Consider the following 56,458-nt stretch of genomic DNA (forward strand, 5'->3'; position numbering starts at 1 on the left):
TCCATAGGGTTATCAGTCATAAGCTCTTTACCAGGAAAGAGTAGCTGTGGGTGACGGTGAGTCAGCCAGTAGCTACGCAGTGCGTTTAGTGTGCGCTGTGGAAGTGGCACCAACCGGTCTTTGCCTCCTTTTCCATTACGAACATGTACCTGCATGGTGTGGGCATCAATATCTTGCACCTTTAGGCTCAGCCCTTCCCTCAGTCGTAGCCCCATGGAATACAAGGTAAGAAAGAACACCTGATAGCGCCGTTGTCGTGTCATCGTGATTAGCAATGCTACCTGTGGTGGGGTTAAGACATCGGGCAGTTTTTTGGTACGAGGTGGCCTGACAATATCGAGCCACTCCCACTCTTTGGTCAAAGTATAGCGATAGAAGAACTGCAGCCCACAGCGGTCGAGCTTTACGGTACTCCAAGAGTGGGTTTCGATGAGACTTGCGAAGTAATGCTTGAGTTGGTCAGTCGTTAAGGTGTCGGGACAGCAGTCGTAGAACTGGGTAATTCGACGTACTGCACGAGAGTAGGCATCGATGGTGGCAGGCCGTTTACCTTGCAGTTTAAGATTGGTAAGGTGTTGGTCATAAAGGAAGTTGTAGCGTTCAAGTTCAGCGGGTGTCATGATATTTACTCCTATGTTGCCCATTGGGTGATGGGGTTATTAGGAGTATGGTGGGTTGTGCGCTTTACTCTGCCGCAGAGCGGCTTCGTTCAACAAATTGCTTAAGAGTGACCGCTAACCTTTGGCATTTTTAATTCGATTGGGTTTAGTGATTACGGTGGCTTTGCTTGGGTTTCGTGGTATTAGCCGTACTTTAGTAAGGCGTTAAGGTATTAAGGAGTACTATTCGTAGATGGAAGTAAATTGTCCAAGTTGTAAAACAAAAATAAATTCTGAAAATATAAATATTTCAAGAGATATCGCATACTGTGAAAGCTGCGAGAGTCTTACATCTCTGTCTTCATTATTAGAATCTATGGCGATTAGTAACTTTGATGCTACTCAATCTGTTAAAGGAATCCGAGTTTCAGACAATGGCTACAAATGGTCTATTGAAGCTTCAAATCAAAGTTTAATGGCTCTTTTTCTAGTTCCTTTTACGCTTGTTTGGGCTGGAGGTTCGCTGTCTGGTATTTATGGTACTCAATTGGAAAATGGCGAATTTGACCCGAATCTATCTCTCTTGGGGCTGCCTTTCCTTATTGGTAGTATCGTTTTAATAAGTATTACGCTAATGAGCCTTTTTGGTAGAACATATGTTTCTAATGAAAATGGAAAGGCTCTTATTTTTATTGGAATAGGTTCTGTTGGCTGGTATAGAAGGTTTGACTGGAAAAATATAGATAGAGTGAAAGAGAGCGAATCAAGGCAACACACACTTATATCATTGGAAGGCAATAAGAGGTTAAGTTTAGGCTGGGGATTAAGTAGTGAAAAGCTCTACTATATGTCTAACTTCTTAAAAACCAAACTGAAAAAGTAACTTAACAAGGCATTAGTTCTTTAGAGGAAGCAATCAATCCATAGGGAATTTTTGTTTCTGGTGGAGTACACGCATAACCTGGATGATATCACCTTCGATCAAGTAGGAGACAATCATCGAGATCTCAGGAATAATGAGTAATCGTCCGCGAATGCCATCTCGTTTTACACCCATTAAAGGTTGTTCAAGTAAGTTTTCTACTTTTGCTTCAATGAGGTTGTCAGTTTTCTCTGCCGCATCAGGGTTAAAGGCATAGAGAAACTCGAAGATCTTTTCACGATCATTAAGTGACTCCTCTTCCCATAAAATCATTGCTTACCTCGATTACGGATTCTGGCTTTGCGCTCTTCCATTCGAGATTTAGCATTTTGGTGCTCAACGAAAACGGATTTTCCTGAGTCAAACTTCTCAAATGCAAGGTTTACTTGTTCAGTTAGCCATGCATCGTGAGATAATTTTTTTCTTTGTTGTTCAGCGAGTTGCTCAGTGAGTTCTCGGCATGCGTCACTCAAAGTGCGACCTTGGCTCTCAGCCATTTGTTGAGCTAAGCGTTTTGTTTCTTCATCAACACGAAATTGAATTCTAGTGTCCATGATCTATTCCTCTGTTGGTGTGTGTACAAATGTTAGCACTAGCCTTTAAGGTGGGCAACTAAGCATTTAAGAGTGATTCGCTACGCTTGGCACTTTTACTATGCGTTTCGGTTAGTGTTTGAGGTGGTGTTCGGCGACTTCGGTATTACGTTGCCCCAACCTCAACAAAGCTTGCTCCGACCTAAAGGAAATTGAGATTTATGGATAAATTTTCAATGCTTCAGAAAATTGGTGCAGGAGACTTTCAGCACCTAAACGGTTCATTAGAGGCGCACCTAAAAGGCACCGAGCAAATTCTAATTAACTGGGGTAGTAGCGAGTTACTTCAAATCGCTGGTCTTTTCCATGCTGCTTATGGAACAGCGGGGTTCGATGAAAGTATGGTGTCGTTAAGCCAGCGTCAAGAAATAGCAAGAATTATTGGCAGTGATGAAGAAGCATTGGTTTACTTGTATTGCTCATGTGACAGAAATTATGTAATCCCTCAATTTGGCAAAGTGCTAGAAATCCAATTTAAAGACAGATTTACTGGCTCAACATTCAAACTCGACAGTGCAACGGTGAAGTTGTTTTGTGAGTTAACGGTCGCTAATGAGTTAGAGCTTGTTTATGGCAGTGAAGAGTTCAAGCTCAAGTATGGTGCTGAGCTATTTGAACTATTCCAAGGTATGGACAGCTATTTAAGTACCGAGGCTAGGGTGGCGTACAAATCAGCATTGTTCAATTTCGCATAATATGTTGCTAAGGCCGACAGCTAACACTTTGCATTTGAGAGTAGGTTGAGTTTAGTGATTAAGGTAGCTTTGCTTGCTTTTCGTGGTTGCTAGCTGAAACTTAGAGAGGCATTTTGGACTAGGAGAAATTATGTTTCAGTGGACGAAAAAGAACATTATCAAATCTGTTGCAAGAGAACTTCCACCAAGACTTGCGGTTAAGTATGGAAAAAAAGACTGCTACAGCCCCGAGGAAATTGATTGGGCTATAGGGGCTATTGGAAAGTCACAAGACCTTAAATATACAAACTACGCTTACGGTATGTTAACTAGCCATAGTTTCTTTATGTCTTTGGGCTTATCGACATCTTTCGGTACACATCCAGAGTTTCACCGTGAAATAGGGAACATTTTGTTTAAACAAGAGATTGCCCCAGATTTTGAAGCCTACTTGGAATACGCCTCAGTTCATGGTTCCACACTCCAATTCGAAGGTAACTGTACCCAAGGGGGACTAAGCGGCGGGGACTGTGGCGGAAGTGATGATATTGGTGGTTTGTAGTGACATAACGAACAATTTACGCAGACCTCCGTCGCGTGGCATGTTGGGTTACTTAATCGGCGTTATATGTTTTCGAACTAGTAAGATAATATCTGGAGTTGAAATGACGACTTGTCCACATTGCAATAAAACTTGTAACCCGATTAGGTTCATTTTGGTGTCTAGATGGACACCATATAAGTGCCCTCACTGTAAGGGTAAATCCCAGTTTTCTGGTTTTAGTAGTGGGTTTCTAGGTGGCTTATTTGGGATGCTTGGATATGCTTTATATACCTTTCTATCCTCTACCTTCGATAACTCTTTGTACTTAAACCTGTGTATAACAATATTACCCCTGACCAGCATTGCCATATTGTTACAATGGTTATTCTTCAAGTTAAAAGCCGTGTAATCCACATATAACAAATTGCTTAACAAAAACTTCGAACGTTTGACGATCTCAGTCGCAATTTGGTTTCTGTGTTTAAAGCACAAATTTCAAGTTGGGTAGTATGGCGTTACCGCCCGTTGGCAAAGCTTTATGAACCAATACATCATGGAGATATAAATGCTAGATAAGGTAAGGGATATACTGGTACTTAACGATATTCCATTTGATGATCACAAAGACGTAGTTTACTGCAAGTTTCGTCGTGCTGGTTCAAAGGTGAAAATCTCTTACGACAGTTCGAGCAGCAGTTGTAAGGTATCTGCGAACGAACTTATTCAAGCAATCAACACAGCCTTTTCTTTTGCTTTCGCCTTTGCCGTGCCGCATGTTTTTGTCGGTGTTGAGTGGAACTGGGTAATCTCTGCGCTATTAATCTTTACGGGTACAATTGCTTTCACACAGTTAATTTTCACTCAGTTCAAACTGTTAGATTTAAAACAGCAACTGAGACAGTCTGGCGTTTACTTGCGCTAGGGGCCTAACAGGTTTTATTTACTTTTACAGAAAATCAGAAGCTTATGGATGATAATTCTGAAATTTGGCGCCAGTACTACGAAAAAGCACTTTCTCGCCCGCATTCAAAACGTACTGAGTTTGCCGTACAGCTCAATGAATCAAAGCTCAAAGTTGCCACTGACTGTGGTTGTGGAACAGGCAGTGATATCGAGTATCTAGAGCAGCAAGGTTTTAACGTTCATGGCTTCGATACTAACCCTGACTCGGTCGCTATTTGTAGAGACAGGTTTGGGTCAAAGTCATTAGTGGATATTACTGAGTCTTCGTTTGAAACATTCGACTGCCCAAAATCCGGAGTAGTAATCGCAAACTCAAGTTTGTTCTTTGCAGACCCAAAACAATTTGAAGTGACATGGAACAAGATTAAATCTTCAATCGAAATCGGCGGAGTGTTTGCTGGAGACTTCATGGGTTTCAAAGACAGTTGGGCTAACAACTATCGCAGCCCGACAACACCTTTATCTGAATCTGAGGTAGAGGCTTTGTTTTCAGATTTTGAAATTGTCAGGTTCTTTGAACGTGATGAGGAAGCGAAAACTTCATTGGGGAGAATGAAGCATTGGCATACATTTTCCGTGGTCGCGGTGAAGCGGACATAGTAAGCAGTTCAAGCAAGCGGCTAGCAGTTGATGATTTTTGCTTAATAATTGTGATGGCTTTGTCTGGGTACTGTGGTCGGTTTCTGCTACTTAACTGGGTGTTAGCTAACATGGGGGGAAGTGTGTTTCTACTACGTAATAAGGAATCCAAGTTAGTTTATTGCGTGAAAGCGTCCCTTATGTCATTTTCCGTCGCAGCCGCACTAGTTCTGCTTGTCGATCTTATTTGGGGACTTCCATTTGATGGTCCTGATATAGAAGTATCAATAGTCGATAGCTTTGGTTCAATTTTATTTGGCCCTGCTATAGAGACGTTATTGATGGTTGCGCTGCTATTGTTCATTACAGAATTTACAGACAGGATTATTCTTCCTGCTTTTCTATGCGCATTCATATTTTCGTTAATGCATTCAATGAGCCACCCTCTTTGGGGCGTATTTACGTTCATTCCTTTTGTCATTTTTAGTATCGCATTTCTAGTTTGGCGACAAAATTCAACAAATACAGGCTTCACAGTCGCTCTCTCTACTCATGCACTGCACAACAGCTTTATGGTAAGCGCATCATAAACCCCGCATTCTAATCACCTAGAACGAACAATAAGATCAAATCTCCAACCATAAGGAGATTTGAAATGGGAAAACGACGCACTAACCAAGAATGGCAAACGCTTATCGAGCAATCTGAATCGAGTTCCTTGTCAATACTCGCTTTTTGCAAACTCAAGGAGATCAACCCTTCGACGTTTTATGCCAAGCGCCAGCAGCTCAATAAAATTGAGGTTTCTCAAGGCTTCGTAAAAGCTGAAGTTGTCGAAAAGACAACCAAGTATCAAGCGACAGTGGTAACGGCTAACATGACTCTGCTCGTCAATGATGTTGAGCTGAGCATCCCACAAGGCACGCCAGCCGCTTACTTAGCAGAACTCATCGGAGCGCTATCATGAAACGCATGCTTAGCGCTCCAGAGATTTATTTATATCGTGAGAGTGTCGACTTTAGAAAGTCCATCAACGGCCTCGCCGCGATTATCGAAAGTGACACCGACTTACCTTTAGGAAGTGGCGCACTGTTCCTGTTCACCAATAAACAGCGCGACAAAATCAAGGTATTGTACTGGGATAAAACAGGCTTTGCTCTTTGGTACAAACGCCTCGAAAAAGCCAAGTACAAATGGCCATCAAAAGAGAAAAATGAGGTGTTTACCCTGACTCAATTTGAGCTTGATAGGCTGCTTTCAGGCTTCACGATTATCGGCCATAGACCCGTAAGAATAAACGATTTTACAATGACTTAAACGATAATAAAGCCTTATATACCAAGCGTTAGCGGCATGATTTCAGTATAATAAATGCCATGAAAAAGACGCCAAATATCAACCCAGAAAGTCAAGATGTTGCCGAGCTACAAGCGATGGTGAAAGCGCTCATGGCGTCAGAAAACCGATTGAAACAAGAGCGCCAATCGCTACTTGAACAACTCAAGTTTGCCTTCGACCGCCAGTTCGCTAAACGCTCGGAGGCGTTAAAGCCTTACGATGCATCTCAAGGTGACCTCTTCAACGAAGTGGAATGTGAAGCCGCTAAGGAAGATGAGGTTGAGGTCACGACAACCACCACAACGAAGAAACGTGGTAAGCGTAAGCCACTTCCAAAAACCTTGCCTCGTGAGGTTATCGAACTCGATTTAGACGACCATGAAAAGCAGTGTGCGTGCTGCAAGCATAACCTGCATAAAATCGGTGAAGACCGCAGTGAAAAGCTAGAGTTCTCGCCAGCGGTACTCAAAGTGCTGGAATATGTTCGTCCTAAATATGCTTGTCGTCAGTGCGAGCAAACTGAAGAAAAAAGCCACATCGTTCAAAAACCAGCGCCGCAAAGCATTATCCCTAAAAGCTTCGCGACAGAAAGCCTGCTGGCCAATATCATTCTTGGCAAATATCAATACGCGATGCCGCTGTATCGCCAAGAGTCGCTCTTTACCCAATCGGGTATCGAACTATCGCGCACGACTATGGCAAGGTGGGTTATCCAAGTCAGTGAAAAGTTCGCACCGCTTTACGCGGCCTTGAAAACACACCTACTTGAACAAGTGGTGGTTCAGGCGGATGAAACGCCGCTCAATGTCCTCAAGGAAGATAAGCAATGCTACATGTGGCTATACTGCTCAGGCGCAGACTCGCCAGAAGTCGCACTTCCCAACGTGAAAAATATCGCCTTGTACGACTATCAAAACAGTCGCGCGAGGGCGTGCCCTGTTGCCTTCTTGGGGGATTACAGTGGTTATCTGCAAACCGATGGCTATGGTGCTTATGATGGCCTTCATCAAGTAACCAATGTCGGCTGCTTGGCGCATGCACGTCGTAAGTTCATGGATGCTAAGAAGCTTCAAGGTAAAGGTAAGTCAGGCAAAGCAGATAAAGCGTTGGCCAAAATCCAGAAGCTGTATGGAATAGAATCCCGCTTAAAAGGTGCGTCTGTCGAAACACGAAAAGCTGAACGCCAACAGCATGCCAAGCCAATACTGGATGAGTTGTACGAGTGGATGACAACTCAACAAGTGATAGCGTCTAGCCCGTTGGGTAAAGCGATAAAATACACGCTTGGACAATGGCCGAAGCTCATCCGCTACATTGACGACGGTCACTTATCGATAGACAATAACCGTGCTGAACGCGCAATTAAACCGCTGGTCATTGGCCGAAAAAATTCTTATGACCTTTTTCAAGTTTTTAGGCAAAACCTCTCTCTCCTCTGTGAGATGAGGCATGTTTTCAACGCTAGAATTGCCTGAAAGTGAATCAGCAATTACTTGGGTTATACATACTCTTATTCGGGGATCTTTAGCCCCAACATGGTTTTCGTAATGAGTTTACCTCTATCTGGCTACTAGCATCTAACCAAGTGGTCGCTTAAATTCTTGACGAGGATTACTCACCAGAGCTTCTTCACTTTCAAGCAAATTTTTAAACGTTCTGGTTTCGAGTAGTAACTGCAATGTCCCACATGAATCCAAGCAACTCTCTAGCAACAGCAGTAATTGCTATTTGTGATTTTTTCCCTTTAGCTACCAAGCTTCGGTAACGAAAGCATAACCGCTGTTGAGCTTTCCAGGATATATCTTTGGCTTCTTGGCATACGCTATCTGGTCGATTCGTGATTAGCCAACTACCGACCTTAGCATTGTTTCTATATGCCCATGCAGCCTCATACAGAAGCCGTCTTAACTCAACATTTCCAGCCTTAGTGATCCCAGCTTTACGAGTAATACTACCACTTGAGTGCTCTCCAGGTATTAGACCAAGAAACGCCATTATTTGTTTAGGATTACTAAATCGAGAGAAATCACCCAGCTCAGCCACGACGGAGATTGCAATAGTACGTCCGACACCTTTTTAAAGCTTGCAGTTGATTAACCAGGCTATAAAGCGACCAGTTAGGAAGTAACCTATCAATTTCTTGGTCTAGTTGCTCAATACGATTTTCTATTTGCTCCAAGCTTTGTCGATAGTGTTCGTAAGCTATTTGTTGAGACGCCAAGGGGAAAGATTGGTTGGCTAGCCATACTCGATGGCGCACAGTCCACATTTTCTTTTCGTACTTTTTCCCCGTTCTCAGAAGAATGCTTTGAATTCGCTGCTTTGCAACCTTAGTATCTTTCTTTGCACAACTTCTGGCTCTCACAAGATCACGCATAGCTTCATGTGTCATGTCAGGTACCCAGACATCAACTAACTCGCCCGCTCTCAACAACCTCGCTAAAGCGACGGCATCGCGATGATCGTTTTTGATCTTGTTGGTTGATATCTTAGGTATTCTAGAAGGAGCCACAACGGTACAATCTATGTTCATGCTAAGTAGCAACCTATACAGCCCGTAGCCTGTTGGGCCTGCTTCGTAGCAGACAAGGATCGTACTGTGTAGCTTGATGAGCTTCTTCATTAGACGAATAACGGCATCCTTTGCTGAAGAAATGTTCCCATAAAAGCGAACTTCTCCCTGCCGTTCTGGACTTGCAATCGCAACAGCAATCGTATCCTTGTGCACATCAAGCCCAATATAAGCAGAATAGTTGACGGGTTCCATATTGATGACCTCCAAAAACGCACCATAGGTGAGTCTTAGTATATAAGGTCATACCATCTGGTTATTCTCGGCCAATCCTAACGGGGCTGACGCGAGCGCGATGCTTTACAGTATCGTGGAAACTGCAAAAGCCAACGGCCTTATCCTATACGACTACATGGTCAAGTGCATGAAAGAGCTGGCAAAAGCAGAGCCAGATGTCGATGCGCTCCTACCTTGGAACTTCAAACATTAGTCATATCGCCCCGTGGGTTCATGGGGCGTTTACCAATAACCGTGCTGAACGCGCAATTAAACCGCTGGTCATTGGCCGAAAAAATTCTTATGACCTTTTTCAAGTTTTTAGGCAAAACCTCTCTCTCCTCTGTGAGATGAGGCATGTTTTCAACGCTAGAATTGCCTGAAAGTGAATCAGCAATTACTTGGGTTATACATACTCTTATTCGGGGATCTTTAGCCCCAACATGGTTTTCGTAATGAGTTTACCTCTATCTGGCTACTAGCATCTAACCAAGTGGTCGCTTAAATTCTTGACGAGGATTACTCACCAGAGCTTCTTCACTTTCAAGCAAATTTTTAAACGTTCTGGTTTCGAGTAGTAACTGCAATGTCCCACATGAATCCAAGCAACTCTCTAGCAACAGCAGTAATTGCTATTTGTGATTTTTTCCCTTTAGCTACCAAGCTTCGGTAACGAAAGCATAACCGCTGTTGAGCTTTCCAGGATATATCTTTGGCTTCTTGGCATACGCTATCTGGTCGATTCGTGATTAGCCAACTACCGACCTTAGCATTGTTTCTATATGCCCATGCAGCCTCATACAGAAGCCGTCTTAACTCAACATTTCCAGCCTTAGTGATCCCAGCTTTACGAGTAATACTACCACTTGAGTGCTCTCCAGGTATTAGACCAAGAAACGCCATTATTTGTTTAGGATTACTAAATCGAGAGAAATCACCCAGCTCAGCCACGACGGAGATTGCAATAGTACGTCCGACACCTTTTAAAGCTTGCAGTTGATTAACCAGGCTATAAAGCGACCAGTTAGGAAGTAACCTATCAATTTCTTGGTCTAGTTGCTCAATACGATTTTCTATTTGCTCCAAGCTTTGTCGATAGTGTTCGTAAGCTATTTGTTGAGACGCCAAGGGGAAAGATTGGTTGGCTAGCCATACTCGATGGCGCACAGTCCACATTTTCTTTTCGTACTTTTTCCCCGTTCTCAGAAGAATGCTTTGAATTCGCTGCTTTGCAACCTTAGTATCTTTCTTTGCACAACTTCTGGCTCTCACAAGATCACGCATAGCTTCATGTGTCATGTCAGGTACCCAGACATCAACTAACTCGCCCGCTCTCAACAACCTCGCTAAAGCGACGGCATCGCGATGATCGTTTTTGATCTTGTTGGTTGATATCTTAGGTATTCTAGAAGGAGCCACAACGGTACAATCTATGTTCATGCTAAGTAGCAACCTATACAGCCCGTAGCCTGTTGGGCCTGCTTCGTAGCAGACAAGGATCGTACTGTGTAGCTTGATGAGCTTCTTCATTAGACGAATAACGGCATCCTTTGCTGAAGAAATGTTCCCATAAAAGCGAACTTCTCCCTGCCGTTCTGGACTTGCAATCGCAACAGCAATCGTATCCTTGTGCACATCAAGCCCAATATAAGCAGAATAGTTGACGGGTTCCATATTGATGACCTCCAAAAACGCACCATAGGTGAGTCTTAGTATATAAGGTCATACCATCTGGTTATTCTCGGCCAATCCTAACGGGGCTGACGCGAGCGCGATGCTTTACAGTATCGTGGAAACTGCAAAAGCCAACGGCCTTATCCTATACGACTACATGGTCAAGTGCATGAAAGAGCTGGCAAAAGCAGAGCCAGATGTCGATGCGCTCCTACCTTGGAACTTCAAACATTAGTCATATCGCCCCGTGGGTTCATGGGGCGTTTACGCTTTATGGTTCTCATAGGCTTCTTAACAAAGTAAGCTAACAAGACGTTACAAAGAGGCTTCTCACGCTCGGCTATTTTCATTCAAAATGGGCTCAGTGTTTAGGGTACAAGTGAACTTGTAGTGGTTTGAAGTTGAGTGCGCTAGGTAGAGAGAATAGTTTTCGCCTATCGGCAGGGTGCTATGTGCTTACAAGGAAATGGGAATGGAAATTACAACGGGAAAGTCTATTGAACTCATCGAAAAGGCTCAGGCTATTCGTTATCAGGTATTCACGGTGGAGCAAAGCATTCCGAATGAATTGGACTTTGATGGCTTAGATTGTGTTGCGGAACATGTTCTTGTTACAGAAACGAATCAAGCTGTAGCGACTGCTCGTATAGTTATCAATGCTGATGGCTCTTCAGTTATGGCTAGAGTTGCTGTCCTTGAAGCTTATCGAGGTCGCGGTATTGCCTCCATTGTCGTTAACAAGTTAATTGAGTATGCCAAAGAGCAAGGAGTAATCTCTATCGAGATTCATGCTCACAGCTATTTGCGTGGTTACTATGAAAGACTTGGATTTGAGTTTATCCAAGAAGTAGAGATAGTTGGAGAGCATCAACTCATCGAAATGCGCTATCAATTAGTACTCACATAAACGGCGGTACATGGTTGGAGAGTCTAATGCACCTAAAGTACAAAATTACTGACCCCGGATGTGAAGAGTTTTCAGCGCTGGTACAAGAGCTAAACGTCACACTAAAAGCGATCACGACTGACACGGGCGAAAGCTCATTTGTTCGTGACGAGTTCTGTCCAAGTACGGATGGATGTATAGTGATTTATGACCAAGATATAGCGGTAGCTTGTGGGTTATTCAGAAAACATCACAATGGGTCATGTGAACTAAAGCGTATGTTTTCCAAAGTAAAAGGTGCAGGTAGTTATCTGATTTCACAGCTTGAATCCTATGCTCTCCAAAAAGGTTACGAGCGTGCGGTGCTATCGACACGGAGAGTAAATAAGCGGGCAATCAACTTCTACAAACGCCATGGTTACAGTGAGGTCGAGGCATATGGAAAGTATGTGCATACAGATAGATCGATCTGTTTAGGCAAAGCCTTATGTAACTAGGAGACAATATGGATATAGCGGTTGTAACATTTGATGGATTTAATGAACTAGATTCGTTTATCGCATCGGCAATTTTAAATCGGATGAAAGAACATGGCTGGAATGTTCAGATAACGTGCCCGACAAAGTCGGTGACGTCAATGAATGGTCTTGAGATTGTTGCTCAGCAACCACTAGAGTTTGCTAACAAAGCTGACGCCGTACTTTTTGGTAGCGGAATGCTGACAAGACAAGTAGCTCGGGATGAAGCAATTTTATCGCGATTTTCCTTAAATTCTTCAAAGCAGGTGATAGGGGCGCAGTGCTCAGGAACTCTACTCTTATCTGCATTAGGACTGCTAAACGATGTTCCCGCTTGCACCGACTTAACGACGAAACCTTGGGTGCAGGAGTTAGGGATCGACGTTCTTGACCAACCATTGTATGCCAGCGGGAATATCGCGACATCGGGTGGTTGTTTATCGTCAACGTACTTAGCTGCGTGGACTATTTGTAAGTTGGCCAGCAAAGAAGACGCAATGGCAGCCATCCACTATGTTGCACCAGTAGGGGAAAAAGAAGTATCGCTCGATCATTGTATGTCTGTGATATCAGCTTACATTTAGAGTACTGCCTAGCAAGTTACTAAATGTACTCAGAGTTTACCAACGGAAGGGAATCAATGAAGCTAGCACAATTAAATATAGCATTGTCCAAATATCCATTAGACGCACCGGAAATCAAAGATTTTGTTGATAATTTAGATTTGGTCAATGGCATAGCGGAAGAAAGTGACGGCTTTGTTTGGCGCTTAAAAGATGAAAGTGGTGATGCGACCAGTATCCAGCTATTTGATGACCCAAACATGATTGTAAACATGTCCGTTTGGGAGTCCGTAGATACGTTGAAAAACTTTATGTTCAGAACGCATCATAGAGACTTTATGCGACGTAAGAGCGAATGGTTCCATCGTCTTGATGAAGACAGTTACGTTCTTTGGTGGGTCAGTGATAGCCATATTCCTACCACTGAAGAGGCTCTAGAGCGATTAGAGCATCTGCGTAAGAATGGTGATAGCCCTTATGCGTTTACATTTAAAAGTAACTATACGCCTGATGATGTAAAAGTCTTGGATTAATATTTCCTATTAAAACTATGGCTTTGGAAGATTCTTCTTTAGGGTGAGCACCTAGCTATTCATTCCGTGCAATAGACAATGTGAACAGACTCGCATCGTACTTGAGTAACAGATTTCAATTTTAGCCTTCTATAGAACAATGAAACAGGAGGTTCTATGAAGCGTAAAATTGAGTTCGTGAAGCATCCCCATGCACTAGATGCCTGTAAGTCTTCAGTGATTGTGGGAATAGCAGTACTACTAGCATTACAGTTTGTTTTTTCTTTGGAGCAAAGTGCGTTCACTTATGGTGGTGTGATCGTCGGCGCTGTATTTCAATACATAGCCATTATGCGCAAAAGTGAAAGTAACCTAACTGTCGATACGACCGATGTGTATTTGTTTGGTATTCCCGCGGTATTGAGGTGTCAAAAGTCGATTCTTGGTAAACCGTATATTCGTGTTACGTCTTTAACGCGTCATGGCTACCATAGAGTAAAGGTTTACGAGGACTGGGTAACGGAGTGTGACTGGCAGTTTATGTTGACTAAGTGCTCATGAGATGGCGATGAAGCATAGAGTTTTCATGGTTCAGTACATTTATGTGTAATTCGGATGACAAGTTTGGTGAAATCAATGATTAGCTGTGAACAATATGATTACATTGAAATAGTTTGCTTATATCACTATCCAATAGAATTAACGATGAAATCTGGAGAGCGAATTAACGGTGTTGCCTTGGATACTAAGCGCAACGACCAAAAGCAAGAGTGTATCGAGGTGAAGATCGACGAAACTAAGCAGTTAGTTATTCTAGAGGACATCTCTAAACTTACAGTTAGTGTGAAAAATCCACATTTTAGTGAGGTTACGTTTCAGTAGCACTAACGCGTAGCGCCGTGCCAGGAAGGGGTTAAAAGGACTATGATAGTCGATACAGCCACCAAAAAGGATTTAAGGAGTATTGTTTCCTTAGTGAAACAAGTGGCAAGCTGTGATGTTTTGCCATTGTTAAGCATACAAGGACAAACTGAGTTTACTACAAGAGTACTTAGCGATATTGAGACTACGTTGGATACGACAGCTTTCTGTACACTCAAAGTTGTCATTGATAAGGAAATTGTCGGTTACGGAGCGCTTCGTAACGGTAACTATCTTACTCACCTTTTCATATCTAAACACAGCCAAGGTAAAGGAATAGGCAAAGCCTTGCTTACTCGTCTTTTAGAGACTTCAACAGAGTCTGAAATTGATCTGCGCTCTTCAATCAATGCAGCAAGCTTCTACGAAAACTATGGTTTTAATCGAATAGGCGAAGAGACGGAGTTTAATGGTATTCGATTTGTGCCAATGCGTTTGGTTCGATTTTAGACACCTTACCAGTCATAGAGGATGACATGACATTTAGCGAGATAAAAGCTGGAGACACACAGCTTCAAAAAGATCTGCTTCTTATTGCATTATGGACACCAGACGACGAAGCAGACCATAGTCCAGAGGTATTAGAGCTTCCTCATATCAAAGCATATTATGAAAACTGGGGTAGGGAGGGTGATATTGGTTTCTTTGCAATGTCTCCAGACTCAGCGCCAATGGGCGTCGTGCAGGCACGCTATAAGTCCAGTCAAACGAAAGCCTACTCTGATTACCCGGAAGTCGCGATAGCGGTTCATCCGAACTATCGAGGACGAGGGATTGCGTCTGCGCTAATGGAGCAACTTATCAAATCTGTTCCGTCGGGTCTAAGACTCGGTGTTCATCCAAAAAATACGTCCGCAATCAAGCTGTATGAGAAATATGGTTTTAGAACGTATGAAGTTGCCGAAAGTGGCTACGCACAGATGGTTCGTGAAAATTAAATATCTTAGTGCAGACTTACTGGCGTTGACGCCGTTGCTCTGCGCGAAATAGAGACAAGTTATCAAACTTAATGAGAAGGAAAAGAAGATGTCTATGACTATTAAAGGTAGATGCTTATGTGGCTCTGTTGAGTTTGAGTTAGAAGATAGATTCGAGAACTTCTATTTTTGCTACTGCGAGCAATGTCGAAAAGTGACGGGGTCGTCTCATGCCTCCAACGCGATTACGGATAAGCACAACTTAACTTGGTTAAAGGGAGAGGATTTAGTTGTGCGTTTCGACCACCCTGAAGGAAGCTTTTCCAAGGTATTCTGCTCTCGTTGTGGTTCAGGTTTACCCCATGAATCTCAGAATGGTACCGACCTTGTTGTGCCAGTGGGGAGCCTTGATAGCGCACCCTCATTATCGCCCACAGCCCAAATCTTTAGTGCAGAGAAGACCAAATGGTTCAAAGAAGGCATTACAGCCCCAGAGTATATAGGGTTTAAGACTGACATAGAGTGACCCATTGAAGGGTTGTCTTCCAAGATAGCGTAACTTGCCTCTTGAGGTTTTAACAAGATAACAAGTAAGAATGGAAATGGACATTGCAACAAGCCTTAAACGCTGGCGTAGAATGACTTGGGTAGGAGCTAGTGAATCAAATAATACAACTCATTGAAAATGACAGTGCCAGGCTAGAAGCCATCCATCAGGTCTATCTTCTAGCGCTACCTCAGTGTTATTTAGCGGCGGGGTTTGTTCGAAATCTGGTTTGGGACCATCTGCATAACAAGAAAGACTCAACACCACTCAATGACATCGATGTTGTGTATTTTGATCCAAATGAAACCGATGACTCCACCTATCTTGTTTACGAAAACATTCTGAGCAAGAAAATGCCTCAGTATCATTGGCAAGTTCGAAATCAAGCCATTATGCATGCCCGAAATGGGGATGCGCCTTATACAAGTACCCTAGACGCTATGAGTTATTGGCCAGAAAAAGAGACAGCGGTGGGGATCCGCCAAGTCGCTTTTGGACAGTTTGAATGTATATCTGCATTTGGTTTTGATTCTCTGTTCCAAGCTAAGCTATCGCCTAATCCGAAAAGACCATTGAGCGTTTTCCATAAGCGAGTAGAGTCAAAGCAGTGGTTGCGACAGTGGCCTTTACTGACTGTTGTAGAGCCAAGCTAAAAGTAGTCACTATATGCCCATCCACTATAAACATTTAAAAGTGAAATGAATTTTCTGTTGACCTCAACTTAACATGAGGTTTTAAGCTTACTCTCAGCAGTCAACGGAGGATAAGCTATGCAGAATAATTATGAACCTTTGCTATGGAAGAAAACGTTTCAAGAGGAAGTGGCGAGAGAGGTGGTACAAGCACAAAGGCGAGGGTTGCATTGGCCGAGCTTTTCTTTTGGCGTGGTGTTCGCCGTGTTAATGACGAATCTGATGTGGTGACCCTTTTTGGAACTTGACCACACCAGATTCTAGGTATCACGAGTCTCGGTTATAGTGCAGCTAGAATGGCTTCTGCAGTACTGACCTCAAATTGACTTGGCGCTTCTACATTGAGCTGAGTAACCACGCCATTATCGATAATCATGGCGTAGCGTTGAGAGCGCACGCCACCAAAAGATGCGGTGTCCATATCCAGTCCGATCGCTTTGGTAAACGCCGCATCGCCGTCACCTAACATGAGCAGTTCGCTGGCGTTGTGTACCTCACCCCAAGCTTTCATTACGAACGCATCGTTCACTGACACGCAGCAAATAAGGTCTACACCTTTTGCCTTGATCGTATCAGCATTGACGACAAACCCTGGTAGGTGAGCCTCTGAGCATGTCGGTGTGAATGCGCCGGGAACCGCAAATAACACTACTTTTTTATCAGCAAAAAGTTCAGCCACATTGTGATTTACCATGCCGTCTGCAGTGAGTTGGCTAAGGGTTACATTAGGTAGAGCTTGCCCTTGTTGAATCATGTTTCTTCCTTATTAATTAGCGAATTGACTTACCTACTCAAAGATAGACTATCTGATCGAAGCTTGGCACTAAGGTCGACAGATTTCACGCTTTGGTGCAAAATAGCCCTCAATATTAATAGAAAATTGATGAAGTTATGTCACTCCCTCCTTGCCCAAATTGTCAATCTGAATACGTTTATCAAGACCAGTCTCAATTAATCTGCCCAGAGTGTGCCTATGAGTGGAATCCTGTTGAGGCGGAAGAAAATAGTACGCTGAACATCAAGGATGCCAATGGAACTCGCCTGGAAGAAGGGGATCGTATTACATTGGCAAAAGACCTTAAAGTTAAGGGCAGCTCAATGGTTATGAAGATCGGGACCAAAGCGGTGATCAGAAGAATAGTTGATGGAAAGGACCATCAACTAGACTGCAAGGTCGATGGCGCCGGTGAAATGATGATCACCGCAAAGTTCGTTAAGAAAGCGAACGTATAAATCTTGTCAGGCAAGGGGAGAAGTATGAAGTTAGAAAGCCTTGCCCCTTGTCATTTCGACATGCTGTTCGAGTTTGAACGCGATAACAAAGCTTGGTTCGAACAGTATGTTCCTGCTAGACCCGCGAGTTACTCCCAAAACGCGTCTTTTGTCACCGCTCAACACGCTTTGCTCGAAGAGCAGTGTTGTGAAACGAGCCTTTTTCTCGTTCTAATCGATGAAAATCGTATTGCCGCACGTGTTAACTTCACCAACATCGAAGAAGCTGAATGTGAGTTGGGGTATAGAGTCGGGCATGCTTATGTGAATAGCGGAATTGCGACTCAAGCCGTTCATGATTCGTTACTACTCGCACAGCAAAAGCTCGATCTTCGTTTAGTCTACGCAAAAGCCGCTACTAATAATCCAGCATCGATTCGTGTTCTTGAAAAATCGGGATTTTCCCGCACTAAGCAGCGACCTGAATTGATGCGCCTCAATGAGGATGTATTAAAACTGGCCCATTTTGAACTTTCCCTTAAGTGATAATCAACTATGCCTGCATCTAGCCACTCTTACTTGTTCTCTCTTTACCCTGTCCTCAAAAGCTCCCGTTATGAAGAACAGCTGGTGGCTTTGTTTCAACAAGAATGGTCCGATTTCACTCATGAGTCACTCAATATGGCGAATACTCCTGAAGCGATTGTTGTGGAGCGTAACAATGAGGTCGTGGCAGGTATTGCTTTTACTCGTTATCCAGCACCCGAAGACCCGAATGTACAGGCACTATGGTTAAACGCGGTGTATGTAAAGTCAAAATACAGAGGATTGGGGCTGGCAAGGCGGCTAGTGTTGGCAGCTATACAAGAAGCGTACAACATCAGTGAGCCTGCTTTGTATGCTTATACCAACGTGGGCGGCATGTATGAAAGGTTGAGTTGGGAAAAAGTCGCAAAGGAAGAGGAAAATGAAGTAGGGCACAGCGTTTATCGTTATAAGCTCGACGCTATGCCCAGTTCTGTGCCCTAAGTTCTAAACTCTGTGTTATTTACTCGCCGATTGCGACACCTTCACGGCGAGGGTCAGCTGCACCTTCTAAGCCACTTTCCGTAAAACGAATAGCATGCAGCCCTGAGTTCAACTCACGGCTGTTAACTTTATAGCCCATCTTCTCGAACTGCTGTGCATAGCCTTCCAATGGCGTATCTACCTCAATATCCATCTCCCCAAAACGGTTGATCATGCGTGGTTGATCGATGGCTTCTTGAATGTTCATTCCCCAATCTAGATGAGCGACGAGCGTTTGTGCGACGTAGCCGATAATACGACTACCACCTGGCGAGCCAATTGCCATATAAGGCTTGTCTTCTTTCATCACAATCGTTGGTGACATAGAGGAACGAGGACGTTTGTTTGCTTCTATACGGTTGGCAACAAGTTTATCTCCTTGCTTGGGAACGAATGAGAAGTCAGTAAGCTCATTATTGAGGAGGAATCCGCTTGCCATTACGCGTGAACCAAACACGTTTTCAATAGAGGATGTCATGGAGATGACATTGCCTTTGCCATCGACAACGTTGAAATGCGTCGTTGAAGGAAGCTCAATGGCTTGATCTTTCGCGAGGCGAGCGCTGTTACTTGAAGGAGGACTACCTGCTGACACTTCAGTTAACGCTTTGTTAGGTGTGATGAGTTGGCTACGCTCACGCATATAACTAGAGTCGAGTAGACCATCCGTCGGGACGTTATAGAAATCGCTGTCTGCCATGTAGAGCCCACGGTCCGCAAAGGCTAATCTTGATGCGTCCGCTAACACTTGCCAACTAACAGGGTTGTCCTTACCAAGTTTATCGAGCTCAAAGGGTTCAGAAAGCATCATGATCTGACCGAGAGTCAGAGCACCACTGCTCGGTGGACCCATTCCGCATACCTCATACTGCTTGTATGGGGCGCAAACCGCCTCTCGCTCAACGACTTGATAGCGAGTAAGATCCTCTAGTGACAGCTTACCTGGGTTAGTCTTGGATTCATTACGTACCGCATCGACAATAGATTGAGCCACTGCACCTTTATAGAAGCCATCGCTGCCTTTTTCTGCCATCAGCCTCAGTGTTGCTGCGTACTCTGGGTTTTTCAGCAGTGTTCCTTGTGTTTTGGGTGAGCCATCTGCTTGCAGCAAATAGCTTGCGGTGGTTGGGTGCTTTGCTAGAAATTTAGTGTCGTTGGCAATCAGTTTGGCAAGGCGCGCACTTATCACAAATCCAGATTCGGCTTTCGCTGCTATCGGCTCAACGATCTTAGCCCAATCAAGCTGTCCGTATTTTTGGTGGACATCCCAAAGCAGCTTGACTGTTCCCGGTGTGCCAACAGAACGACCGCCGACGACTGCGTCATAAAACTTCATAGCCTTGCCGTCTTTACCAATAAAGAGATTTTCATCGGCTGCAGAAGGTGCCGTTTCACGCCCGTCAAAGGTGGTCAGTTTTTTGGTTTCATTGTCCCAATAAACTAGGAAGGAGCCGCCTCCAATGCCGCTTGATTGCGGTTCTACCAAGCCAAGCATTAATTGCACAGCGACCATGGCGTCGACGGCGTTACCACCTTGTTTAAGAACATCTGCGCCTGCTTGAGTGGCGGTTGGGTTGGCGGCGGTAACCATCCAGTTTTCCGCTGTGACTAGCGGTTTTGAGGTAAAGCCTGTGGCAATTTCGGGCGCAAAAGCGTCGGTGGCTTGTTGATTCGCTAAGACCGGTACTGAACTGATTAGGGAGATAAGTGGGATAAGCCGAAGCAACGGTGTTGTCATGGGGGTTCCTTATTATTTTTCTGCTTTTTTAATATGAGAGGCTAGGCTGATTATCTATACATGGACATCTATTTGCCAACTAAATGCAACACATATGTAACATATCATCCTCATTATTAGGAGCGAAATATGACAAGCAATGTGTCAATTGCGAAGTTTAGTATAAAAGGAAGTCAAGGTGAGCAATTTCAATAATACCGATGATCAGCGTCCACTTGATCACGAACCAGAGTTCAACAAATTTGTCGACGCAGCGATGTCACGTCGTCGTTTCCTGAAAGGTACGGGAGCGGCAGCGACCGTTGGCTTCTTTGCTGCGACGCCGGTCAGTCAAGCGGTAGCCAACGTAAAGGCGGCGAAATCTGACTTGATGGGCTTCAATGCGATACCTATTTCAACGGCAGATACTGTTCAAGTTCCAGATGGCTATCAGGCGGACGTGCTTATTTCTTGGGGCGACGCAATCAAAAAAGGCGCGCCTGCGTTTAGTCAAAGTAACGATTCTAAAGCGCAAGAGATGCAGTTTGGCGATAACAACGACGGCATGACTTTCTTCTTGATTGAAGATGATCGCGCTGTCTTAGTGGTGAACAACGAATACACTAACAACGAATACTTGTACACGCACCAAGGCAAAAACATATCAGCAGATGACGTTCGTAAAGCACAAGCAGCGCATGGCGTATCTGTTGTTGAATTGAAAAAGAACTTTGGGCAATGGCAGGTAAATCTAGATGGGCGTCTCAATCGACGCGTTACGGCTTTTACTGAGATGGAAATGACGGGAGTTGCTGCTGGTCATGATTTGCTAAAAACAGCGGCTGACAAGTCTGGTAGTAAGATCCTCGGTACCTTTAACAACTGTGCAAATGGTCAGACACCCTGGGGTACATATCTTACCTGTGAAGAGAACTTTAACGGCTACTTTGCCGATACCTCTGGTTCAGAACTGCCAGAAAGTTACGCACGTTATGGTCTAAATAAAAAGGACCGCGGATACGACTGGTACAAGCACGATGCTCGTTTTGATATGGCGAAAGATCCGAACGAACCACATCGTCACGGTTGGGTTGTTGAAATCGATCCGATGAACCCTAACTCGACCCCGAAAAAACGCAGTGCGCTTGGACGCTTCAAGCACGAAAATGCAGCACTCACTATCAATGGTGATGGTCACGTCGTGGTGTATCTTGGTGATGATGAGCGTGGCGAGCACCTCTACAAATATGTGTCTAAGAACAAGTATGTCGAGGGTGCAGACTCTAACCGAGATCTCCTAGAAGAGGGCACGCTTTACGTTGCCAAATTTGATGGAGTACAGGGTGAGCTAAAAGGCAAAGGTGAATGGCTTGAGCTCACTTGGGGCAAGAATGGTCTGACGCCAGAAAATGGCTTCCCAGATGCGGCATCAGTGATGATTTTTGCCCGTATGGCGGCAACTCAAGTCGGTGCGACAACCATGGACCGTCCTGAGTGGGTAGCAGTGCATCCAGACAACAAATCGGTATTCTGCACACTCACAAACAATAAGTATCGTGGTGTCAGAGAGAATCAACCAATCAACGCGGTCAATCCACGTGAGAAAAACCCTTACGGGCATATCGTTCGTTGGAATCCAACGAGTGGTAATCACACATCAGACACCTTCGAATGGGATATTTATGTTATCGCAGGCAACCCTGAGGTGCATGAATCTGGTTTGATGGCGGGTACTGAGAACATCAATAAAGACAATATGTTCAACAGCCCAGATGGTATTGGTTTTGATGCCGCAGGTCGCTTGTGGATTCAAACCGATGGCAAATACTCAAACAAAGGCGATTTTGCTGGTATGGGTAACAACCAAATGCTGTGTAGTGACCCAGAGACGGGAGAGATACGTCGATTCCTAACAGGGCCTATCGCATGTGAAATCACTGGCCTGACATTCTCGCCTGACCACAAAACGATGTTTGTTGGCGTTCAGCACCCAGGTGAAGACCTAGCGCCTTCTCACTTCCCTGAGGGGGGGGATGCGGTGCCTCGCTCATCGGTTATCATGATTAGTCGTAAAGATGGCGGTGTGATTGGTGCTTAGTAGCTTGAATCACCAAAACTGAAAAGGGAGACCGTTTGGTCTCCCTTTTGTTATCTGAGCCTCGAGTATTCACGCGTTTTGAAAGCGAGCATCGAGCTTTTCCATCAAAATATCACGCTTGAAGGGTTTAGGTAGGTAGTCATCCATACCGCTGTCATAACATTTCTTAATATCGTCATCGAGCACAGACGCTGTTAAGGCGTTGATGTGGGTCTGCTTTATCTCCTGCGACTTTTCAAACTCACGGATTGCTTTGGTCGCCTCAAATCCATCAAGAACTGGCATCATGCAGTCCATAAGCACCAATCCAATGGAGCTATGTTGCTGCTGATAGATGTCGACGGCTTCTTGTCCATTGTTGGCTATGACAAAGTCGATGGAGAGCTTTTTCAAGTTTAAGCTCACGATCTGCTGGTTCACTTTATTGTCTTCGACCACGAGGATTTTAAAGTGCTTGCGATCAACGTCATCTTCGACTCTGATATCGGCAGGTTGCTCGCTCTGCTCAACGTTACTTTGTCTCAGGGTATTGATGAGTCGATTACCAAACAAAGGACTGGTGATAAAAGCGGATACATCGATATTGCTGCAATCGAGTGCTGTTTTGTTGTCTCGCAGTAACACGTGAGGTAAATGGTTAGCGCATCGTTTGAGTGATGGCAGTATGCTTGCGTCATCGAAAACCACAATCGTATTTTCGTTGAACTCGTTAAAGCTCTCATCGACATCATGTCGAGTGAATACCTCTAACTTGTAACGCTTGAACTCATCCATTAGAAGCGGGTTAGGGGAGTGAGTGACGTAGCAGATAGATTTATTGATTTCATTTTTAACCGAATGGCTATCGCGCTCAAAAGTGAGCTCGAAGCTAAATGTCGATCCTTTTCCTTTAGCTGAAGCCAGCGTTATTTTGCCGCCCATCATTTCTACCATCTTTGAACAGATAGCAAGTCCCAGGCCAGTGCCTCCATAATCCTTGGAGGTATCGGAATTCTCTTGTTTAAACTCCTCAAACACGCGCTTTTGTTTTTCTTGGTCAATGCCGATACCAGTATCTGCCACCACAAAACCGAGAGTGACTGTATCTTGGTTTGTATCACTGGCTTTCAGTTTAAAGGCAATATGACCAGCCTCAGTGAATTTAATAGCGTTGGACGCCAAGTTCATAAGTGTCTGGCGTACCTTCTGCTCATCGGCTTGCACGTAATCAGGCACATCGGGGTCAATTTCAATCAGAATATCTAATGACTTTTGTTGAGCTTTTGGAGCGATTAACGCTGCGGTATCGTAGATAGTCTCTTTAATAGCAGTCGTATGTGGGCAAATCTCAAGGTGACCCGATTCTATTTTTGATAGGTCGAGAATGTCATTAATGAGCATCAACAAAGTCTGGGAAGAGGCATTAATCGTTGCAAGGTGGTCCTTTTGACTCGCAGTTAGACGCGTGTCGCCGAGGATCTCTGTCATGCCCAAGATACCGTTAAGCGGTGTGCGAATTTCGTGGGACATATTCGCAAGGAATGCACTCTTCGCTCTATTGGCTTGGATTTCGTGTTCCCTCGCGTTGATAAGCTGTTTCTCAAGCGCAGATATCTGACGAATGATGTATAGCAGAACGAGCAGCACGGCAGCGACGAACGCAATGGTTGCTAAAACGCGATTGTTCTCAACGTCACTCAATTTCTGGGCGATGAGAGGCGGCAGTTCATTGAATAGAGTGTTTAGTGCACCTTCAAGTTGATGAATGGTTGCTCGAAGTTCACCAAGCTCCCCTTGGTTATGGGAGTATCCAAACTCCTCATAAGCGCCTTGAAGCCCATAAAACGCCAAGCGAAACTCTTGAAAACGACTAAACATCTCAAAGCTGAGTTGTTGGTCTGTAATCTCTTGCTCTAGCTGAGACAGATTACGTTCTATTCTTGGTAGGATTTCTGGGTCGAAGGTTGAGAAGAACTGGTACATAAGATCCTTTGTCGACAATGCGACAAAATCCATGCTTCTTGAGTTGGCGTCGATAAGCGCACGCTCAAAAGCCAGTGCTTTGTTTTTGAAGTGTTCAATCAAGCCTTCTTGCTGGTTATCACCATGAATTAATAGCACCAGTTCAGAGAGTTTAAAAAAGCGCTGTGTGTAGTCGTCTACGCGAGAGAGGGCTGTTTGACCGTCGTAATCAATTTCAATGCCCGATGTTGCGACGCCAATATTAATCTGACCTATTTGGGACAATATGCTCAGGTATTCGTCTTCCATTCTTTCTAGATATTTGGTGTCGACACGAGCAATAAAGTCTTTCTCATGACGTCGCATCATCAGCATAGTGTTCGCTGACGCCAATATGTCTTTTTGCAACCCAATCAGTTGCTGTTTGGTACTATCTACAGTGCGCTCGGTGTAGAAGAATACGGCGAGCAAGCCTAGTATCGTGCATGCGCCTATTAAGAGTATCTTTTGAATTGAGCGAGAGGTATTTGATTGGGTCGGAGGCATAGCTCAACATCCTGTTTTTACGGCTAATGGTGTCGAGTTTAACGCATAAAGCTCTGTAACCAAAATGAAACATTATTGTAATGTGAGCCTTTACCCCCTCTAGCTCCCCCTATATAGGCGGAGAACTACGGGCTAGCTCCTATCGTCGCATCGCCTAATTTATACAGGCGGTGCACAGTGAGCCTTTGCTTCTCCAGTTTCCCTCTCAGTAAGTGGGAGAAAGATAAGCAAGCACCTGTCGTTGCGTCGTCATGAAAAGTAGGCTGCGCGATAGCGAGCATGGGGCTCCTCCCCTTGCTAAGGGGAGGTTGGGAGGGGTCACGCCGGACTAGAAAGTGAGTGAGTTTATAAAACTTACCGTTGCAACACCAACTCAAACCCACCATCGCCCCCACGAACCACCACACCCATCGGCGCATCCACATACCCATCCGCCTTCGGCAGCTCTTCTCTCTTAGCATGGCTCAGCACCGCCACCGTCATACAGCCAGCTGCTATCCCCGAGTTCAACCCAGCGACAGCATCTTCAAAACAGACACAATCTTTGGCTTCAAGACCGAGCTCATTAGCTCCGCGAAGGTATGGTTCAGGGTGTGGCTTACCTTGAGAGAGAACTTCAGGTGTGATCAGCACTTTTGGCTTAGGTAAATTTGCAGCTTTGATACGCGCCGTGGCAACTGGCAAAGTGCCTGACGTCACAATCGCCCACGGAATATTCAGCTCCTCCAATCCATTGAGAAGCTCGATAGCGCCTGCAAGCGCGACAGTGCCCTCAGTGTTGGTTGCTTCATAGTGTTCGAGATAATCGAACTCCGCTTTGACTACGTCGGAGGTTGTCGGGGCGTTCATGAGCTCAGCAATAGAGTCAATAGCAGGTCTGCCATGAATGCGAGACATCACGTAGTCTGGGTCGAGTCCTTTAGACTCTGCCCATTTTGACCATGCACGAGTAACGCAGGGGATGGAGTCGACTAAGGTACCATCAAGGTCGAAGAGTAATCCTTTAAAAGAAAGCGTAGTCACAATAAGTGTTCCTATTTTAAATACTGAGAAAGTACATCCACGATTAGCTGGTGGTCCTCGTGTTGAGGCAGACCTGAAACAGTAATCGTACCAATCATACCGGTGTTGATGACACGAATCGGGAATGAGCCGCCGAAAGGGCTGTAATCCTTGGCATCGACGAAAGAGGCTTGGTCAATGGTTTTACCTTTCATCTCTAGGTAATGTTTCATATACCAAGAGCTGCGCTGAAATCGCTGAACCACATTGGATTTGCGTCGAACCCACTCTTGATTATCTAAAGTCGCACCATCTAACGCAGTGTAAAATAGACATTGATTGCCGACTGTGATGTCGATAGCGACTTTAGCTTGCTTACCTACCGCAAGAGCACGAAGTGCAGTACCAATCTGCCAAGCTGTCTCTTTGTTAAAGTGGGGGAATTGCAGTTCCTTTTCTTGAGAAACTAATGAGGCTAAAAGATCTTGAAGTTCAGATGAGGTAGAGGTTGTCATTGTCGGGTCCTTATAAACGAAAAAGGGCGAAGTAACACTGGACACGAATCAAGGTTACTTCGCCAAAACTTGGAACCGAACTAGAGCATCAGTCCAAGCCCGAGGTGAGAAGGTTTTAATTCCTTCCTACTTCCATTTGGAGTGATGGACTAGAGTTCTAACTCCGCCATCAGTTTTTGTTCAATCTCACTGCTTGATTTGGCATTGAAGAGCGCATCACGGAAGTCGGCATGCATGATTTTGCGTGCGAGCTTCGAGAAAATCTTCATATGCTGGTCGCCAGCAGCGTGCTTATTTAACGTGAGCATGATGACGAATTGTGCTTCTTCATCGCCCCATTGAATCGGCTTAGCGAGACGACACACGCTCACCGCTGACTGCTCGATGTGTTCACTCTTGGTATGTGGAATCGCAAAACCAAACCCAAGCCCGGTAGAGAACACATCTTCGCGCGCCCACAAATCATCCGCCAGTTTATTCGGATAACGGCAACGACCTGTAAGGAAGAGGTTATCTGACAGTGTTTTAATCACTTCTTCTTTGCTGCGAAGGTCTAAGTCGAGCTTGATGCAATCCTCTGAAATAAGCGGCGCTTCAGTTTGGGCCATTCGGAACTGCGCAAGCAGGTGTTCTACTTCAAGAGGTGTGCGGCATTGCATCGCTTTATTGAGTAACTGACGGCATTCGCGACTTTCTAGGTTTGAGATACGCTCTTTAGTTGCAGCAATACTTGGCGCACTCATGCTAATTTCATCCAGACCAAGACCGACCAACAGTGGTAGCACTGAGCCTTTCGCACCTAGCTCTCCACAAAGGCCAACCCACTTACCATGGCGATGTACTTCGCTTACCACGTGATCCAGTGTTCTTAGGAAAGCTGGGTTTAAGCTGTTGTAGTGTTTGGTGACTTTAGCGTTGTCTCGATCCACCGCCATCAGATACTGGGTTAGGTCATTAGAGCCAATAGAGAAGAAGTCGACTTCTTCACAGCATTGATCGATGATGAACGCGACAGAAGGCACTTCCATCATGATGCCGAGTGGGATTTTTTCATCAAACGGCACTTGCTCTTTGCGAAGGTCTTGGCGAACTTCTGCGAGAATGTCTTTTACCCAAAGGATCTCTTCCATTGATGAAATCATCGGGATCATGATTTTTAATGGACCATGCGCAGAGGCTCTTAGAATCGCTCTTAGCTGTGTTTTGAACAGTTCAATAAATTCTTCGTAGATTCGAACCGCGCGGTAGCCAAGGAATGGGTTGTTCTCTTTCGGGATGTTGAGGTAATCAACGGGCTTGTCACCACCGATATCAATAGTGCGGACGATGATAGCGCGACCCGCTGCTGCATCAAGTGCTTGGCAGAAGATGTTGTATAGCTCGTCTTCTTTAGGCGCACTCTTACGGTCCATGTACAGCATTTCTGTACGGAATAAGCCAATGGCTTCAGCACCAGATTCAAAGGCAGATTTGGCTTCTACTGAGTGAGCGATGTTGGCTGCCACTTCAAGCTTTTTGCCATCTTCTGTCATGCCTTGCGTGTCTTTAAATGCGGCTTGTCGCTCTCGAACCGTGTTTATGACACGCTGCTCTTGCTGGTAATAGCGAACAACGGGCTCACTTAAGTCAGTCACAATGGCGCCAAGGTTAGCGTCTAGGTAGACCTCACTGCCAATGTTGCTATCCAATGCCCCATCTTTAACGCCAACAACCGTAGGAATGCCAAACGAACGAGCGAGAATAACGGTATGCGAGGTGCTGCCGCCATGGGTCAAAACAAGACCTTTTAGAAGCGCTTTGTCTAGCTCTAAAAACTGACTAGGGGTGAGGTCTTCAGCCATGCAAATCGAGGCTTCAGTCAGTGTAAGTTGGCTGGTGTAGTGCTCATCACCATAGATAGTTTGTAGCAGTTGGAAACATACGTCGCGGATGTCGAGTTCGCGCTCGCGCAGATACTGGCTTGATGATTTTTGCAATTGTTCCGCGTAGTGTTTGGCAGTGGCAATAACAGACTGAGCGCTGCTTCGACCTTCAACTAGGTTAGTGTTTAGCTGCTTGGAAAATTCTTCATCGTTTAGAATAGAAAGGTGCGCCGCGAGGACTTCACTTTCGGTGTCGACCGAGGTTTTCGCTTGTACCTCGATTGACTTCGCCAAGTGGGCAACGCCTGATTTCAATGCTGATTGCTCTTGCGTTAGTGGCTTTGCTTCCGGCATGTAAGGGAGCTGATCAAAATTGATTGCGCCAACTTTTACCACCACACCGCGTCCGACACCAGAACTGACGGAAGTCGCTCTAACCACACCTGAAGTTAGGTTTGCCAGGTTACGAGGCAGTGGTTGCTGTTCTTCATCGGCCTGCGTTTGTTCTAGAGGCGCATCGCAGTGCGGGAACTCATTCGCAATAAAGCTTTGTAGTGCCTCTAATGCTGTTTCTTCGTCCTCACCTTCAATAGTGATCACACATTTGTCGCCAAGCAGGGTATCGGTACCGATAAGAGATAAAACGCTTTTCGCATTTCCAGAAAGCCCGGTACGCTCATTCTGCCATTCAATGCTCGATTGATACTGATTACAAAGGGTTTCTACATGACCCGCTGGTCTCGCGTGAACACCATTCGGCAATTCACAAGAAAACGTAAAACTTCTCATAGGGGCTCATTCCTTAGGTTCGAAATTGTTATTGGTTGTTTATGACTACAACTTTAACAGTTCCAAAAATCGGGGCTATTGGATAAAAGTGCTAAAAACTGGATATTTGTTAGATGCTAGATTAACTGTGATAGCGCTCAAAAATACAGTTAATCTTGTGACTTTTGTCATGTTGATCGTTGTGTTAATAGTGGTTGATATTACGTAAAATCACTCTAAAACAATGCCTTATAAATGATTTGCGTCCTCTCTATCTTGCTGTTACTCAAAGTGTGCTCAAGATCAACATTCATCTCACACCTAACAAATATCCAGTAAAAAGCAGTTTTGTCCTCTAACTGGATAGCACAAATGCTCACTATTATAACCCTGTGCGATAGAGATGGAGTTTCTCTGAAGCTTAATCAAAAACGTGAGCCAATAAATATAAAAGAAGTACTTCCTTTAATAAAAAATTTTAATACTTATGTACTCTAAGGAGAGGTCAATGAATGACTTAATCTCAATTCTTAAAAACACAAGACAACATCTAATGACGGGTGTGTCTCATATGATTCCTTTCGTGGTTGCGGGCGGTATCTTACTTGCGGCTTCGGTCATGCTTTATGGTGAGGGCGCAGTACCAGAAGAGGGAACCTGGCTGCATGATCTGTTCTTCATCGGTGTTGCTGGCTTCCAACTTATGGTTCCCATTCTTGCTGCTTACATCGGTTACTCCATTGCAGACCGTTCGGCGCTAGCCCCTTCTGCTATTGCCGCTTTCATCGGCGCTAATATGTACAACACGGGTTTCTTTGGCGCGATTTTCGCGGGTCTCCTAGGTGGTATCGTTGTCTTCTACCTCAAAAAGATCAAAGTGCCTGCATTTGCTCGCTCTATCATGCCAATCTTTGTCATTCCTATCATAGGTACGTTTATCACTGCAGGCGCCATTGTATGGGGTATCGGTGAGCCAATTGGTGCGGCAACTGAAGGTCTAACTAGCTTCCTTAAAGGCATGCAAGACTCAAGCATTGTGGTACTCGCTATCATCATGGGTCTAATGATTGCTTTCGATATGGGTGGACCGGTCAACAAAGTGGCTTATGCATTCGTCATTCTTTGTGTCGGTGAAGGTATCTACAACGTTGCCGGTATCAGTGCAGTAGCGGTTGCTACGCCATCAGTAGGCATGGGTCTTGCGACTTTCCTAAACAAAAAATTATACGGTTCTGACGAACAAGAAGCAGGTCGTGCATCAATTCTAATGGGCACCATGGGTATCACTGAGGGTGCGATTCCTTTCGCAGCTGCAGACCCACTGCGTGTTCTACCGTCAATCATGATCGGTACGGCAACAGGCGCCGCAACGGCAGCTGTCTTGGGTGTTGAGTGTTTCGCAGCATGGGGTGGTTTGATTGTACTGCCAGTGGTTGAGGGACGATTTGGCTTCCTGATTGCACTCGCTGTGGGCTCTCTTGTTACCGCACTAATGGTTAACTTCCTAAAAGCACGTCGTAAGGTAGAAGAGCCAAAGAAAGAAGAATCCGATGATTTAGACCTAGATATCACTATCGGTTAGTTAGAGATTTCACGGTTAGTTCGAGATATCACGGTTAACTCTTAGAAATTGAAAGATATATCCAATAAAAACAGAACGTTAAAAATAAAAGGTGAGAATTATGACTAGTATCGTAGCAGTAACAGCATGCCCATCTGGCGTAGCACATACCTACATGGCAGCAGAAGCGGTTGAAGCAGCAGCAAAAGCAAAAGGCTGGGACTGTAAAGTTGAAACTCAAGGCTCTATCGGTATCGAGAATGAGCTAAGTGCAGAAGACATTGCTGGCGCTGACATCGTTATCTTGACTAAGGACATTGGTATCAAGAACGAAGATCGATTCAAAGGTAAGACGATTGTTCGTATCGGTGTGAGCGACGCAGTTAAGCGCTCTGAAGCAGTAATGGATAAGATTGCCGCGCATCTAGAGAAAGCGACGGCATAAATAAATATGGCTCCTTCATTCGGAGGAGCCTTCATACCACAGTCACTTGTTCTGCCAGGTTAGCAGAGGTGACTCTGATATGAACTCAATCAGTACCCACATATAAAAATAATGGAGCCTATTGTGAGCACCGAAAGAATAACTCGATTAAAGTCTGCCCTGTTTGAAGCCCAACGAGAAATTTCCCTAGAGCGCGCTCTTCTCTATACCGAGAGTCATCAACAAACGGAAGGCGAGCACACCTTGATCCGCCGTGCTAAGGCCACCGCTCATGTTATGGACAATGTCGCGATATCTATTCGTGATGATGAGCTCATTGCGGGTAACCGAACCGTGAAACCTCGCGCTGGTATTGTGTCCCCAGAAATGGACCCGTACTGGATTGAGAAAGAGCTCGATATTTTCGAGTCACGTCCGCAGGATAAATTCTTTATCTCTGAGGATGATAAGGCGGTCTACAAGGAGACGTTGTTACCTTATTGGTCTGAACGTTCGATGAAAGATTTCATCAATGGGCAGATCCCTGACAACGTCAAAGAGGCTGTGGCTGAGAAAGTCTTTAGTGTGAACCAGACTGATAAAGGCCAGGGGCACATCATCATCGATTTTGATCGATTGCTAGAAAAAGGTCTTGGTGTGTTAACCGATGAAATGTCGACACTGGCGACGGTCAATGCTGACAACGAGTTTTATCAATCTGTTCTGATTCTTTTAGAGGCGTCCACACGTCACATTCGCCGATATGAGGCCCTTGCTAATCAAATGGCAGCAGAGTGTGAGTGCCCAGTACGCGCCGCTGAACTAACCCGTATTGCCAGCATTTCGGCAAACATCGCGACCCAAAAGCCGCAAGGTTTCTATGAAGCGTGCCAGCTGTTCTGGTACATGAACATTATTTTGCAATATGAATCTAATGCGAGCTCGCTTTCACTGGGTCGCTTTGATCAATACATGATGCCGTTCTACCAAGCGTCTATTGGACAAGGTGAATCACCTGCATTGTTACAAGAACTACTCGAGAGTTTGTGGGTTAAGACCAATGACATCGTTCTGCTGCGCTCATCTAGTAGTGCTAAGTTCTTTGCGGGCTTCCCAACGGGATACACCATTTTGCTTGGCGGCTTGACCGAGAATGGGCGCAGCGCGGTGAACACCTTGTCTTCCCTCTGTTTGGATGCGTATCAAAGCGTTCAACTGCCGCAGCCTAACCTTGGTGTGCGCGTGAATGAGTTTATCGATAGAGCGTTCTTGAATAAAACCGCAGAGACGATTCGCCTCGGAACAGGTATCCCACAGATCTTCAACGATGAAGTCGTGGTGCCGGCGTTTCTAAACCGTGGCGTGTCGTTAGAAGATGCTCGTGATTACTCCGTTGTCGGCTGCGTCGAATTGTCTATTCCAGGCAAAACCTATGGATTGCACGATATTGCGATGTTTAACCTGCTCAAAGTGATGGAGCTGGTTCTAAAACGCAATAAAGACAATCAAGAAGTCTCGTTTGACGCCTTAATGTCTGAGATCCGCAGTGATATCTGTGACTACGTTAAGTTAATGGTCGAAGGCTCGAATATTTGCGATGTGGGTCATCGTGATTGGGCTCCGGTACCGCTTCTATCTTCGTTCATCAATGATTGCATCGAGAATGGCAAAGACATCACTTACGGTGGTGGACGCTATAACTTCTCTGGTGTGCAAGGCATTGGTATTGCCAACCTGTCTGACTCTCTTATGGCGCTCAAACGTTTCGTGTTTGAAGAGAAGCGCATGAGCTTTGCCGAGTTTATAGAGGTGTTGGAATCTAACTTCGAAGGCAAAGAAGGTGAGCGCGTTAGAGCTCGCTTGATGAACAGATACGAGAAGTATGGCAACGATATCGATGAGGTCGATGCTATGGGGGCAGACTTACTTCGTTTGTTCTGCAAAGAAGTCGAGACTTACGAAAACCCTCGTGGTGGCTACTTTACACCAGGCTCTTACACAGTGTCAGCACACGTGCCACTCGGCGCAGTCGTTGGTGCAACGCCTGATGGTCGTCTGGCAGGTGAGCAGTTGGCTGATGGTGGTCTCTCGCCGATGTTAGGTAAAGATCAACAGGGCCCAACCGCCGTGCTTAAGTCAGTCAGCAAACTGGATAATTATTTGCTTTCGAATGGCAGTTTGTTGAATGTGAAGTTTACCCCTTCAACGCTTGAGGGCGAACAAGGCATTACTAAACTGGGCGACTTTTTGCGTGCTTTTATGAAGCTCAAACTGCAGCACATCCAGTTTAACGTGCTTAATGCAGAAACCCTTCGCAAAGCACAGGAAAAACCAGAGGACTATGCTGGGTTGGTTGTTCGAGTAGCGGGTTACAGTGCGTTTTTCGTCGAACTGTCTAAAGAGATTCAAGACGACATCATTCGAAGAACTGCCCATGAGCTGTGAGTGTAACACTAGCGGTTCACGCTGCGGAGAACATAAAGGAGAGCGGGGCTCTCCTTCACCAACCGCTCGAGTGTTCAATATTCAACGCTACTCGCTCAATGATGGTGAGGGGATACGTACTGTCGTGTTTTTTAAAGGGTGTCCATTGAAGTGCCCGTGGTGTGCGAACCCCGAATCTCGCTCTATTGAACAAGTAAACATTCGTAGGGAGTCAAAATGTCTTCACTGTGATGTGTGTGAACAGGATGTTGACGAATGTCCTAGCGGTGCTTTTGAACAAGTCGGTTATGACGTCACGGTTGAAGAGCTAATTGCAGAAATCGCCAAGGACGATGTGTTTTATCAAACCTCTGGAGGCGGGGTGACATTATCCGGTGGCGAGGTTTTGGTTCACGGTAAGTTCTGTATTGAACTCCTTAAACAACTCAAAAAGCTTGGTTACAAAACGGCGATCGAGACCTCTGGGCATGGGAACAGCAACCACCTTGTTGAGATGGCGAAATACTGTGACGAGATTTTATTTGATTTCAAAATGATGAACAGAGAGCAAGCCAAAGACGTCATTGGTATTAACTTGGATAAAGTGCTTAAGAGTTTTGATGCGCTAAAGTTGGCACCTTGTAAGTTGATCCCAAGGTTGCCGTTGATTCCAGGCTACACACTCGACCTGATCAATGTCGATAAGGTGCTTCATTTTTTAGCACCTTATTCGTTAGAAGAATTACACCTGCTGCCGTTCCATCAATTTGGTTCCAGCAAATACGAAACACTAGGGATGACGTATTCGATGAAGGATACCCCGGTACCTACAAAACAAGAAGTTGATGCTATTCAGCGCCATGTCGAAGCACATGGATACAAAGTAGTCATAGGAGGCTAGACATGAGCAAGAAGCGAATTTTAATTACTGGTGCGGGTGGTTTCTTCGGAACGCGATTTATTAACCGATATCAAGGTGAGTTCGAGGTTCGAGGCACTGACGTTGCCCAATTAGACATCACGGACGCTGATGCAGTGAACCGCATCTTAGGTGAGTTCAAGCCTGATTTTGTCATCCATGCCGCTGCTATCGCCGTCACTGATTTTTGCAACAAGCATCCAGATGTGGCGCATAAAGTGAACGTTCAAGGAGCGATTAATGTCGCTAAAGCTTGTAAAGATGTGGGGGCGAAGCTGGTGTTTATATCCACTGAGCAAGTGTTCAATGGCAATCCAGAAGAAGGACCATACACAGAAGAATCAACACCTGTACCGGATACGGTCTACGGTCAAAATAAACTGGAGGCCGAGCGTGAGTTAGCGACGATTTTGCCTGAAATGTGGGTACTGAGATTCACCTGGTTGTTTGGTCTTCCTGAGCGCAATACAACGATCAATCCGAATGTGGTTTGGAATGCGGCTCAAGCGTTATTTAACGGCGAGACCATGCACGAACGAGGCAATGAGTTCCGTGGCTTAACGTATGTTCATGAGCTTATTGAGCAGTTTCCAAAAATATTCGAAATTCCTTATGGAACTTACCACACTGGCGCGCACAACGACGCAAGCCGCTATGAGATAGCACAACATATTTTAACTGAGCTTAAGCTCGGAGAACGCATCCAAGAGGTTCTGGTGCAAAGTGACGCACCAAAGATACGTGATGTGAGACTTGATACCAGCAAGCTTGCTGCTCAGGGCATTCAGTTTACTGAGAGCAAACAAGCGATCACTAAGTGTTTGAAAGAATTCGGCTACTAAACATTTGTCTTTTAAAAAACGGTCTTTAAAGAACCAGTCTTTGAAAATAGGCCACACAGTAGCGACCCATATTACCATTGGAGATGTACCCATGATTTATATGCTTGATACCGCCAACCTAGATGCAATTAAAAAAGCGGTAGACTTGTACCCAATAGTCGGTGTCACAACCAACCCGACCATCATAGCTAAAGAGAATCGTCCTTTACGCGATATCATTTTAGATATCCGTGAAATTATTGGTCCAGATCGCATGTTACATGCACAAGTTGTTAGCGATAAAGCGGATGTCATGTTGGAAGAAGCGAAAGCGTTGCGTAAGCTTGATTCAGAAATTATCGTTAAGGTACCCGTGACGCCTCAAGGTATCAAAGCTATGAAGCTTATCAGTGCCGAAGGTATCCGAATTACGGCGACTGCGATTTTAACGCCACAACAAGCCTTGATGGCTGCGATGGCTGGAGCTGAGTTTTTAGCACCGTATGTGAATCGACTGGATAACATCTGTGGTGATGGTACTCAAGTTGCCGCCGAGATGGCAAATCTTATCGATGTCTATCAGCTGGATGCGAAGGTACTCGCCGCGTCGTTTAAGAACGTCCAACAAGTCCATGAAGTTGCCAAAGCAGGGGTGCAATCGGTCACAATCGCACCGGATGTATTTGACCAGTTGCTGGTTCATCCGCTGACTGATTCCGGTGTCGCAGGCTTTATGAGCGATTGGAATCAAGCGTATGGTGAGGGCAAAACGGTTCTTGATTTACTATGATCATGATTAGGAACAAGTTTACATAGAATAGACAAAGACAGGGATGCCTAGTGAGATTATACTCACTAGGCTTTTTGCTATAGAAAGATCTTAGGATAAGAATGAAGTTAGTTGGAGTTACGGCGTGTATTAGCGGTGTTGCGCACACCTATATGGCCGCAGAATTATTAGAGAAGTCTGCTAAGAAAGCTGGTTATAAGATTCAGGTTGAGACTCAAGGTGCTCTGGGGTCAGAGAACGCTATTGATCAAGCATCCATAGACGAAGCGGACGTTGCCTTCATTATTGCGGATATCAACATTGAGGGTGTGGAGCGGTTCGCGCAGTCGCGGCTAATTAAAATGTCGATTTCAGACTTTTTGCGTAATCCAGAACTGGCGATGAGTGCAATCGAGCGCGCGAAACGCGCTCCAGCAGGAACCGTTATCAACGTATAAATCTACTCTACCGTTCCGCTTTGGTAGTGTGCTCGATACTGTGAAGGGGAACGGTCTGTTTGCTGTTTGAACACACGGCAAAAGTAATTACTATCATTGAATCCGCAGCGATGTGCGACTTCCTTAACTTTCGTATCGTATTGTTTTAATAGATATTTTGCTCTTTCCAATCGAATTCTAGTCAGATACTCATTAAATTTAACGTTGCCTTCTTTATGAAAAAGCTGAGACAAGTAGTTCGGTGAAACATAAAAGTGTTTAGCGACCGATTCGCGAGTTAGTGGCTCGTGGTAGTTCTGCTCTAAGTAATCCCTAACCGCATCGAACAGGGCTTTACTCTTAGATGGTGTTTCTGGTGGGTTATGAATCAGGTCATGGATATGACTAAACAAGCTACTCGCGAGTAATCTCAGCGTATTTTGATCTTGTGAGTGCCATGCTAGCTCTTCGATCGCTTGCAAAATAAATGAGCCAGTTCTCGGCCCACGTCTGGCGACATTTTCTTTGATGGCAGAATCAAACTTTTCTCCATCCCAACTGAGCAAGCTCATGCCAAAGCTTTGTTTACCAACCAATATGGTCATAGTGACAACGGGTTTATCCCAATTAGGTTTGTTCCAGCTCTCCGCGGGTAGGTAAAGAACATCTCCTTGCTTTAATACGACACCAGTATCCGTTCCTATGTTATTACCTACGTCCATTTCCAACTCTCCAATAAGTACCATTTCAATGCGTGGGAAATGAACCTGGTAGGCAAGGGGAGGTGGACTTGGCAGGTTGCCCGCGAACTGCAGGGAATGTATTTCTGCGGTTTGCGTAGCATAGTGGTGAAGCGCTTCAATAAGGTATGTTCTGTCTAACATGTTTTATAACATTCTTCTAGAAAATAGTGATGTATTGATTCGAGTTGGCATTATACGTCACTTGATATTTCAAGCGGTTTGAGGTGGTTCACATTTAGATAACGATCTAACAAATGTCCAGTTTATCGTAGATTTTCCCTACAGGATTTAGACGAAAAGAGCAGTAAATTGAGAGGTGAAAAGTCAGCCAATAAGGATAATAAAATGAGTCACGAAACAACACTGACAGGGCTCTACTCCCTCGATGGATTAACGCCGCGCCAATACGATGAATTAGACACTCACGGTTTTACGATTATCCCAGATGTCATTGACCCAGAGTGGTTGCAAGAGCTTAGAGATAAGTTCGACCAACTCGTTAAAAAAGAGGGTGACCAGCTCGCGATTGAGCATCACCAAGAAGAGACAGTTACACGTATCGCGAACCTGATTAATAAAGGCACGGTATGGGAGAAAGTGTGGTCTCATCCATTGGTACTCGATGCGTGCCAACATATTTTCAAAGGCGAGTTCAAGGTCTCTAGCCTAAATGGGAGAGAGGCTCATCCAGGCGGTGGTATGCAGCCACTCCACGGAGACTGGAAAAAGCCAAGACCTGATTTTCCAAAAGTCCATTTGGTAAACTCGATTTGGGCACTGGATGAACTGTGTAAAGAGAATGGTGCACCTAGAATCATTCCTGGCACGCACCTAAGACCCGAGTTGCCTGAGGATGTGTTAGAAGACACCGAGGCTACACATCCCCAAGAGGTGTATTTAGAATGCCCAGCCGGTAGCATTATGATATTCAATGCCCACACATGGCATGGAGGTACCATCAATTACATCGGCTCTCGCCGACGTGTTTTGCATGGCTTGTATGTTTCAGCGGATGGTGTACAACAACAAGATCAGAAAAAGTGGTTACGCCCAGAAACAGCACTTAGATTAAATCAAGCTCAGAGAAAGTTGCTTGGGGTATAGTTTTAACCGAAAACTGTACCATATTGAAAATTGCGACTATTCTCAAGAGTTTTCCCTTCACATCACCTTGTCTTTTGTAGGTGAATCTGCTCACGTTATTCTGCAAATCCCTATGATGAGTCGTGCCTTGACTCATTATAGGGAGGTTGTTTTGCTTGTGTTGATCGTTGTTATTATTGTGTTAGATAATAGGTGTCTTGCACTATTTTAATATTGAGTAATTTCAGCAAGTTAATACGATATATATATCATTTAGTTCCGGACATATGTGTAATTGTAACCCCTTATTTCCTATTGTGTTGCACCTAAATAGTGCGCGTAAATAAGTGTTGAATTAATAACAAATCTATTATTTATCGGATTAATATAAAATATTCAGTTAGTTACAGGTTTGTTGTGGAGGTTTTTTGCAAAAATAAGTCAATAAGCATGATTACATACCACTTTGTGATAGTGATCAACATTATAACGCCTTTCTGAAATATTCGATGGTCAAATATTAAGATTCCTTTAAATTTGTATTTAAAACTTAAAGCGTAACAAAAGCTGTGTAATTTCAATAATAAGAGTCAGCTACGGATAGAAGCGCACTAGGTCGTCAAGTTTTAATTTTAATAAAATAGCTAATAAAGCTAGTTGCTAGGAATGGAGTCACCAATGAAAAAGCTCGCAATAATCACAGGATCGAAAGGTGGAATTGGATCTGCTATCTCTACTAAACTCGTTGAGGAAAACTATCGTCTAATCGCTACGTACAGCACAGGTAATTACGAGTGTGCTAAACGTTGGTTTGATGAAAAGGGCTTCACCGAAGATCAGGTTCGTCTATTTGAACTTGATGTTACTGATACTGAAGAGTGCAGAGAAAAGCTAGGTTTATTACAGCAAGAGGAAGGTACGTTTGACCTAGTGGTAAACAATGCCGGAATTACTCGAGACGGCCAATTTAAGAAAATGTCATCGAACAACTGGTTCGATGTTATTAATACCAACCTAAATAGTGTGTTCAACGTGACACAACCTCTCTTCGCGGCAATGTGTGAAAAAGGCAATGGCCGCGTCATCAATATCTCATCAGTCAATGGCCAGAAAGGTCAGTTTGGTCAAACCAACTACGCTGCAGCAAAAGCAGGCATGATTGGATTCACTAAAGCGTTGGCAGCAGAAGGCGCGCGAGCTGGGGTTACGGCTAACGTAGTTGCTCCTGGCTATACAGGTACGCCAATGGTTGAAGCAATGCGTGAAGATGTATTGGACTCAATCAAAAGCACAATTCCACTGAAACGTTTAGCTAAACCAGAAGAGATTGCATCGTCGGTTGCTTTCTTAGCGAGTGAAGAGGCGGGATATATTACAGGCGAAACGATCGCTATTAACGGCGGCTTATACATGGCTTAACAGCTTAAAGGGATAACGATGGGAAAAGTATTTATTGTTGCAGCGAAGCGAACTGCAATTGGTAGTTTTGGTGGTACCCTTAAAAATATTTCGGCAGGTGACTTAGCTGCCACAGCAATTAAAGGCGCGTTAGATTCAACACCTATTTCAGTTGAAGATATTGATGAAGTTATTGTTGGTAATGTTGTCAGTGCAAATCAAGGCATGGGCATCGGTCGTCAAGCTTCAATTAAAGCGGGTATCCCTGCAGAAGTCCCAGCCTATACACTCAATATGGTGTGTGGTAGTGGTATGAAAACATTAATGGATGCCGCGTCACATATTAAGGCAGGCGAAGCAGAAATAGTCGTTGCTGCAGGTGTTGAAGTCATGTCGCAAATTCCATTCGCAATGCCAGCTACAGCACGTAGTGGACATAAAATGGGTGACATGACCGCGAAAGACTTATTAGTCGCTGATGGTTTGACCGATGTATTTAATGCTTACCATATGGGTGTGACCGCAGAGAATATTGCTAAACAAGTCGATATCTCTCGCGATGACCAGGATGCTTATGCCTTAAGCAGCCAACAAAAAGCAGTTGCTGCGATTGAAGCAGGTAAGTTCAAAGAAGAAATCGTTCCTGTTGAAGTCAAGGTTCGTCGTAATGTTGTTGAGTTTGCGACTGATGAGTATCCAAAAGTGGATGCAACAATGGAAGGTTTAGCGAAGCTGCGCCCAGCATTTGACCGAGAAGGTAGTGTGACCGCTGGTAATGCATCTGGGATCAATGATGGTGCAAGTGCTTTGATTGTTGCCTCTGAATCAGCCGTTACTCGACTCGGCTTAACGCCACTTTGTGAGCTGGTGGCGAGTGCTCAGACTGGTCTTGATCCTCAAATCATGGGTCTTGGTCCTGTTCAAGCTGTCACTAATGCTTTATCTAAAGCTGAAGTCGCGATTTCTGATGTGAATGTATTTGAGTTAAACGAAGCGTTTGCTGCGCAAGCCCTTGGTGTAATTCGTAATTTAGCCTCTGAGCATGGCGTATCTGCAGAGTCAATTCTGCAAAAAGCTAACCCTAATGGTGGTGCTATTGCTCTGGGTCATCCTCTAGGTGCATCAGGTAACCGAATCATCGTTACCCTGATTCACGAAATGCTTCGAGAGAAGAAAGACCTAGGTGTCGCCTCACTGTGTGTCGGTGGTGGCATGGGAACTGCAGTCGTTGTTAAGCGCTGTTAATTGAGTTGTCGGAAGCCCAAGTAACTGGGATAGATTTTAGTTAGAAACTGGAATGTTTATTTCTTAGGAGAAATGATTATGTACACGGATATTTTCAAAGTGATCAACGAGCAGTCTGAAAAAACGTTTGAACCATACACTAAGTTCAACAAACTGATGACAAAGAACGTAGAGACGTTGACAGATCTTCAACTTAACGCAATGCGCGCATACAGCGAGCTTGGTGTAAATCAAATGAAAGCGGCAACAGAGATCAAAGATGTTTCTTCTCTAGCGGTTTTCAATAGCCAACAGCTGAATACGCTATCTCGTCTGTCTCAACAGATGATGGATGATAGCAATAAGCTTCAGCAAGTAGCGAAAGAGTTCAAAGAAGACCTAGAAGCGATCACTACTGAAGCTGTTAAAGCAAGTACACCTGCTTAACTTCGGCAATACTTTATATATAGAGGGTTGCGGGGGCACTCGTTCCCGCAACCTTTTTTTGTTTCCAAGAAAAGGGTTTTAGCTATGTTCCAAAACTTCTTTTCGGACTACCTTGTGAAACTGCAGGAGAGCAACCAGCAATGGTGGAAAGACTTCGAGCAAGGCAAGGCAGCCGTAAATAGCCCACTGACAAAAGCGATGCAGGAACTCAATGCTGAGGATACTGCAGAGTTTATGGACAAGGCATCCAAGCAACCCGCCGCTATGTTAGATATGCAAACTAAGTGGTGGATGCAACAACTAGAAATTTGGCAACGTGTTGCTTTGCAAGCGAGCAATGAACAAGTTGTCGACGTTGAGAAAGGCGACCGTCGCTTTGAAGACGATGCATGGAAAGAAGAAGCGTTTTACAACTTTATTAAGCAGTCGTATGTGCTGTTCAGTAAAACCTATCTAGACACGATCAATTCCGTTGAGGGTGTCGATGAAAAAATCAAAGAACGATTGACCTTCTTTTCTCGCCAGACGCTAAATGCGCTATCTCCAACCAATTTCATTGCCACCAACCCTGAGCTGCTAAAGCTGACACTAGAGCAAAATGGTGAAAACTTGCTTGCCGGATTGCAGCAGTTCCAAGAAGACATGGAAGCAAGTGCGGATGTATTAAAAATCCGTATGACCAATACCGAAGCGTTCCAAATTGGTGAGCATGTCGCTAACACTCCTGGCGATGTTGTGTTTAAGAATGAGTTATTCGAGCTGATTCAATATCGACCTGTGACAGAAAAGGTCAACGCTACACCATTACTTATCGTCCCGCCATTTATCAATAAGTATTACATCCTTGACCTGAGAGAGAAAAACTCAATGGTTAAGTGGCTGCTCGAGCAAGGACACTCAGTGTTCATGATGTCTTGGCGCAACCCGGGGCCATCTCAAGCTAAAGTAGAGTTTGGCGACTATGTTACTGAAGGCGTTGTTAAAGCGGTTGCGGCGATCGAGTCTATTACTGGCAAAGATCAGATTAACGCAGCAGGCTACTGTATTGGTGGTACGGTCCTCGCCTCGACAGTTGCGTATTATGCGGCGAAGCGAATGAAGAAGCGTATCGTATCAGCTTCCTTCTTTACTACACTGCTCGATTTTAGTCAGCCGGGTGAGGTAGGGGCGTATATTAACGACACTATTATCCGAGCTATCGAGGTTCAGAACAACTCGCTAGGTTATATGGATGGTCGCTCACTGAGCGTAACATTCAGCCTCCTGCGTGAGAACAGCCTGTACTGGAACTACTACATCGATAACTACCTCAAAGGTAATAGCCCAGTAGACTTCGATTTACTCTACTGGAACAGTGACAGCACCAACGTTGCAGCAGCGACACACAACTTCTTACTGCGTCAACTGTATCTAGAGAACAAGCTAGTTCAGGATAAGGGCGTTAAGATTGGTGGTGTTTGGATTGATCTCGATAAGATTCGTATTCCAAGCTACTTTATCTCTACTAAAGAAGATCATATTGCACTTTGGCAAGGCACTTACCGTGGCGCATTGAAGATGGGCGGTAATAAGACCTTCGTTCTTGGTGAGTCGGGTCACATTGCAGGTATCGTTAATCATCCTGCTAAAGAGAAATATGGTTTCTGGACTAACTCAACGCTCGATGAATCAGCTGAAGAGTGGATTAACAATGCAGACCACAACAAAGGTTCGTGGTGGCTGCATTGGAACGAGTGGTTGCATCAATATATTGCAGACGAACAGGTAGATCCGTTCCCAGTTGGAAATGAGGATTACCCTGTACTGTCTCAAGCACCAGGGGAGTTTGTGTTGCAGACCCTGCCGGTCATAGAACCGATAGACGTCGCACCTCAACCAGAGTCTGAATCCAAAGAATCAGCGTAAATATTCTTAAGGGCCATTCATTGGCCCTTTTTATCAACCATCCACACTTTTAGCCGAAGTATCAACGCACTTCGAGTATCCGTAACATACTTTTTTTTTCTCTAATGATACGTATGATGAATCCATAGCTAGAATCCAAGAGGTTGTTATGGAAATTGAAACACTAGAACAAAAAGTCAGCTACATCTACGGGCGAGAAATCGCTAAAGAGTTGGCACAAAAGTCATTTCCAAAAATGAACATCAAGATTATTCAAGAGGCGATCATGGAAGCGTTTATGCAAAAACCATGGCCTTTTGACCCAAGTGAAGCTGAAGAACTTAAGAAAGAGATGGAAGAGCAGCGCAAGCGAGCGCAAGCAGAGCATCTCGAGCAGAAGCAACAGTTCGAAGCGACATTTTTTGAGCGAAACGGCGCTCGAGAGGAAGTGAATATTCATAGCTCTGGTATCCAATATGAGATTATTCATGCCGGAGAGGGCGAGAGCGAATCGGATGCCAATAGCCAGTTTGTTGTGCGTCATAAAACATGGCTGTTGAATGGTCAGCAAGTGGATGGTTCGGCCCACTTACCTGAACCGATGCGAGTAACTTTGCACCAAGCTCCTGTTTCATGGTTAGTGGCTCTTAAAGAAATGCCAATCGGAGCCACGTGGCGTTTATACGTCCCTGCACATCTTGCTTACAAAGAAGACGCTCACCCTACCGTTCCAGCAGAAACTGCGGTGATCTTTGACCTCAAGCTGGAAGCCGTTGAATCCAAGTAGTCGTAAATTTCCAATATACCAAAAAGACCAGCATTTAATGCTGGTCTTTTTGGTTTGGGTGATATCGTATTTGGATGTTGAGAACAGCCATTAATAAAACTTATCTGAAGCTTAAAAGAATATAATGCTCAATAAATCGCCTAAAGTTTATATTTGTGCTTTTATGTGTCGTTTATGTGGCTGATTTGTTTTTATGAACAGTGTTTTAATAACATTTGGGGTGATCTCTGTCACGCCACGGGATCGGGAAACAAATTTATGATTCTAATCAACTAGTTTGTGCTGCTAATCTGCTCCGGCTTTTGATGACTCCATCAAGAAGCGTTATAAAAATAAGGAGTAATTATGACTAACGCCAAGAAACCAATGTCACTGACATCTCGAGTGATCATCGGTATGGTTGCAGGTATTTTGACAGGCTTCGCTATTCGAGGTCTATTTGCTGAGAACGGATTTGTAGACGCATACATTGTAAACGGTCTTTTCGAGGTTGGTGGTCAAGTCTTTATCGCCAGCTTGAAAATGCTCGTTGTCCCACTGGTATTTGTATCACTAGTTTGCGGTACCAGCTCTCTTAAAGACGTCACCACGCTCGGCCGTTTAGGTGGTAAAACCGTTCTGTTTTACGTCGCGACAACTGCAGTCGCTATCACGCTAGCCCTAACAATGGGTACTGTGTTCCAACCAGGTGCCGGTGCTGACCTAACCGCGGCAAGTTCATTCGCTGCTGCTGAAGCCCCATCTCTGGGACAAGTTATTATCGATATGTTCCCAACCAACCCGATCAGTGCGATGGCTGAAGGTAAAACCCTTCAGGTAATCGTGTTCGCGGTTCTGTTTGGTATCGCTATCAGTGCAGCCGGTGAGCCTGGTGAGCGCATCGCATCAGTTTTCCGTGACCTCAATGAAGTGATCATGAAACTGGTCGCTTTGCTGATGAACATCGCACCTTACGGTGTGTTCTTCCTAATGGCGAAGCTATTCACAGGTCTTGGTCTAAGTGCCATCTTTAACCTAGCAGAGTACTTCTTAGTACTTACAGCAACGCTGCTTCTACACGGTCTAGTGACATACAGCGTGATGCTTAAGTCGTTCACAGGTCTAAGCCCAATTACGTTCCTGAAGAAGATGGAAGATGCAGTAATGTTTGCTTTCTCAACGGCTTCTTCAAACGCAACAATTCCTGTGACGATGGAAACGGCTCAAAACCGTCTTGGTGTTGATAACAAGGTTTCTTCGTTCACTATCCCACTCGGTGCGACCATCAACATGGATGGTACGGCTATCATGCAGGGTGTCGCGACGGCGTTTATTGCTCAGGCATTTAACATTGACCTCACTATGGGTGATTACCTGACGGTTATCTTGACCGCTACGTTGGCGTCTATCGGTACAGCGGGTGTTCCTGGTGTTGGTCTCATCATGCTGGCGATGGTACTAAACCAAGTAGGTCTGCCACTAGAAGGTATCGCTCTTATCATGGGTGTTGACCGTCTACTTGATATGATCCGTACTGCGGTTAACATCACTGGTGATAGCGCGGTAACGTGTATCGTGGCTAAGTCTGAGGGTTCTCTAGATGTAGAGAAGTTCAACGACCCAGCAGCTGGTGAGAAAGAAGAAAAAGTTGAGCTAGTGCATATACCCGTGATCATTGAAGATGCTTGATTTTTCTTGAAATGAGGATCATGCTACGCACCATGAAAATAATACTGACTCCCCAACAGAAGCTACAACTCGAAGAGATGCACGATTCCACTCGTGATGGTCGAGTGCGTGACCGCATCAAAGCGGTTTTACTTGCGTCTGAAGGTTGGAGTCAGGCGATGATTTCTCAAGCTCTTCGCATTCACGAATCGACTGTTGCACGTCACCTAAGCGACTACGTGCTCTCTGAAAAACTCAAGCCTGAAAATGGTGGAAGCCAAAGCAAGCTTTCTGCTGCTCACACCATCCGCCTAACCGAGCATTTGGCTGAGAACACTTACTTTCATACTCATCAAATCGTCGCCTATGTAGAAGCAGAATTTGGTATTCACTACAGCGTAGCAGGTATGAATAAATGGTTACATCACAATGGATTTTCATACAAGAAACCCAAGGGTGTGCCTCATAAGTTCTGCCCAGAAATGCAGCAAGCCTTTGTCGAGTATTACAATAACGTTCTTAAGCCGAGCGAAGCCCCTGTATTGTTTATGGATGCTGTCCATCCAACTCAGTCGACAAAGCTCAGCTATGGCTGGATTCGAAAAGGTCAGGACAAGCTCATCGAAACAACGGGTAGCCGCACACGCCTGAATCTAATCGGTGCTCTGCCACTGGAAGACATTGGCGCAACAGTCACTGAGACGTATGACACCATCAACAGTGAGAGCATTGTTCACTTTTTCTGGAAACTAAAGAAAGAGCACTATCCACTAGAGCAGAAGATACACCTTGTCTTAGATGGAGCAGCCTATCACCGAACCGAATTAGTGAAAGACGCTGCGAAAGTACTCAACATCGACCTTCATTACTTACCCCCATATAGCCCAAACTTAAACCCAATAGAGCGGCTTTGGAAAGTGATGAATGAGCATGTGAGGAATAACATTTACTTCCCCACAAAAGCGACATTCACATCTGCGATTAAAGAGTTTTTCAATGTGACTTTACCAAAGGTTGCAGGCTCACTCACATCCAGAATTACGGATAACTTTCAGTTACTGGAACCTGCATCTTCAAGTTGAACGGGTATAGCTAATTTAGACTTCTACTTAGCAGATAACAAATCAGCAGATAAAGAAAGGGCCAGTGGATATTCACTGGCCCTTTTGCTTATGTTATCAATTGTTGTCGATGACTCATTGAAGGTGCTATCAATCTACTGCACTGTACCGGCATTTCTTGAAGCACCAAGCTGCAAGCGCTCCCCAAACAACGGTAAGCACCCAAAGCTGCGTCCAATCACCTCGAATCTGAGTCCAATCTGCTCCCATTTGATTTAGCTTCAAGAACCCGCTGATAGCCGCTTGAGTAGGGAAGGCTGCTGCGAACCATTGCATTGGTACTGGAAGCATTTCAGTGGGCCAGATAAAGCCTGCAGAAAAGATTAAAGGCATAGAGCTAATCAACACAAGGACAGTCACCAACTCTCTGCGAGGCGTTAGCGCTCCTAGGAAAATCCCAATAAAGCATGACGTTAAAAAGAACGGTAGCATTAAAGTGAGAATTTCGAATGGATTGGCGAGCGTGCTAATCCCATACATACTAAAGCTGGCACCAAAATAGAACATACCCAGCAGATAGTAGATGACGGTGAGTACAAAGCTTCTAACTGCGATAACAGACAATACAGACTGTGAGCTCCAATAGCCTTTGCCTTGACGTTGCGTCCCACCAACCAGTCCAGATGCCATGGCCAGCGTCTGTTGCAGTATCAACACAAATACCGCTGGGACGACATAATCTACATACCCCATACGAGGGTTAAATGTGGGTTTTGCATTGAGCCGAGTTGCCGAGTATTGCTGACTCGCTAACTCAAGCGGTACACCATCAATCAAAAGCTTTGAAACCTTAGCCTTTGCCGCTAATGTCCCGCCCGCTTGCGCTAACCCTTCGACCACAGTGCCGTAAACCAAGAACAACGATGCATCGCCCGCATATGCTAATACCGGACTCTTACCCAACATAAGATCTTTGTAGAAATGCTCAGGGATAACCAGAAATCCTGTGATTTCACCGTTGATGAAAGCTTGCTTTGCTTGTTCGATAGTGTGGTCGCGCTGTACCACTTGGACATTCGGAGTGGCGTCGACCATGCGCTCGAGTTGGAAACTCGTTTGGCTTTGGTCGAGATTGACGACTGAAATTGGTTGCTCTCTTGGTGTCTGCTGACTGTAAGGAAGAGGGTAGAGAAACGAATAGAATATGACTCCGCCAAATACCGTCAAAACAACCACGGGATTAGTGAGAACTGCTTTGAGTTCAAGTTTAATGTGTTCTAACAAGGTCATGCTGATAACTCCTTAGCTAGATGCTTTTTGATCAGCATAACGGTGAGCGCGAGTGGAATAATGTAGCCAATTAAAGGTACTAGATGGGCCAGCGATTGCGCCGCATGAACACCGTAACTTGCTTGACTCACCTGAACCTCAATGTAGTGACTAATAGGCAACAGCTCGCGCCAAAAAACAGCGAGCGGACCCATATCAGTAGCAGGGAAGGTGATGCCCATAAACGCGAAACTAGGTGCAGTGAAGGCGCCAGCGAAGCTCATGGCCCTAGCAGCATCACAAGTTAAGAAAAAGAACAGCGCCCCCATGATCATACAAGCTACAGTCGTGACCAGCTGAGCAAAAATCAACACTGTCCAGCTTCCTTCCATTGGCCAGCCAATTAAGTCATAGAACCAGATGAGAAACGCTAACCCTAGCAATGCAAACCAAACAAAGTAGGGAAACAACGTATTACTGAGGTTTCTAACAATACTCCCTTTACCTAACCACGGAGCAATGCCTGCTACTCGATAATTTGCACTTAACGCGAGCACGGTAAATGACACGATGGCTATCTGCCAAATGGCAGGGACAATCGCGGTCACCAGAAACTGAGCGTAGTTGGTACCCTTGTTAAACAGGGGCGTTATCTGCGTTCTGACGGAAACGGCTTTGCCGAAGGCAGCCGCGCCCGTCGTGTTGCCTTTTGAGAGTGCTTTCACAACTTCTACTTGGGCATTAAATGTCCCTTGGGCTTGCAATGCTGCAGAGTTAATTAGTCGTCCGACAAGTATGTACTGACTGTTGTAGAACAGAGTGACCTGAGGAGATACGGATCTCACTATCGCCTTATCGAAACCCGGTGGCACGTACAAAATGGCATAGATGTCGCCCTCGACTAAAGCCTGCCTCGCCTGACCAATATCTTCATATTGGTGGTCAACACTGAGCATTGATGTCGCATCATAATTTCGAATGAGCTTTTGCGACAAGGTGCTTTTGCTCTGATCGACAACACCAATCGGAAGGTTGCTTGCTATCCCTTGAGAGAAGATCCAGTAAATAGACAAGCAGAGCAAAATGGGCACCCATGTAAGACATGACAATAACCATTTGTCATGTCTGAGTAGGTGCCACTGGCTACGAAAGTGACTCTTTACTAGCTTTCTGCGAGAAGCAATAGAGAGAGTAGGTGAAGTTTGAGACATAACCGAGCCTTACAGTTCTACGACCAAACTCATACCCATACGAAGCTTCACGTTATCTAACGGTCGAGCTTCAACCTCAAATGTGCGCAGATCAAAGCCTTGCGTCGCATCAGTAGAACGCCAGGTTGCAAAATCACCCATCACTGCAACGTGTGTGACTTTGAACGTGACTGACTCATCGAGTGCTGGGACGTACGCTTCAAACTCGCTGCCTTTCTCGAACCGGTTTAATGCGTCTTCACGTACATTCAGCACGGCCCAGGTATCTTTCGTATCAATAACAGTCACCACAGGGAATCCTTGTGGTGCGAGTTCACCGCTGTGAAGTAACACTTGAGATACTTCACCATCAAACCAAGAATGGATTTGGGTATCGGCAGCATACGCTTCTACTTCTGCCACGGCACCCGCGGCCATACGTGCTTTTTCTGCGGCTGCTAGCTTAGTTTCGTCACGTGCACCTTCTTTCGTCATCTGGAACATCTGATATGCTGCGCTTTCGGTATATTTTGCTGCTTGCCACTGCGTTAGTGCTTCGTCACGCTTTTGCTCAGCAACGACGCCATCTTTATAAAGGTTATTGACGCGCAGATAAGTTTTTTCCATCAATGCAGCAGCCGCTTTCGCTTTACGCCATTGATCTTCTGCCGCTTGAATCTGCTGTTGTCTTGCGCCAATTTCTGCCTCTTTCGCTAATGCGCCAGCTGCTTTTTGGCCAGCAACCGCTTGCTCAAGCTTGGCTTCAATTTCTGGGCTGTGAATCGTAAAGATAAGCTGTCCTTCAGACACATTATCGCCTTTACGTACCATCACCTCATCGATACGACCAGGTACCTTAGATGAGATGCTGTACTGCTGTGATTCTATTTGACCTTGAATACGAAGAGGTGGTGTTTGGTAAGCATCAAAGAACTTGTAGCCAACCCAGCCAATTACAGCTACAGCGCCTAATGTCACTAGTGCCGGTTTTACCTTGTTCATGATGCGTCCTCAGTTCTTAGTTGTGCAGGGGTAACTGCGTTATGTTTGTACGTAGCAAAGTTGTTCATCTCACTAGAAAGTGCGAGAAGTTTGTTGAGTGATAATAGGTATTGGAAGCTTGCAGCATCCTGTTGAGTTTTTATACTGGCGAGATACAGCTCTGCATCAACTACGTCGAGCGAACGGCCTAGGCCTTGTGAAAAGGCCTTTTGACGCAGTTTTAGGTTTTCCTGCGCCAGTTGGATGCTTGAGTTTAACCCCTGAACTTCGTCTAAAGCTTGCTGCGCTTCTAGGTAGGTTTTCTCAACGAGCACGCTAAGATCTTGACGTGCTTGTTTACGCAAAAACTGCACTTGAGAAACCGCGCTGTTTGCCGCTTTCATTTGTTCACTGCGACCCGTGTTTTCAAGCAGAGGAACGCTAACGCCAATACCTACAAGCCAATCGGGTTTAAGCTGACTGGTTAGGGAGTCTCCGTGATATAGACTGTAGTCACCGTAGGCATAGACTTCAGGATAGTATTTGCCTTTCTCTGCCTTCATCAAGCTGCTTGCTTGTTTCTCTTTTGCATCAAGAATGGCAAGACCAGGGTAGGTGTCCAGAGTTTGATCGACAAATGCATCTAGAGGTGGCAGGTTTCGATTGATAAATAACTCATCACGGGGTTCAACGGTTTCGGTCTGGCCCAAAACTTGTGTAAGCGCGGCCTGTGCGATGTTTAGGCTGTGTTCGGCTTTTTTACGCTCGACTACCGCCTTATCAAGGGATGCCTCGGCTTGTAAACGCTCGACACGTGCGATTTGACCTTGCTCTTCAAGCTTGATCGCGAAATCACGGTGCTTGGTTAGTCCTTTTTCCACCGCCATACGAGTATCGACGACGTTTTTTGCCAAGATGACACTGAAGTAGTATTTGCTGAGATCTTCATAGCGCGCTTGTACTTCCATCGCGAGTTGGCTTTGCGCCTCTTCTTTTTTACCTTCAGCCGCGGTTTGCGCCGCCGTAATACGACCACCAGTGAATATAGGCCAGACGGCACGAATAGAGGAGCTGAAAATATCTTTGTGCTCAAGTGTAGAAGTCACGCCACCAAGCAAGTTACCAAGAGCTTGTCCTAAACCAGGAATATTGGGTACACCACTCAAACTATCTGCAAATTGCTGACCGTTTAGCGTGACGTCTTGATCGAGGCGAGTATAGTTTGCTCCTACCGTTACTTTAGGAAGGTTGAGACTGCTTGAAGCGTCTTTTAAGTGGCCATATCGCTCTACGTTCGCGCGCTGCGCTGCTAGTGAATTGTTGTTCTGCTGAAGCAGTTGCCATGCTTCATCAAAAGAGACTTCTGCAGCTAAGCTGCTAAGTGAAAGCGTTCCTAGCAAAGCGCCCAAAGCCAATGGCAGGGACTTGATCTTCATGAATGCTCCAAACCGATGTTAAAAAATTATCTAGAGTATATGCTCTAATAAAATGGTGTGCAATAACCTAAATATAGTTGGTATTTCACTAATAGCGTGTGTATGTCTCTGTTTTTTCGCATTTATTGAAGGAGAAAATTAGAACGAAAAAAAGCAAAGCCAGGAGAGACTTTGCTTTTTGCTAGCGAATTAAACAATTAATCGTGGGAGGGACAGACATAACCGGCCCGCCACAATAAGTGTTTTGATTTAAGAAGTGCTTTTAACACTTCGCTACCCGACATTTGAGGAGAAGCGAACGAGACTTGAACGTCTTGATCTAAGTCGTCCTCAGGCGAGTTAGTGGTTTGGTAAGCCCTCACATGCGTAAAGGTTGCACGTCGATTGCGCGACAGCAAAGCCCTATCTAGGCAAATTCCAAAACAGTCACGTTCCATAATCTATTCCCTTATCATAGTTCTAGTAATTATTGGTTACGGTTATTACTGCTTCATTGCTATTTTATTTTTATTGTCTGGCCCGATGGCCTACGACTAGTAACATCTTATTAACGCGTCCAGAATCTCAGAGTTCGGGGCAGCCGAGATTCAACCTAGTCAACTGACACCTCATACTATACGAAAGTGGTAGACGATAGTTCTAAAATTAATCTAAAAATGATGTGATCTTGATCGGGTTAAAGAGTGAACAGCCATGAAACGATTTGAGTGTGTAACTTGATGTTAACGTACGTTGAGAATCATTAATCATTCGAAAATAGCCTAGGAGTTCACAGAACCACATTCGCAGAGATGCCGTCATGTTACGGCACTGTTACAGTGTTTGTCTCAGGGAGAGTGAACATGAAATGGAACCAGATAAGTTTTCGATACCGAATGCTGATTATCATGACAGTGTCGGGATTGCTGCAGTTGCTTGTCTTGACGTTAGCGGGATTTAGTTACATTAAACAATCTCAAGAAGAGGAAATGGGGCTTAAGGCTAAAGGCGTTGCCACATTTCTCGCCCAATCCTCTTCCGTAATCCACATGATTCAGTACGACACATCGTCCCTGATGCAAGCACGCTATCGAGGCCTTACCGAGATGATTGGTGCAGCCTTTATTGTGATTGGTGACAAAGATGGTATTCGTCTAATTCACCCTATTGATGAGCGAATTGGTCTACCGATGAAAGGGGGAGATAATGATCTTGCGCTTATCCATGGAAAGTCTTACGTCTCGTTCGCAGAAGGCTCCCTTGGTAAATCGGTTCGAGGCAAAGCCGCCGTTTTCGACGAAGATGGTAATGTTATCGGTGTTGTCTCTGTAGGTTATTTGCTCGACCGATTGCAAGATAGAATCGAGCCATATCTGCTGTTCTTGATAGGCATGGCAATACTCGTTTTGATTGCCAACGCTATCATCTCTTATTTCATCTCACGACGTTTCCAAAAAGCTATTCTTGGTTTCGAACCAGAGGAGATTGGTCGACTCTATGGTGAGCTTGATGTCACCATGAGCACCATTAAAGAGGGTGTGATCAGTATTGATACCCATGGTGTACTTCGTTCCATTAATACCAGTGCTTGTGAGATCTTGGGACTCACAAAAGAAAAGGTGATGAATCAGCCTTTAACCCGCGTTCTACCGAACTCAGACCTTCAGTCTTTGATCGACAGTCAAGAAACTGACCACGATATTGAGTTGTACTTAAATCAGCAGCGAATTGTTGCGAACCGCAGTCCGATTCTTGTTGACGGTAAAGTAATAGGAGCCGTGTCGAGCTTCCGGCTAAGAGATGAGATTAGCGAACTAACCGACCAGCTCTCTCAGACTAAAGCCTATGCAGAGATGCTGCGTTCACAAACGCACGAACATCGCAATAAGCTCAATACCATTAGTGGTTTAGTACAAATGGGTGAAGTCGAAGCGGTTCAAAGCTTGATAGGTCAAGAAACTGAGCACTATCAGCAGCTTATTGAGTTTTTGAGAGAAACAGTAAAAGACCCGCTTATTGCAGGTATGTTGCTTGGTAAAACAGAGCGGGCTCGAGAGATTGGCTTGTCATTGCTTGTTGACGAAGAGTCTAGGCTTGAGCCTTTACCAGAAAGCATTAATGCTGATGACCTCGTCACTATTTTGGGTAACTTGATCGACAATTCGTTCGAAGCCACACAATCGGCAATAAAAGCCGCGCCTAATGAGCGTTTTGAGCGCGCTCATATAGAGGTGTCGATCAGTGATTTTGGCAACGAGATTATATTAGAAGTATCAGACAAGGGATGTGGTTTACCCAAACACCTTGATGTTGATGCATTGACGACGCGAGGTGTATCGAGTAAATCGGCACACAATCGTGGTGTAGGGCTGTTCTTGGTCAAACAACTCACAGAAAGATACCAAGGGCAGCTAGAAATGATAGAAAACGACACCATGGGCACGCGCGTGACCATTTATATTCCGAAGGATGGATTAGCATGAGTGACTTAACTCGAGTCATGATAATAGAAGACGATCTTAAGATCGCAGAACTACATCGCCGTTATCTAGAACAGATGGGTGGTTTTGAAGTGGTTGGTATTGCGACCTCGAAAGCCGACGCAGAAATGCAACTAGAGGTTCTAGAACCCGAACTTGTGATGTTAGACGTCTATTTACCAGATGGAACAGGCATTGAAATTTTGACCCATATTCGTTCGCTGAACCAAGAGTGCGATGTGATACTGATTACCGCTGCACGCGATGTCGAGACATTGCAACATGCTATGCGTGGTGGTGTGATTGATTATCTACTGAAACCAGTGATGTTTCCACGGTTAGAAGCTGCTCTTAAAAAATACCAGAAGAGGACGGCAAAGCTGCATGACGCTGACGGTCTTAACCAGTCTTTAGTTGATGAGATGATGCAAGCGAATAGCTCTGAATCGAGCTCCGAGCAGCGTTTACCAAAAGGAATCGACGGCGTTACCCTAGAGAAAATACGAGCACTTTTCAAAGAAGACAACCTATATACAGCCGATGAAGCAGGGGAGTGTATTGGTGCCAGCCGTACTACCGCGAGACGCTACCTGGAGTTCTTAATTGGTACTGGGGAGCTTGAAGCTGACGTAAATTACGGGTCGGTAGGCAGACCGGAGCGTTGTTATCGGAGGCAGCATTAACAGGAGCTTGCTGTTTATCACTCAACAAAAATAGGCGATGCGACGTTAGGAGCTAGCCTTTAGTTCTCCCCCTTAATAAGGGGGAGTTAGAGGGGGTAAAGCGGACCTACAATTAGCGCCTGTAACTCGGTTTGGCGTCCGCGTTCCCACCCCTCCCAGCCTCCCCTTAGCAAGGGGAGGAGCCAGTGCTCGCTGTCGCGTAGCTAACTAAAAAGGCGATGTGACGATAGGAGCTAGCCTATTGTTCTCCCCCTTGATAAGGGGGAGCTAGAGGGGGTAAAGCGGACTTACAACTTGCGCCTGCAGCTCGATTTAGCCTTCGTGTTTCCTCTCCACCTAGTCTCCCCTTAGTTAGGGAAGGAGCAAACAGTAACCACTTCTCTATGACTCAACCTTCTTCGGCTGATTGAACCACTTCTTAACCACAGACAGCAGCGCTGGACCCACAAGTACCAATACCGCAAGTACCGTAAACGTCATCGTTATAGGACGTTCCCACAAGAAGCTCAGCTCACCATCACTAATCATAAGTGCACGTCGAAGGTTCTCTTCCATCAAGCCACCTAGGATAAAGCCGAGCAGTAGCGGGGCAAGTGGGAAGTTCGCGAGTCGTAATGCTATCGCACCCATTGCAATCAACAACATGATAAATACATCCATAGTGTTGAATGAAACTAGGTAAACACCCGTGATCGAGAAGAACAAAATCATTGGTAGCAGGACAGTTCTCGGAACCGCCAACAGTTTAGAGATATAAGGAATCAGCGGTAGATTCAAAATCACTAGGACAATGTTACCAAAGTACATCGAAATGATGACCGACCAAAAGACATCAGGGTGTTCGACAAACAGACGTGGACCTGGTTGGATGCCATAAGCAATCAACGCACCCAGCATGATTGCTGTAGTACCAGAACCCGGAATACCCAGTGTTAGCAGTGGTACGAATGAGCCACTTGATGCGGCATTGTTAGCTGATTCTGGGGCAACCAAGCCTCGAATGCTACCCTTACCAAACTCTTCACGCTTATCTTTTGGTGCAAGGTTGCGCTCCATACCATAAGAGAGGAAAGCGGCAATTGTCGCACCCGCGCCAGGGAGTACGCCAGTGAAGAAACCAAGAATAGAAGAGCGAATAGAAACAGGCGCCACTTCTTTGACTTCTTCTTTGGTTACTTTCATGCTGCCGATATCACTCAGCTTTTTCTGTTCATCTTGGCGAGTATCTTGTTGTGGCTTGAGTATGCCCATTAAGGTTTCACCCAGAGCGAAGGTAGCCATCGCTAGTAGCAGGAAGCTAAATCCATCCATTAGGTCGGTGAGACCAAAGGTGAAACGCTCAACGCCAACCCCTTTATCAATACCAACGGTAGAGAGCATGAGTCCAAGTACTACCATCATCCATGCTTTCAGCACCTGACCTTTACCTGCAAAAGCGGCAACCGCAGATAAACCAAGAAGCATCAGTGCAAAATAGTCAGAAGATTGGAAGCTAAGCGACACTTTTGCCAGTGCTGGAGCTGCAAACAACAGCATGATCGCTGACAACGTACCACCGGTAAACGATGAGTAAGCTGCGAGGGCTAGGGCTTTACCTGCTTGACCTTTCTGAGCCATAGGGTAGCCATCAAAAGCGGTAACTACCGTTGAAGAACAGCCCGGTGCATTAATTAAAATTGATGAGGTCGAGCCTCCAAAAACGGCACCGTAATACACACCTGCCATCAATATAAGACCTGATGAAGGATCAAGCCCGTACGTAATAGGGATCATCAGAGCAATAGCTGAAATCGGACCAAGCCCTGGAAGCATGCCGATAAATGTACCCACAAAGCAACCAACGATGACCATC

58 protein-coding genes and 4 pseudogenes (2 of these 62 only partly in view) are annotated in these 56,458 nt (G+C 45.1%); 44 read left to right on the plus strand and 18 right to left on the minus strand.

The genetic code is table 11. The annotated features are described in order from the left end of the window. Positions 1–620, minus strand: partial view of a site-specific integrase gene (locus AC6I8U_RS07160; protein WP_498016953.1) — the 5' portion only. It extends 268 nt beyond the left edge of the window; the window shows 620 of its 888 coding nt (coding positions 1–620); its start codon is at positions 618–620; its stop codon lies off the left edge, out of view. Between the two features lie 232 nt (positions 621–852). Here AC6I8U_RS07160 and AC6I8U_RS07165 point away from each other — a divergent pair, with 232 nt between their 5' ends. Continuing rightward, complete coding sequence (locus tag AC6I8U_RS07165; RefSeq protein WP_498018154.1) at positions 853–1,482, plus strand: hypothetical protein; 630 nt, start codon at positions 853–855, stop codon at positions 1,480–1,482. Between the two features lie 33 nt (positions 1,483–1,515). Here the strand turns inward: AC6I8U_RS07165 and AC6I8U_RS07170 are convergent, their stop codons facing one another. Both AC6I8U_RS07170 and AC6I8U_RS07175 read right to left on the minus strand, forming a co-directional pair. Next, positions 1,516–1,794, minus strand: coding sequence for a type II toxin-antitoxin system RelE/ParE family toxin (locus AC6I8U_RS07170; RefSeq protein ID WP_498018155.1), 279 nt, complete (start codon positions 1,792–1,794; stop codon positions 1,516–1,518). Continuing rightward, positions 1,791–2,075, minus strand: coding sequence for a type II toxin-antitoxin system TacA family antitoxin (locus AC6I8U_RS07175; RefSeq protein WP_252014617.1), 285 nt, complete (start codon positions 2,073–2,075; stop codon positions 1,791–1,793). Before AC6I8U_RS07175 ends, AC6I8U_RS07170 begins: the two co-directional genes overlap by 4 nt. 200 nt (positions 2,076–2,275) lie before the next feature. Between AC6I8U_RS07175 and AC6I8U_RS07180 the strand changes: the two genes are divergently transcribed. The 8 genes and pseudogenes from AC6I8U_RS07180 to tnpC form a co-directional block, all read left to right on the plus strand. After that, entirely contained in the window at positions 2,276–2,809 is a 534-nt protein-coding gene (locus AC6I8U_RS07180) for a DUF6817 domain-containing protein (RefSeq protein ID WP_498018156.1), read from the plus strand. A 130-nt stretch (positions 2,810–2,939) separates the two neighbouring features. Beyond that, positions 2,940–3,350, plus strand: a complete 411-nt coding sequence (locus AC6I8U_RS07185; RefSeq protein WP_498018157.1) for a DUF6559 family protein — start codon at positions 2,940–2,942, stop codon at positions 3,348–3,350. 547 nt (positions 3,351–3,897) lie between these two features. Continuing rightward, positions 3,898–4,254: a hypothetical protein gene (locus tag AC6I8U_RS07190; RefSeq protein WP_498018158.1), complete on the plus strand. Its 357-nt coding sequence runs from the start codon at positions 3,898–3,900 to the stop codon at positions 4,252–4,254. A 44-nt stretch (positions 4,255–4,298) separates the two neighbouring features. Then, positions 4,299–4,895: a class I SAM-dependent methyltransferase gene (locus tag AC6I8U_RS07195; RefSeq protein ID WP_498018159.1), complete on the plus strand. Its 597-nt coding sequence runs from the start codon at positions 4,299–4,301 to the stop codon at positions 4,893–4,895. A 179-nt stretch (positions 4,896–5,074) separates the two neighbouring features. Next, a complete protein-coding gene (locus AC6I8U_RS07200) occupies positions 5,075–5,464 on the plus strand; it encodes a hypothetical protein (RefSeq protein ID WP_498018160.1) in 390 nt (129 codons plus the stop codon). Between the two features lie 65 nt (positions 5,465–5,529). Continuing rightward, entirely contained in the window at positions 5,530–5,841 is a 312-nt protein-coding gene (gene tnpA / locus AC6I8U_RS07205; protein WP_498018161.1) for an IS66 family insertion sequence element accessory protein TnpA, read from the plus strand. Further along, positions 5,838–6,191 (plus strand): IS66 family insertion sequence element accessory protein TnpB, encoded by a 354-nt coding sequence (tnpB, locus tag AC6I8U_RS07210; protein ID WP_498018162.1) that lies wholly within the window; start codon positions 5,838–5,840, stop codon positions 6,189–6,191. Before tnpA ends, tnpB begins: the two co-directional genes overlap by 4 nt. A 59-nt stretch (positions 6,192–6,250) precedes the next feature. Then, positions 6,251–7,603 (plus strand): annotated as a pseudogene (gene tnpC, locus AC6I8U_RS07215) (IS66 family transposase); the annotation flags it as partial. A gap of 256 nt (positions 7,604–7,859) precedes the next feature. On the opposite strand, the pseudogene AC6I8U_RS07220 reads toward tnpC, so the two are convergent. Next, positions 7,860–8,979, minus strand: a pseudogene (locus tag AC6I8U_RS07220) (IS110 family RNA-guided transposase). Between the two features lie 46 nt (positions 8,980–9,025). Between AC6I8U_RS07220 and AC6I8U_RS07225 the strand changes: the two are divergent. Further along, a pseudogene (locus AC6I8U_RS07225) lies at positions 9,026–9,214 on the plus strand (transposase domain-containing protein); the annotation flags it as partial. Continuing rightward, positions 9,183–9,383, plus strand: coding sequence for an IS66 family transposase (locus tag AC6I8U_RS07230; protein ID WP_498018329.1), 201 nt, complete (start codon positions 9,183–9,185; stop codon positions 9,381–9,383). The pseudogene AC6I8U_RS07225 and the gene AC6I8U_RS07230, both read left to right, overlap by 32 nt. Before the next feature lie 172 nt (positions 9,384–9,555). On the opposite strand, the gene AC6I8U_RS07235 is transcribed toward AC6I8U_RS07230, so the two are convergent. Then, positions 9,556–10,674, minus strand: coding sequence for an IS110 family RNA-guided transposase (locus AC6I8U_RS07235; protein ID WP_498018163.1), 1,119 nt, complete (start codon positions 10,672–10,674; stop codon positions 9,556–9,558). 46 nt (positions 10,675–10,720) lie between these two features. Between AC6I8U_RS07235 and AC6I8U_RS07240 the strand changes: the two are divergent. The 12 genes and pseudogenes from AC6I8U_RS07240 to AC6I8U_RS07295 all read left to right on the plus strand — a co-directional run. After that, positions 10,721–10,909: pseudogene (locus AC6I8U_RS07240) on the plus strand (transposase domain-containing protein); the annotation flags it as partial. A gap of 237 nt (positions 10,910–11,146) precedes the next feature. Continuing rightward, the gene (locus AC6I8U_RS07245; protein ID WP_498018164.1) at positions 11,147–11,581 is read left to right on the plus strand and encodes a GNAT family N-acetyltransferase; all 435 of its coding nucleotides are present in this window, start codon (positions 11,147–11,149) and stop codon (positions 11,579–11,581) included. Positions 11,582–11,607: 26 nt separating this feature from the next. Further along, the gene (locus AC6I8U_RS07250) at positions 11,608–12,057 is read left to right on the plus strand and encodes a GNAT family N-acetyltransferase (protein ID WP_498018165.1); all 450 of its coding nucleotides are present in this window, start codon (positions 11,608–11,610) and stop codon (positions 12,055–12,057) included. 8 nt (positions 12,058–12,065) lie between these two features. Beyond that, complete coding sequence (locus AC6I8U_RS07255) at positions 12,066–12,662, plus strand: DJ-1/PfpI family protein (protein WP_498018166.1); 597 nt, start codon at positions 12,066–12,068, stop codon at positions 12,660–12,662. 56 nt (positions 12,663–12,718) lie between these two features. After that, positions 12,719–13,174 carry a DUF3291 domain-containing protein gene (locus tag AC6I8U_RS07260; protein WP_498018167.1) on the plus strand — a complete coding sequence of 152 codons (456 nt, stop codon included), beginning with the start codon at positions 12,719–12,721 and terminating at the stop codon, positions 13,172–13,174. Between the two features lie 156 nt (positions 13,175–13,330). Then, complete coding sequence (locus AC6I8U_RS07265) at positions 13,331–13,714, plus strand: hypothetical protein (protein ID WP_498018168.1); 384 nt, start codon at positions 13,331–13,333, stop codon at positions 13,712–13,714. Positions 13,715–13,789: 75 nt separating this feature from the next. After that, positions 13,790–14,035 carry a Rho-binding antiterminator gene (locus AC6I8U_RS07270; RefSeq protein WP_042472714.1) on the plus strand — a complete coding sequence of 82 codons (246 nt, stop codon included), beginning with the start codon at positions 13,790–13,792 and terminating at the stop codon, positions 14,033–14,035. A gap of 93 nt (positions 14,036–14,128) precedes the next feature. Further along, a complete protein-coding gene (locus tag AC6I8U_RS07275; protein WP_498018169.1) occupies positions 14,129–14,524 on the plus strand; it encodes a GNAT family N-acetyltransferase in 396 nt (131 codons plus the stop codon). Between the two features lie 26 nt (positions 14,525–14,550). Continuing rightward, on the plus strand, positions 14,551–15,012 hold the full coding sequence (locus AC6I8U_RS07280; RefSeq protein ID WP_498018170.1) for a GNAT family N-acetyltransferase: 462 nt from the start codon (positions 14,551–14,553) through the stop codon (positions 15,010–15,012). An 88-nt stretch (positions 15,013–15,100) separates the two neighbouring features. Beyond that, a complete protein-coding gene (locus AC6I8U_RS07285) occupies positions 15,101–15,517 on the plus strand; it encodes a GFA family protein (protein WP_498018171.1) in 417 nt (138 codons plus the stop codon). 131 nt (positions 15,518–15,648) lie between these two features. Continuing rightward, a complete protein-coding gene (locus tag AC6I8U_RS07290) occupies positions 15,649–16,191 on the plus strand; it encodes a nucleotidyltransferase family protein (RefSeq protein WP_498018172.1) in 543 nt (180 codons plus the stop codon). 117 nt (positions 16,192–16,308) lie between these two features. Continuing rightward, a complete protein-coding gene (locus AC6I8U_RS07295; protein WP_197058721.1) occupies positions 16,309–16,461 on the plus strand; it encodes a hypothetical protein in 153 nt (50 codons plus the stop codon). Between the two features lie 49 nt (positions 16,462–16,510). Here the strand turns inward: AC6I8U_RS07295 and AC6I8U_RS07300 are convergent, their stop codons facing one another. Next, positions 16,511–16,984 (minus strand): peroxiredoxin, encoded by a 474-nt coding sequence (locus AC6I8U_RS07300; RefSeq protein ID WP_234495896.1) that lies wholly within the window; start codon positions 16,982–16,984, stop codon positions 16,511–16,513. Between the two features lie 137 nt (positions 16,985–17,121). Between AC6I8U_RS07300 and AC6I8U_RS07305 the strand changes: the two genes are divergently transcribed. From AC6I8U_RS07305 to AC6I8U_RS07315, 3 genes are read left to right on the plus strand one after another with little or no spacing between them, the layout of a single operon-like run. Next, entirely contained in the window at positions 17,122–17,463 is a 342-nt protein-coding gene (locus AC6I8U_RS07305; protein WP_042472737.1) for a zinc ribbon domain-containing protein YjdM, read from the plus strand. Between the two features lie 24 nt (positions 17,464–17,487). Beyond that, the gene (locus AC6I8U_RS07310) at positions 17,488–17,988 is read left to right on the plus strand and encodes a GNAT family N-acetyltransferase (protein WP_498018173.1); all 501 of its coding nucleotides are present in this window, start codon (positions 17,488–17,490) and stop codon (positions 17,986–17,988) included. 9 nt (positions 17,989–17,997) lie between these two features. Beyond that, a complete protein-coding gene (locus AC6I8U_RS07315; protein ID WP_498018174.1) occupies positions 17,998–18,471 on the plus strand; it encodes a GNAT family N-acetyltransferase in 474 nt (157 codons plus the stop codon). Positions 18,472–18,490: 19 nt separating this feature from the next. On the opposite strand, the gene ggt is transcribed toward AC6I8U_RS07315, so the two are convergent. Then, positions 18,491–20,248, minus strand: coding sequence for a gamma-glutamyltransferase (ggt, locus tag AC6I8U_RS07320; protein WP_234495900.1), 1,758 nt, complete (start codon positions 20,246–20,248; stop codon positions 18,491–18,493). A gap of 256 nt (positions 20,249–20,504) precedes the next feature. On the opposite strand from ggt, the gene AC6I8U_RS07325 reads away from it, so the two are divergent. Then, positions 20,505–22,325 (plus strand): PhoX family protein, encoded by a 1,821-nt coding sequence (locus tag AC6I8U_RS07325; protein ID WP_498018330.1) that lies wholly within the window; start codon positions 20,505–20,507, stop codon positions 22,323–22,325. A 69-nt stretch (positions 22,326–22,394) separates the two neighbouring features. On the opposite strand, the gene AC6I8U_RS07330 is transcribed toward AC6I8U_RS07325, so the two are convergent. From AC6I8U_RS07330 to ptsP, 4 genes are all read right to left on the minus strand, one after another. Next, positions 22,395–24,812, minus strand: a complete 2,418-nt coding sequence (locus tag AC6I8U_RS07330) for a hybrid sensor histidine kinase/response regulator (protein ID WP_498018175.1) — start codon at positions 24,810–24,812, stop codon at positions 22,395–22,397. Between the two features lie 354 nt (positions 24,813–25,166). After that, positions 25,167–25,835 (minus strand): HAD-IA family hydrolase, encoded by a 669-nt coding sequence (locus AC6I8U_RS07335; protein WP_498018176.1) that lies wholly within the window; start codon positions 25,833–25,835, stop codon positions 25,167–25,169. 11 nt (positions 25,836–25,846) lie between these two features. Continuing rightward, a complete protein-coding gene (locus tag AC6I8U_RS07340; RefSeq protein WP_498018177.1) occupies positions 25,847–26,329 on the minus strand; it encodes a heme-degrading domain-containing protein in 483 nt (160 codons plus the stop codon). A gap of 149 nt (positions 26,330–26,478) precedes the next feature. Continuing rightward, on the minus strand, positions 26,479–28,980 hold the full coding sequence (gene ptsP, locus AC6I8U_RS07345; RefSeq protein WP_498018178.1) for a phosphoenolpyruvate--protein phosphotransferase: 2,502 nt from the start codon (positions 28,978–28,980) through the stop codon (positions 26,479–26,481). Between the two features lie 487 nt (positions 28,981–29,467). Between ptsP and AC6I8U_RS07350 the strand changes: the two genes are divergently transcribed. The 7 genes from AC6I8U_RS07350 (at position 29,468) to AC6I8U_RS07380 (ending at position 36,335) form a co-directional block, all read left to right on the plus strand. Continuing rightward, positions 29,468–30,541 carry a PTS fructose transporter subunit EIIC gene (locus AC6I8U_RS07350; protein ID WP_042472751.1) on the plus strand — a complete coding sequence of 358 codons (1,074 nt, stop codon included), beginning with the start codon at positions 29,468–29,470 and terminating at the stop codon, positions 30,539–30,541. 100 nt (positions 30,542–30,641) lie between these two features. Further along, positions 30,642–30,965: a PTS fructose-like transporter subunit IIB gene (locus tag AC6I8U_RS07355; protein ID WP_498018179.1), complete on the plus strand. Its 324-nt coding sequence runs from the start codon at positions 30,642–30,644 to the stop codon at positions 30,963–30,965. Positions 30,966–31,088: 123 nt separating this feature from the next. Continuing rightward, positions 31,089–33,389 (plus strand): formate C-acetyltransferase, encoded by a 2,301-nt coding sequence (locus tag AC6I8U_RS07360; RefSeq protein ID WP_498018180.1) that lies wholly within the window; start codon positions 31,089–31,091, stop codon positions 33,387–33,389. Beyond that, positions 33,379–34,269 carry a [formate-C-acetyltransferase]-activating enzyme gene (locus AC6I8U_RS07365; RefSeq protein ID WP_498018181.1) on the plus strand — a complete coding sequence of 297 codons (891 nt, stop codon included), beginning with the start codon at positions 33,379–33,381 and terminating at the stop codon, positions 34,267–34,269. The genes AC6I8U_RS07360 and AC6I8U_RS07365 overlap by 11 nt, the downstream gene beginning before the upstream one ends. Before the next feature lie 2 nt (positions 34,270–34,271). Continuing rightward, the gene (locus tag AC6I8U_RS07370; protein ID WP_498018182.1) at positions 34,272–35,129 is read left to right on the plus strand and encodes an SDR family oxidoreductase; all 858 of its coding nucleotides are present in this window, start codon (positions 34,272–34,274) and stop codon (positions 35,127–35,129) included. A 91-nt stretch (positions 35,130–35,220) separates the two neighbouring features. Next, positions 35,221–35,898, plus strand: coding sequence for a fructose-6-phosphate aldolase (locus AC6I8U_RS07375; RefSeq protein ID WP_498018183.1), 678 nt, complete (start codon positions 35,221–35,223; stop codon positions 35,896–35,898). Between the two features lie 101 nt (positions 35,899–35,999). Continuing rightward, positions 36,000–36,335 (plus strand): PTS fructose transporter subunit IIB, encoded by a 336-nt coding sequence (locus tag AC6I8U_RS07380; protein ID WP_234495910.1) that lies wholly within the window; start codon positions 36,000–36,002, stop codon positions 36,333–36,335. Between the two features lie 2 nt (positions 36,336–36,337). On the opposite strand, the gene AC6I8U_RS07385 is transcribed toward AC6I8U_RS07380, so the two are convergent. Further along, a complete protein-coding gene (locus AC6I8U_RS07385) occupies positions 36,338–37,198 on the minus strand; it encodes a helix-turn-helix domain-containing protein (protein ID WP_234495911.1) in 861 nt (286 codons plus the stop codon). Positions 37,199–37,402: 204 nt separating this feature from the next. On the opposite strand from AC6I8U_RS07385, the gene AC6I8U_RS07390 reads away from it, so the two are divergent. The 8 genes from AC6I8U_RS07390 to AC6I8U_RS07425 all read left to right on the plus strand — a co-directional run bounded on the left by AC6I8U_RS07390 (position 37,403) and on the right by AC6I8U_RS07425 (position 46,609). Continuing rightward, positions 37,403–38,161 carry a phytanoyl-CoA dioxygenase family protein gene (locus AC6I8U_RS07390; protein ID WP_498018184.1) on the plus strand — a complete coding sequence of 253 codons (759 nt, stop codon included), beginning with the start codon at positions 37,403–37,405 and terminating at the stop codon, positions 38,159–38,161. 657 nt (positions 38,162–38,818) lie between these two features. Further along, positions 38,819–39,559 carry an SDR family oxidoreductase gene (locus tag AC6I8U_RS07395; protein WP_498018185.1) on the plus strand — a complete coding sequence of 247 codons (741 nt, stop codon included), beginning with the start codon at positions 38,819–38,821 and terminating at the stop codon, positions 39,557–39,559. 18 nt (positions 39,560–39,577) lie between these two features. Beyond that, positions 39,578–40,783, plus strand: coding sequence for an acetyl-CoA C-acetyltransferase (locus AC6I8U_RS07400; RefSeq protein WP_498018186.1), 1,206 nt, complete (start codon positions 39,578–39,580; stop codon positions 40,781–40,783). A 78-nt stretch (positions 40,784–40,861) separates the two neighbouring features. Next, positions 40,862–41,209: a phasin family protein gene (locus AC6I8U_RS07405; protein ID WP_042472759.1), complete on the plus strand. Its 348-nt coding sequence runs from the start codon at positions 40,862–40,864 to the stop codon at positions 41,207–41,209. 84 nt (positions 41,210–41,293) lie between these two features. Further along, a complete protein-coding gene (phaC, locus tag AC6I8U_RS07410) occupies positions 41,294–43,114 on the plus strand; it encodes a class I poly(R)-hydroxyalkanoic acid synthase (RefSeq protein WP_234495915.1) in 1,821 nt (606 codons plus the stop codon). 148 nt (positions 43,115–43,262) lie between these two features. Further along, a complete protein-coding gene (locus AC6I8U_RS07415; protein WP_498018187.1) occupies positions 43,263–43,880 on the plus strand; it encodes an FKBP-type peptidyl-prolyl cis-trans isomerase N-terminal domain-containing protein in 618 nt (205 codons plus the stop codon). 345 nt (positions 43,881–44,225) lie between these two features. Continuing rightward, positions 44,226–45,548 (plus strand): dicarboxylate/amino acid:cation symporter, encoded by a 1,323-nt coding sequence (locus AC6I8U_RS07420; protein WP_498018188.1) that lies wholly within the window; start codon positions 44,226–44,228, stop codon positions 45,546–45,548. A 32-nt stretch (positions 45,549–45,580) separates the two neighbouring features. Beyond that, positions 45,581–46,609: an IS630 family transposase gene (locus AC6I8U_RS07425; protein WP_498018189.1), complete on the plus strand. Its 1,029-nt coding sequence runs from the start codon at positions 45,581–45,583 to the stop codon at positions 46,607–46,609. Positions 46,610–46,738: 129 nt separating this feature from the next. Here the strand turns inward: AC6I8U_RS07425 and AC6I8U_RS07430 are convergent, their stop codons facing one another. The 5 genes from AC6I8U_RS07430 to AC6I8U_RS07450 all read right to left on the minus strand — a co-directional run bounded on the left by AC6I8U_RS07430 (position 46,739) and on the right by AC6I8U_RS07450 (position 51,901). Beyond that, entirely contained in the window at positions 46,739–47,878 is a 1,140-nt protein-coding gene (locus AC6I8U_RS07430; protein ID WP_498018190.1) for an ABC transporter permease, read from the minus strand. After that, on the minus strand, positions 47,875–49,068 hold the full coding sequence (locus AC6I8U_RS07435; protein ID WP_498018191.1) for an ABC transporter permease: 1,194 nt from the start codon (positions 49,066–49,068) through the stop codon (positions 47,875–47,877). The genes AC6I8U_RS07430 and AC6I8U_RS07435 overlap by 4 nt, the downstream gene beginning before the upstream one ends. Positions 49,069–49,077: 9 nt before the next feature. Next, positions 49,078–50,049 carry an HlyD family secretion protein gene (locus tag AC6I8U_RS07440; RefSeq protein WP_498018192.1) on the minus strand — a complete coding sequence of 324 codons (972 nt, stop codon included), beginning with the start codon at positions 50,047–50,049 and terminating at the stop codon, positions 49,078–49,080. Then, complete coding sequence (locus AC6I8U_RS07445) at positions 50,046–51,464, minus strand: TolC family protein (protein WP_394154442.1); 1,419 nt, start codon at positions 51,462–51,464, stop codon at positions 50,046–50,048. Before AC6I8U_RS07445 ends, AC6I8U_RS07440 begins: the two co-directional genes overlap by 4 nt. 197 nt (positions 51,465–51,661) lie before the next feature. Then, a complete protein-coding gene (locus tag AC6I8U_RS07450; protein WP_081935902.1) occupies positions 51,662–51,901 on the minus strand; it encodes a cation transporter in 240 nt (79 codons plus the stop codon). 405 nt (positions 51,902–52,306) lie between these two features. Here AC6I8U_RS07450 and AC6I8U_RS07455 point away from each other — a divergent pair, with 405 nt between their 5' ends. After that, on the plus strand, positions 52,307–53,926 hold the full coding sequence (locus AC6I8U_RS07455; protein WP_498018193.1) for an ATP-binding protein: 1,620 nt from the start codon (positions 52,307–52,309) through the stop codon (positions 53,924–53,926). Beyond that, positions 53,923–54,606: a response regulator gene (locus AC6I8U_RS07460; RefSeq protein WP_498018194.1), complete on the plus strand. Its 684-nt coding sequence runs from the start codon at positions 53,923–53,925 to the stop codon at positions 54,604–54,606. The genes AC6I8U_RS07455 and AC6I8U_RS07460 overlap by 4 nt, the downstream gene beginning before the upstream one ends. Before the next feature lie 381 nt (positions 54,607–54,987). Here AC6I8U_RS07460 and AC6I8U_RS07465 read toward each other — a convergent pair whose 3' ends face one another. Next, on the minus strand, positions 54,988–56,458 hold the 3' portion of the coding sequence (locus AC6I8U_RS07465) for a tripartite tricarboxylate transporter permease (protein WP_042472783.1). The gene runs 56 nt beyond the window's last position; 1,471 of the gene's 1,527 nt are visible here — the last part of the coding sequence; its start codon lies beyond the right edge, outside the window; its stop codon occupies positions 54,988–54,990.

The sequence above is a fragment of the Vibrio sp. KUL80 genome (assembly GCF_059725495.1).

Coding starts and splice junctions, on each gene's coding strand:
- AC6I8U_RS07300 (WP_234495896.1), bottom strand. CDS start 16,984: ATGATTCAACAAGGGCAAGCTCTACCTAATGTAACCCTTAGCCAACTC.
- AC6I8U_RS07260 (WP_498018167.1), top strand. CDS start 12,719: ATGAAGCTAGCACAATTAAATATAGCATTGTCCAAATATCCATTAGAC.
- AC6I8U_RS07355 (WP_498018179.1), top strand. CDS start 30,642: ATGACTAGTATCGTAGCAGTAACAGCATGCCCATCTGGCGTAGCACAT.
- tnpB (WP_498018162.1), top strand. CDS start 5,838: ATGAAACGCATGCTTAGCGCTCCAGAGATTTATTTATATCGTGAGAGT.
- AC6I8U_RS07245 (WP_498018164.1), top strand. CDS start 11,147: ATGGAAATTACAACGGGAAAGTCTATTGAACTCATCGAAAAGGCTCAG.
- AC6I8U_RS07405 (WP_042472759.1), top strand. CDS start 40,862: ATGTACACGGATATTTTCAAAGTGATCAACGAGCAGTCTGAAAAAACG.
- AC6I8U_RS07440 (WP_498018192.1), bottom strand. CDS start 50,049: ATGAACAAGGTAAAACCGGCACTAGTGACATTAGGCGCTGTAGCTGTA.
- phaC (WP_234495915.1), top strand. CDS start 41,294: ATGTTCCAAAACTTCTTTTCGGACTACCTTGTGAAACTGCAGGAGAGC.
- AC6I8U_RS07295 (WP_197058721.1), top strand. CDS start 16,309: ATGCAGAATAATTATGAACCTTTGCTATGGAAGAAAACGTTTCAAGAG.
- AC6I8U_RS07365 (WP_498018181.1), top strand. CDS start 33,379: ATGAGCTGTGAGTGTAACACTAGCGGTTCACGCTGCGGAGAACATAAA.
- AC6I8U_RS07200 (WP_498018160.1), top strand. CDS start 5,075: ATGTCATTTTCCGTCGCAGCCGCACTAGTTCTGCTTGTCGATCTTATT.
- AC6I8U_RS07190 (WP_498018158.1), top strand. CDS start 3,898: ATGCTAGATAAGGTAAGGGATATACTGGTACTTAACGATATTCCATTT.
- AC6I8U_RS07370 (WP_498018182.1), top strand. CDS start 34,272: ATGAGCAAGAAGCGAATTTTAATTACTGGTGCGGGTGGTTTCTTCGGA.
- AC6I8U_RS07430 (WP_498018190.1), bottom strand. CDS start 47,878: ATGACCTTGTTAGAACACATTAAACTTGAACTCAAAGCAGTTCTCACT.
- AC6I8U_RS07425 (WP_498018189.1), top strand. CDS start 45,581: ATGAAAATAATACTGACTCCCCAACAGAAGCTACAACTCGAAGAGATG.
- AC6I8U_RS07390 (WP_498018184.1), top strand. CDS start 37,403: ATGAGTCACGAAACAACACTGACAGGGCTCTACTCCCTCGATGGATTA.
- AC6I8U_RS07230 (WP_498018329.1), top strand. CDS start 9,183: ATGCGCTCCTACCTTGGAACTTCAAACATTAGTCATATCGCCCCGTGG.
- AC6I8U_RS07175 (WP_252014617.1), bottom strand. CDS start 2,075: ATGGACACTAGAATTCAATTTCGTGTTGATGAAGAAACAAAACGCTTA.
- AC6I8U_RS07415 (WP_498018187.1), top strand. CDS start 43,263: ATGGAAATTGAAACACTAGAACAAAAAGTCAGCTACATCTACGGGCGA.
- AC6I8U_RS07445 (WP_394154442.1), bottom strand. CDS start 51,464: ATGAAGATCAAGTCCCTGCCATTGGCTTTGGGCGCTTTGCTAGGAACG.
- AC6I8U_RS07255 (WP_498018166.1), top strand. CDS start 12,066: ATGGATATAGCGGTTGTAACATTTGATGGATTTAATGAACTAGATTCG.
- AC6I8U_RS07235 (WP_498018163.1), bottom strand. CDS start 10,674: ATGGAACCCGTCAACTATTCTGCTTATATTGGGCTTGATGTGCACAAG.
- AC6I8U_RS07420 (WP_498018188.1), top strand. CDS start 44,226: ATGACTAACGCCAAGAAACCAATGTCACTGACATCTCGAGTGATCATC.
- AC6I8U_RS07285 (WP_498018171.1), top strand. CDS start 15,101: ATGTCTATGACTATTAAAGGTAGATGCTTATGTGGCTCTGTTGAGTTT.
- AC6I8U_RS07385 (WP_234495911.1), bottom strand. CDS start 37,198: ATGTTAGACAGAACATACCTTATTGAAGCGCTTCACCACTATGCTACG.
- AC6I8U_RS07340 (WP_498018177.1), bottom strand. CDS start 26,329: ATGACAACCTCTACCTCATCTGAACTTCAAGATCTTTTAGCCTCATTA.
- AC6I8U_RS07400 (WP_498018186.1), top strand. CDS start 39,578: ATGGGAAAAGTATTTATTGTTGCAGCGAAGCGAACTGCAATTGGTAGT.
- AC6I8U_RS07165 (WP_498018154.1), top strand. CDS start 853: ATGGAAGTAAATTGTCCAAGTTGTAAAACAAAAATAAATTCTGAAAAT.
- tnpA (WP_498018161.1), top strand. CDS start 5,530: ATGGGAAAACGACGCACTAACCAAGAATGGCAAACGCTTATCGAGCAA.
- AC6I8U_RS07265 (WP_498018168.1), top strand. CDS start 13,331: ATGAAGCGTAAAATTGAGTTCGTGAAGCATCCCCATGCACTAGATGCC.
- AC6I8U_RS07310 (WP_498018173.1), top strand. CDS start 17,488: ATGAAGTTAGAAAGCCTTGCCCCTTGTCATTTCGACATGCTGTTCGAG.
- AC6I8U_RS07455 (WP_498018193.1), top strand. CDS start 52,307: ATGAAATGGAACCAGATAAGTTTTCGATACCGAATGCTGATTATCATG.
- AC6I8U_RS07450 (WP_081935902.1), bottom strand. CDS start 51,901: ATGGAACGTGACTGTTTTGGAATTTGCCTAGATAGGGCTTTGCTGTCG.
- AC6I8U_RS07350 (WP_042472751.1), top strand. CDS start 29,468: ATGAATGACTTAATCTCAATTCTTAAAAACACAAGACAACATCTAATG.
- AC6I8U_RS07435 (WP_498018191.1), bottom strand. CDS start 49,068: ATGTCTCAAACTTCACCTACTCTCTCTATTGCTTCTCGCAGAAAGCTA.
- AC6I8U_RS07270 (WP_042472714.1), top strand. CDS start 13,790: ATGATTAGCTGTGAACAATATGATTACATTGAAATAGTTTGCTTATAT.
- AC6I8U_RS07460 (WP_498018194.1), top strand. CDS start 53,923: ATGAGTGACTTAACTCGAGTCATGATAATAGAAGACGATCTTAAGATC.
- AC6I8U_RS07395 (WP_498018185.1), top strand. CDS start 38,819: ATGAAAAAGCTCGCAATAATCACAGGATCGAAAGGTGGAATTGGATCT.
- AC6I8U_RS07325 (WP_498018330.1), top strand. CDS start 20,505: ATGTCACGTCGTCGTTTCCTGAAAGGTACGGGAGCGGCAGCGACCGTT.
- AC6I8U_RS07380 (WP_234495910.1), top strand. CDS start 36,000: ATGAAGTTAGTTGGAGTTACGGCGTGTATTAGCGGTGTTGCGCACACC.
- AC6I8U_RS07330 (WP_498018175.1), bottom strand. CDS start 24,812: ATGCCTCCGACCCAATCAAATACCTCTCGCTCAATTCAAAAGATACTC.
- ggt (WP_234495900.1), bottom strand. CDS start 20,248: ATGACAACACCGTTGCTTCGGCTTATCCCACTTATCTCCCTAATCAGT.
- AC6I8U_RS07180 (WP_498018156.1), top strand. CDS start 2,276: ATGGATAAATTTTCAATGCTTCAGAAAATTGGTGCAGGAGACTTTCAG.
- AC6I8U_RS07195 (WP_498018159.1), top strand. CDS start 4,299: ATGGATGATAATTCTGAAATTTGGCGCCAGTACTACGAAAAAGCACTT.
- AC6I8U_RS07280 (WP_498018170.1), top strand. CDS start 14,551: ATGACATTTAGCGAGATAAAAGCTGGAGACACACAGCTTCAAAAAGAT.
- AC6I8U_RS07185 (WP_498018157.1), top strand. CDS start 2,940: ATGTTTCAGTGGACGAAAAAGAACATTATCAAATCTGTTGCAAGAGAA.
- AC6I8U_RS07315 (WP_498018174.1), top strand. CDS start 17,998: ATGCCTGCATCTAGCCACTCTTACTTGTTCTCTCTTTACCCTGTCCTC.
- AC6I8U_RS07250 (WP_498018165.1), top strand. CDS start 11,608: ATGCACCTAAAGTACAAAATTACTGACCCCGGATGTGAAGAGTTTTCA.
- AC6I8U_RS07375 (WP_498018183.1), top strand. CDS start 35,221: ATGATTTATATGCTTGATACCGCCAACCTAGATGCAATTAAAAAAGCG.
- AC6I8U_RS07170 (WP_498018155.1), bottom strand. CDS start 1,794: ATGATTTTATGGGAAGAGGAGTCACTTAATGATCGTGAAAAGATCTTC.
- AC6I8U_RS07305 (WP_042472737.1), top strand. CDS start 17,122: ATGTCACTCCCTCCTTGCCCAAATTGTCAATCTGAATACGTTTATCAA.
- ptsP (WP_498018178.1), bottom strand. CDS start 28,980: ATGAGAAGTTTTACGTTTTCTTGTGAATTGCCGAATGGTGTTCACGCG.